Genomic DNA, 57,671 nt, shown 5'->3' with positions numbered 1-57,671 from the left:
TTACAGAACCTGCTGCTCGTCCAGCTCCAGTTCACTTTCCGGCAGCTTAAAGCCCGCCACCGATTCACGCAGTTTGTTGGCCATTTCTGCCAGGTTACCAATCGACTTCGCAGTCGCGGTGGTACCGGCAGAAGTCTGCGAGGTAATTTCCTGAATAACGTTCATCGTATTGGAAATATGACCCGCAGAAGAAGCCTGCTGACGTGCGGCGTTGGAAATGTTCTGAATCAATTCCGCCAGGTTTTTCGATACGTTCTCAATCTCTTCCAGGGCAACACCCGCATCCTGTGCCAGGCGAGCACCACGTACCACCTCGGAGGTGGTGGTTTCCATCGAGATAACCGCTTCGTTAGTATCGTTCTGAATCGTTTTAACCAGCGCCTCAATCTGCTTCGTTGCCGCAGCAGAACGTTCCGCAAGACGCTGTACCTCATCCGCAACTACCGCGAAGCCCCGACCGGCGTCACCCGCCATCGATGCCTGAATAGCAGCGTTAAGAGAAAGAATGTTGGTTTGGTCGGCAATATCGGTAATCAGGGAGATGATGTCACCAATCTCCTGCGAGGATTCACCCAGACGTTTAATACGCTTAGACGTTTCCTGAATCTGCTCACGGATGTTATCCATGCCGTTGATCGTTGCCTGTACCACTTCGGCGCCTTTGTTCGCGATCGCAACCGATCGCTCCGCAACCGCGGAAGATTCCGAGGCGTTAGCCGATACCTGGTCAATCGACACCGCCATTTCGTTAATCGCGGCCGATGCTCCGGCAATTTCCTGAGCCTGGTGCTCAGATGCTTCCGCCAGGTGCATTGCTGTCGCCTGGGTTTCCTGAGCAGCGGAGGATACCTGTACCGCTGTTTCGTTAATCGCGGATACTAACGAGCGCATCTGGTCGATTGCGTAGTTAATGGAGTCAGCAATCGCACCGGTAAAGTCTTCCGTTACCGTTGCAGATGCTGTTAAGTCACCATCTGCAAGGTCAGCAATTTCATCCAGCAGACGCAGAATCGCCATCTGGTTAGCTTCGTTTTTATTGGCTGTTTCATCAAGGTCGCGACGTGTTTCACGGTAAGAAACCACACCGAAGGCAATCATCATTACGATGGCTAACAGAGCAGAGATATAACCAACGATTTGCATTAATGCACGTTCGCCGGTATCAGACTGAATACTGGTTGTCAGCTGAGAGGTCTGATCAAGCAGAGTACGGGAGTCTGCGAAGATGCTGTCGGATGCTTCCCGCACCTGGAACAGCTCTGGAGAAGTCTCAAGAATTTCATCAACCGAGCCGGATACGAACTCAAACAGTTCGGCGACCTCGGCCAGTGCGTAGATTGCTTCTTCATCGGTTACCTGGGAGATGTTCATGGCAACGTTGCCCTGAATCATGCCGTTCAGTACCCGACCGAACAAGGATGCATCCCGACCGAAGGCGTCTGCCGCCATTACCGCGTCTTCACCACCAGCCAGTACCTTGTTCACCGATCGTACGATACGTTCCGCCAGCCATGACTGACGCTGTGCTACCGCAACCTGATCAGCAGGAGCGCCGTTATCAAGCAGAATTTCTACAATCTCGTCGTATTCCACCTGCAGCTGAGGAATCGTTTCCGCCAGTGTCGCGGCAACTTCGTGCAGAGAGAGAATAATGTCCTGGGCACGGATAATCTGGTCAGCGTTACCTTTTACCGAGTCCCAGATACCCTGTACGTCGGTCATGGTGGCAACTTCCGCCGGATCCAGACCAGTGGCCGGATTACCGCGAGTCAGATAGCCCCAGCGCTGGTCGAAGTTATCACGTGCTAAACGTAACTGACCGAAGGCTTCTTCTTTACCACCGGCCGCTTCCACCGCGTTTTTTGCCAGTTCCTGCGACAGTACCCGCAGCTCACCCGCGTGCTCAATATACTGGTCATCCCGATTTGCCAGGGCGTTTACATAAACCGTAATGGCAATAAAGATACCCAGGAATAAGAACAGCAGACCTGCCAGAACACCGTTAATCCGGTTTCTGAAGACCGTCGACAAGACGCTTCCTGTGTTTTCGCTCATGCGTTCCTCTCCACACTCACTTTTTCAAGTTTTGCCTTGCGGCTAATTATCATTGTTCATCACAACAAACTAACTACGGTTCGTCGTAATGTATAAAATCTAAACTGCTATCTGCAGGAATTCAGGTGCCTGTACCAGATCCAGTAACTGGAATACCGGCCAGGTTTTGCCATCACGCTCATAAGCGCGCGACACGAATTTTTCAAATGCCGGATCAAGCTCAGTTGCCTGCAACTGGCGATCCTCAGCAAACTGCTGCATACCTAATACAGCATCGACCAGTAAGCCGGTCATATGGTCACCATGCTCAACCACCAACACCCGGCGGCTACGCCAGTTGGCTTTTGATGGCAAACCTAACAGGCCGGCCAGATCCATAATCGGAACCAGACGACCCCGCACATTAGCGACACCAAGCACCCAGCTACGTACGCCGGGCACCTTGGTCAGACGCGGCGGCTGCAGAATTTCAGCAACTTCTGACATATCCGCAGCGAAGTGCTGCCCGGCCAACATAAAACCAACGCCACGCCAATACGCAACCAGCTCCACCTGTTGAGGCAGAGCTGATGCGTTAGAACGGCTACGTTCGGCAATATCGAGTAGCTGAGCGAACGGATGCATATCAGCCTGCCATGACCGAAGCGATCTCAGACAACAAGGTCGCTTCTGCTACTGGCTTAACCAGATAACCACTGGCGCCCTGACGCTTACCCCAAACACGGTCAGTTTCCTGATCTTTGGTAGTAACAATAATCACCGGAATATGCTGAGTTTCAGCATCTTTGGTTAACTGACGGGTTGCCTGAAAACCATTCAGGCCAGGCATTACGATATCCATTAACACCACATCAGGCTTTTCCTGACGGGCAACAGCCACACCATCAGCGCCGTTTTCTGCGCTTAATACTTCGTGACCATTTTTTTCCAGCATTACGCGGAATGCTTCTGTTTCGGTCGGGGAATCATCAACAACCAGGATTCGGGCCATGCCTATTTCCTCTTAAATTCTGTTTATTCGGGCTCAGGATTTGACGTACTGGCGAATCGAACCCAGCAACTCTTCTTTACTGAAAGGCTTAGTCAGATACTCATCGGAACCAACGATACGACCCTTCGCTTTATCAAATAAGCCGTCTTTACTGGACAACATAATGACCGGGGTTGACTTGAATTTAGAGTTATTTTTAATCAAGGCACAGGTCTGGTAACCATCCAGACGGGGCATCATGATATCGACAAAAATGATGTCTGGATGTGTGTCGGCAATTTTTGCCAGTGCATCAAAGCCATCGGTAGCAGTGATCACTTCGCAGCCAACTTTTTTGAGCAGAGTCTCAGCCGTACGACGAATAGTTTTACTGTCGTCGATGACCATGACTTTTACATTCTGAAAGTTATCGTCCATAGGGAGGCCTTTAACCATCCATTTCTTTGTATTTTATTGAGCGACTGTCTTTCGACCGCAGAGACGCCATTGCGCACTTTTGTATCACACTTAGATGCCCCAGGCTAGCGGCCAAATCATCAATACGCCGGGATATTCCTGTTTAAATCTGTTGCGCCACTGGGATAGTCAATCAGTTACACTCTGCCTATCTGATACTTTTTTATCCCACGGAGACTCTATGAGCATCAAACTTGGTGTAGTGATGGACCCGATTTCGCAGATTGCGTTCAAGAAAGATACATCACTGGCGTTACTTAACGCCGCTCAACAAAAAGGCTGCGAGCTGTTTTATATGGAGCAGTCTGATCTGTACATTGAAAACGGCGTAGCCATGGGCCGCATGGCGGCTTTAACCGTCGAGATGAATCCCGATCACTGGTACGACATGGAAGAGTATCAGCATCGCCCTCTGTCAGACCTGAACATTATTCTGATGCGCAAAGACCCGCCCTTCGACAGCGAATTTATTTACTCCACCTACATTCTTGAACGCGCTGAAGAAGCCGGAGTATTAATTGCCAACAAGCCGCAAAGCCTGCGCGACTGCAATGAAAAAGTTTTCGCCACTGCATTCCCGGATCTAATGACACCAACCCTGGTGAGCCGCAGCGCAGAATTGCTGAAGAAATTCCATAAAGACCACGGCGATGTCATCTTTAAACCATTGGATGGCATGGGTGGCTCTTCAATTTTCCGCCTGAAACAGGATGACCCTAACGTCTCTGTCATCATCGAAACTCTGACCGATCACGGCCAGCAACAGATAATGGCGCAGCGTTTTATCCCTGAAATTGTCGATGGTGATAAACGCATCCTGATGATCGATGGCGAACCGGTACCTTACACGCTGGCCCGTATTCCGGCCAAAGGAGAAACCCGCGGCAATATCGCAGCCGGCGGCACGGGCGTTACTCAGCCACTGAGTGATGAAAACCGCGCTATCGCTGAAAAAGTGGGGCCAATCCTGAAAGAAAAAGGGCTCTATTTTGTTGGTCTGGATGTGATTGGCAACTCGTTAACTGAGATTAACGTGACCAGCCCGACCTGCGTACGCGAAATCAGCCGCGACTCCGGCATTGACGTAGCTGGTCTGCTGATCGACACCTTGCTGGCGAAACTTTAACCAGCCAGCGCTATAGCAATTTGTCCGCCATCAGCGCTTCGATGGTGGACAAATTTCGTTGATAAGCGCAGACTTGCAATCGCATTCAACCTGCTTTTTTGAGGCTGTTATTTCCGCATGTCTGCCGCTGCTGTTACCAGTACCGACCGTCTATCTTTCGCCCTGTTTCTGGCACTGGTGATTCATGCCCTGTTGATTCTCGGAATCAGCTTCTCCGCCACCGATCAGACCAGCCTGTCGAAAACACTCGAGGTCACACTGGCCACTTATAAAAGCGACACCGCACCGGACAAAGCTGATTTTATCGCTCAGGAAAACCAGCAAGGCAGTGGCACACTGGACGAAGCTAAAATGCTGACCACAGATATGGAAGCAAACTTCCACGCCAATCAGGTCAACAAGACGTCGCCACAGGAACAGCAGGCGACAGCGCCAAAACTCCCCGAAGCGCAACAACGCCAGGTATCAACCACCGGTAAAAGCCGCTTCAAAACTCAGCTGAAAAACAGCGATATCCCGCCAAACCCAGCTGATCTGCCCGATGGCCCACAAAAAACGTTATTACAACGCAGTCTGGAAATCGCCAGCCTCGAAGCCAAGCTCGATAGTCAGCGTCAGTTGTACGCCAAACAGCCGCGTATTCAGCGCTTAACGGCCGCGTCCACCATGAAGGCCAACGATGCCTATTACGTTAATTCCTGGCGCCGCCGTATCGAAGACAACGGTGCCCGTAATTACCCACGCGAGGCTGAGAACTGCTTTAACGATTGCCGCTTACGTTTATTAGTAGCCATTAATCCGGACGGCACAATCTACGAACTGCGGGTGTTGGAATCATCCGGTCGTAAAGTTCTGGACGATGCCGCTTTACGTATCGTTCGCCAGTCAGCACCGTTCGCACCTTTTACTGCAGAAATGCGCAAAAATACCGATCGCCTGGAAATCATTCGTACCTGGCAATTTAAAGGCAACCGCTACCTGTCGGATGCGGGTTGATAAAAGATTCTGATGCAACAACTGCAAAGCTTAAAAAATCACCTTCTGATCGCCATGCCGCAATTAGAAGACTCCTGGTTTGAAGGTACCGTCACCTATTTATGTGAGCACAATGAAGAAGGTGCGATGGGGCTGGTGTTAAACAAACCGTTAAAAGTTTCTCTCGACGACATCTGCCAGCAACTGGAAATTGATCGTTTACCGGGCGTTGATCCGGCCATTCTGGCTGGCGGCCCGGTCAGTATGGAACATGGCTTTATACTGCATCGCCAACAAGGTCAGTGGGACTCAACTCTGAATGTTGAAGAAGAAGCCCACCTGACTTCATCAAAAGACATCCTGAAAGCCATTGCCGCCGGTGATGGTCCTCAGGATTATCGCATGGCATTAGGGTATGCCGGCTGGGATGCACAACAGTTGGATGAAGAGTTAAAACAAAACTCCTGGCTAACGGTAGAAGCCAACAGCGAATTATTATTCGATACCCAACCAAAAGATTTATACCGCAGCGCCCTGAAACAATTGGGTATCAGTCCAGAGTTTCTCAGTTCCGATGCGGGGCATGCGTAATGTCTGGCGTTGCAATTACCAATAAAATTCAGACATTAATGGGCTTTGATTTTGGCACCCAGCGCATTGGCATCGCTACCGGTCAGCGCTTAACCGAATCGGCCAACCCGCTTGATCCGATTAAAGCCAAAGACGGTATTCCGAACTGGGATAATCTGCAGAGAATTATCGATGAGTGGCAACCCGATGCCTTTGTTGTTGGTCTGCCATTAAACATGGACGGCACAGCGTCTGACATGAGCAATCGCGCCGCCAAATTTGCCCGTCGGTTAGAAGGTCGTTTTCATCGTCCTGCCTATACTCAGGACGAACGTCTGACCAGTTACGAAGCCAAAGGCATGGTCATCGAACAAGGTGGCGACCGCGATTTTGGTGCAAATTCAGTTGATGGTTTAGCTGCCCAGTTAATTTTACAAAGCTGGATGAATGAACATCCGCGTGACTAATATTTTTTAAACTTATTCCGGGAGCCATTATGAGCCTGCCCCCAGCCCTGCAGGATTGCGAAAAAACCTGCCAAGAGTTAGGCGATCGCCTGCAAACTCTGCTTGATCAGCAACAGATTGATAATCCATTAATTATTGGGATCCGTACCGGTGGAGTCTGGGTCGCTGAGCGTTTGCATCAGCATCTGAAGGTACAGGAAAACATTGGCGTATTAGATATCAGCTTTTATCGCGATGATTTTACCCGTCACGGATTACACCCCCAAGTAAAAGGTTCAGAGCTTCCTGACAGCATTGAAGATCGCCATATTGTTCTGGTCGACGATGTGGTGATGAGTGGCCGTACTATTCGTGCCGCCATGAACGAATTATTCGATTACGGCCGCCCGGCCAGCATCAAACTGGTTTGTTTATTGGATATCGGTCGCCGCGAATTACCGATCCAGCCGGACCTGTGTGGCGCCAAGCTGGAATTATCCGATGGTCAGTTGGTGAAGCTGTCCGGCCCGGAACCATTAACCCTGTCTTTAGCCTGAGGATAAAAAATAATGAACTCGCCTCAACAGGTGCAGCTGACCGAGGACGGTCGCTTAAAGCACTTTTTAACCACCGAAGGCTTAAGCAAAGAATTATTAACCGAAATTCTCGACACCGCCGATTCATTTATCAGCACTCAGGAACGTTCAGTTAAAAAGGTGCCATTATTGCGCGGTAAAACCGTGGTGAACCTGTTTTTCGAAAACAGTACCCGTACCCGCTCAACCTTTGAATTGGCCGCAAAACGTTTATCCGCCGATATTTTAAATCTGGATATTTCCAAATCCGCAACCTCCAAGGGTGAAACCCTGATGGATACCCTGTGGAATCTGGAAGCTATGTATTCCGATATGTTTGTCGTGCGTCATGCAGATTCCGGCGCCGCGCATTTTATTGCCGAACACGTTACTCCCAACGTTGCCATCATTAATGCCGGTGACGGCCGCCATGCCCACCCGACCCAGGCAATGCTGGATATGCTGACCATTCGTCGTCATAAACAAAGCATCGAAGGTAAGGTGGTCGCCATTGTTGGCGATATTCTTCATTCCCGTGTTGCACGTTCGCAAATTCATGCGTTACGCACATTAGGTGCCGCTGAAGTTCGTGTCATTGGTCCGGGGACATTATTACCAAATGACATTGAAGCCCTGGGAGCCAAACCGTTTTATCGCATGGAAGACGGTTTAAAAGACTGCGATGTGGTAATCATGCTGCGCTTGCAAAAAGAGCGTATGCAAAATGCTTTACTGCCGAGTGAAGGCGAGTTTTTTAAATTATACGGTTTAACAGAGCAAAAATTATTGCTGGCAAAACCGGACGCCATTGTGATGCATCCGGGCCCGATTAACCGCGGTGTGGAAATTGAATCGGCAGTAGCCGATGGCAATCAATCGGTGATTTTAAATCAGGTGAGTTATGGTATTGCCGTACGTATGGCCGTGATGGCGATGGCCATGAGTGGTCAGCAACAATCGAACAACGAAAACGAGGAGGTTTAATTATGCGTTATTGTTTAATTGAAGGCGCACGCCTGCTCGACCCGGCCAATGGTGTTGATAAAGTCGCGGATATTTATATTGCCGATGGCAAAATTCAGGCAATTGGCCACAAACCTGCGGCTGGCGAAATTGAAACCAGCATCGACGGTAACAACAAAATTTTATTACCTGGCTTAATTGATTTAGGCGCTCATCTGGCGGAGCCGGGTTTTACCCAGAAAGGCTCTATTGCCACTGAAACCAAAGCTGCAGCCCGCTCTGGATTTACTCATATTTGTGCCCTGCCGGATACCAAACCCGTTACCGACAGCCCAGCAGTTGTGCAGTTAATTCAGGAAAAAGCAGCACAGGCCGGTTACGCCGAAGTATTGCCTCTGGGCGCTGCAACCCAAGGCCTGGAAGGTGAGCAGCTGGCCAATATGTTCAGTCTGACCGAAGCCGGCTGCCCGGCGCTTTCTAATGCCCGTAAACCGATTAAAGACAGTTACGTTTTACAGAGGGTAATGGAATACGCTGCGACCTATGGCATCCGTTTATTCCTGAGTGCCAACGACACCACATTGGCCGACGGTTGTATGCACGCAGGCCCAACCGCCACCCGCATGGGCCTGGATGGTATTGCCGAGACCGCAGAAACCATCGCCCTGTCACAAATTCTATTAATGGCGGAACAAACCGGTGTGCAGCTGCACATCAGCCAGATCAGTTCTGCACGCAGCGTTAAAATGCTGAAACAAGCGCGTGAAAATGGCATTAACGTAACCGCCGATGTACCACTGGCCAATCTGGTGTATACCGATGAAGCCGTGAGTGGCTATAACAGCCAGTTTAATGTGTTGCCTGTACTGCGCAGCGAATCCGACCGTAAAGCTTTATTAGCAGCGGTTAATGACGGTGAGTTGGCGATTTCGTCCAATCACCGTCCTCATGAAATTGCTGCGAAAAAAGCACCTTTCTCCGACGCTGAGCCTGGCATGAGTATGTTCGACTGCTTCCTGCCACTGGCATTAAAATTAATCGCAGCAGGTGAGCTGGACTGGAGTGCGTTTGTTAAAGCCACCAACCAGATTCCAGCACAGGTTATTGGCCTTGAAGGTATTGGTTTAGCGGAAGGTAATTTTTTCAGCGCAGTACTGATTAATACTGAAACCGCTGCCGACCTGTCGCAGCTGGAATCAAAAGGCAGCAATATTCCGTGCGCGGATGAGGAGTTATCCGGCAAGGTAGAAGCCTTATTTGTGAATGGTGCTCAGGTGCTTTAGCAATCCAGAGTTACCGTTAATAAAAAAGCCGAATCTGATTTCAGATTCGGCTTTTTTATTAAATGGATTTTAGCGGAACTTAAATTTCACCTTCTCTTTTACAATCCCACTTACCAGCTGCACCTTATCTTTAAATGTCAGCCATTGGCTGTAAGCATTATGCTCGTGGGGTAGCGAGGTCCACAGGCGTAATAAATGCCTTTTTTTGTCGGAGTCTTCGTAATCAATGTAATCGGTTCGGGCATGTAAATTGGTGTGGTTCGACAACAATTGAATATCACCTGGCTGCAGATCCATATCCAGATAAAATTCCGGATCCGATGCCACCTCCTGATACAGATTCAGCAGCTCCTCTTCTTGCGCCGTAAAGGGCCGAACTTCGTTGTACCGACGGGTCGAGCGGAAATAATCGATATGATAAAAGGTTTTTAGTTCGCCATTGTGATAACGACATGGCACCACCGGGAAATAATTCACACTGCCTTCACCAAAGGTATCGACCAGCATAGGTCGGTACAGTACCGGAATTAAATCCGGACGACGTTTCAGAATTTCGTTATACACAGCAACAGAACTGACTATGCGGCTTTTACCTCCGGATTTGGCTTTATTCAGACACAACAAACCAACGACGTCTGCCGCATCACAATGGTATTCAATATTGGCATTGGTTTTATACAAACGGGTATCCGTGTCATCAACCGGTGCGTTTAAATCCCGCACATGGCCTAATAAATCCCCGTCTTCGTTCTGGGCGCCGGGAATGCCCAGATGCAGACCAAAACACCAGAAGAAGATTTCTGAATCTTCACGCCCCCAACGCTCAACCGGAATACCGGAAATCACCTGAAAACCACGTCCTGATTTTAACGCCTGACGCCAACGGGCAATTTTTTTACTCAGTGTTGGTAATGGGAAATCATCTTTGCTCATCGAACCGGTGGGTTTATTCAGCCCTTTAGCGTGGGCCAGTGCCGCATCCAGCTCTGCGATATCAGCCTCGTTCAACGGGTCTTGCCAGAACTTATCACTCTTCAGCAATTGCGGGCCTTTCCAGGCCGCCTCACTGACAATCGGCTGCATGGCGATGGAAGAATGTGGTCGACTCATATAATGCAGAGTCTGCGAGATCACCGAACGATAGTTGGATTTATGACTTTGCTGGTTAGGGTTGTGGGCCAGTTGTTCGCGGGTATTCATTGCTGCACCTCGTGGCGTTATTATTCTTATCGGAAACATTGTTTCCATATAATGTAATGGCAGCCGCCCGGTTTAACAAGTAGCATTTACATAAAGATAAGAATGGCGCAATTGGCTGTATTGAGATCCGCCCTGATATGAACACTGATAAACGTAAGATTTCTCCGGAATCGCTGGAAAAGCTGAGAAAAACCGTCATCGAGTTATTCGCTGAAGGGTTATTCCATCAGATTGGACTGCGGGAGATTGCCAAGCGTGCCGGGGTTGGCCTGCAAACGATCTATAAATACTTTGGCAACAAAGACGAGTTAATTATTGCGGCGATTGAGCAGGATCTGGACGAGCTAACTCTGAGAATGTCTGAAGCTGCACAGCAATCAGCGGGGCTGTCGATCAAGCAGCAGTTTTACGCAGTTGGTCACGAGTTCTTCGATTTCTATCTCAGTAACCGCCACATTGCGCTGATCGTCTTTATGAATGTTCCACACCGCTATTGGGTGGTTAACCCTAAGTTTATCCAGAATGATCAGCTGGTGATTATGGAGAACATCGTACGCGCCGGACAACAGTCTGGTGAAGTGCGCAACGACTGCGACGCCAACCTGCTGGTACAAATGGTGGCCGGTGCCATCAACCGCTTAATGGTGAATATTCTGAACGTCGATGCCATGCCCCAGAATGGTGATGATGCCAACCAGCTGTCGGCAAATATTCTCTGGCCGATGCTGGCAAAAAACTGAACCCTGTCCGAACTTATTCACAGTGCTTAATGATGCGCTGCCATAATCTTCTGAATCTCTCCCCGAGCCTTCAGATCACGGATAGCACGATTGATCTGTGGTAACAAATGCTGCTGTTTTTTCGCCAAACGCAGCCTTAGTTCATAAGACTCGACCGATTTGGTGACGTGTAAATTGCCTTTCTTCAGCTCACCAGCAATCACATCGAAAGGAAAGACAGCAAAGTCACAGCGGTTAGTGATTAACATTTTAAGTACCTGAGCTTCTGTCCTGGCCTGAACCACATCTTTATCGTATTCAGGAATCAGGTTAAAACCCAATAGCGAGCAAGGCTTGAGAGATTTAAACACAACCGGATCAACATCCGATTCAAGAAAGGCGCTGTTACTGTAAGCAATCACTTCATTGGAAATATAAAACACATCGCTGTAGACCGATGCTTCTGCCTCTCCAGGCTCCTGGCGCCAGCTGCTATCGATTCCCGGTTCAACATCCAGCTTCTGCTCGCGCATCAGTTCGCGAATTCTTACCTGCGGTAAAAACTGATATTCAAAGCGAATACCGGTGACTTTGTGAATATGTTCGAGAATATCGATGTAAGCACCTTTCGCCTCACCACTTTGTGCATCACGATAAAAGTAAGGCATACGAATAGGTTCGATGAGCCCAACCTTTAATGTTGGCTGCTCATTGCTGTGCATACCACAGATGCAGATCAGTGCGATCCCCAACAACAAAAAACGAATCATATGTCACAAGTCCGTTTAAACAGAAATGCCGTTACTCAGAACTTCAGATTGTACCCTGATGACGGTTAACGTGCTGACCTGTGACAATATTTGCTGGGGTTACCGGCTCAATCCGGACATTTCGGTGGGCGCCATTAACAACAAACAAATTGCTAATGGCACTCAACAAAAACCGGCTATCAGTAAAATAAGAAAGGAACCTGTCAGGCGTATAAAACGCGACTCTCTGCGCTATCCTCTCCGGCATCCAGATTACAGACTTCGGTGGAAAGTCCCATTTCCGCCAAACGTTCGAAGAATGGAATCGGATCCAGCTCCTCGACATTTGCCATGGTTTTTACGTCCCATTCACCACTGGCAATCAGTTTGGCCGCAGCGACTGGCGGTACACCGGCAGTAAAGGCAATGGCTTGCGAATCAATATCAGCGTACGTCTCTTCGTGATCGCAAATGTTATAAACAAATACTTCCTTTTCTTTGCCGTCACGCGTGCCTTTAATTAACGTACCAATGCAGGTTTTGCCGTTGTATTTTGGCGCCAGGCTGGCCGGATCCGGCAAACAGGCTTTTAATACGTGCAGCGGCACAACTTCCTGGCCGTTACTGGTGGTCACGGTTTTGTGGTTCAGCAAACCTACTTTTTCGAACACTTCCAGGCATTTCAGATAGTGCTCACCAAAGCCCATCCAGAAACGCACGGTTTTAACGCCGGGGATATTCAGCGATAAAGAATGTACTTCATCGTGTCCCATCAGATACAGTTTATGCTCACCAACTTCCGGGAAGTTGTATTCCATGGAGCGACTATGGTGTGGATACGTACGCCACTGACCATCTTCGAGACAGCTGGCATCTTCGATAATTTCACGCAGATTAATTTCCGGGTCGAAATTGGTTGAGAAGAAATGACCATGGTCGCCGTCGTTCACATCCATGATGTCGATGCTTTCGATCGAATCAAATTCATGTTTCTGGGCATAAGCACAATAGGCATTAACCACACCCGGATCAAAACCACTACCGAGAATCGCGGTGACACCTTTGTCTTTGCATAACTCGCGCTTCTTCCACTCGTAGTTTGCATACCAGGGATAAGGAGCATTCATCACACTGTAGTCTTCATGAACTGCTGTATCGATGTACGCCGCACCGGTTTCCAAACAAGCATCCAGAATATTCATATTCACAAACGCGGTGCACACATTAATAACGATATGAGTGTCGGTGTCGCGAATTAAATCCACCAGATCATTCACCTTGTATGCGTCCACTTCGCGGCTGAATAGCGAAAAATCGGCATGTGGGTGATGATTCTTTCTGTTTACCGAAGCAATAATGGCATCACACTTGGCAATATTTTTAGACGCCAGGCAAACCGACGAAAATACATCGCTGCTTTGTACACATTTATGAGCAACGACGGCACCAACGGCTCCTGCACCAATAATAAGTACGTTCTTTTTCATAACTTATCCTCCCCAAATATTAGGAAAACGGTTAAGACAAAAAGTCTCGGAAATCTTCGTAATCAAACTCGCGAATAACGCGGGTTTCACCGTTAATGTTCTTATGGCAAATGGCCGGCATCTTGATGCCATTGAAGAAGTTTTTCTTCACCATGGAGTAACCGGCAACGTCTGAGAATCTGAGCTCGTCACCAATCTCAATTGCCTGATCGAAGACATAAGTTCCAAAAACATCACCAGCCAGGCAGGTGCGACCACAAACGCGATAAACAAATTTTCCCTGTTTCAGAGCTTGTGGTATTTCGTCTTCTGCGATTTCTTCGGCGCCATCGAGTGCTGGAACAAACTGATATACCAGTACATCGAGTAAATGTGTTTCGACACCTGCATCAACAATTAAGGTAGGTAATTGGTTGTCGACCTTATCTAATACCTTAACGACCAGCGATGTAGACTGGGTCACGGACGCTTCACCCGGCTCCAGATAAACCTGCAGGTCATAACGTTCAGCCAATTGCTTTAATCGTTCACACAACTGATCCAGCAAATACCCGTCACGGGTAAAGGCCACACCACCGCCCAGGCTCAGCCACTTCAACTTCGGTAAAATGTCAGCGAAACGTTGCTCGATGTTATCCAGCTGCTGATTCAGACTATGAAAATCGGCGTTTTCACAATTCATATGAAACATAGCGCCATCAATCACATCGCTGATGTTTTCCGGCAACAAATCATGGCGCACACCTAAGCGTGAATATTTCGCCACGGTATCGCTTAAATCGTATTCAGAGTGGCCCACTTCCGGGTTCAGACGTAAACCAATCGAACGACCTTTCAGCTGGGCTTTGGCTTTAAATTGCTGCAACTGATTCAGAGAGTTAAAAATAACTTTGTCGCAGTATTCGATAACCTCTTCAATTTCATCGTCGCTGTAAGCAACGCTGTAACCGTGAGTTTCACCACCGAACTTTTCATAACCCAGGCGTGCTTCATATAAGCTACTGCTGGTTGTTCCGGCCATATACTGCTTCATAAAATCGAACGCACACCAGCTGGAGAAACACTTCAGTGCAAGCACACTTTTGGCGCCACTTTGTTCACGTACATAAGCGATACGTTCCATCGCTTTTAACATACGGGTTTCATCAATCAGGTAATAAGGGGTACTGACTTTCATTTTGAATCCTTAATCCGCATTACTGCACCAGTTACTACACCAGAGCGACTGTTTCTGGTTGCGACTGTTTGATAAATTGAGACTCCAGGCTGGCCAGCTCTTTGCGATCTTTATCCAGGGTTGCAAACACATCCGGGCCAAACCACTCCAACGAAGCATCCATGTTTTGCCATGGGATGCTGGATTCCGTCATTACATAGGTCAGCAGCTTCTTGAAATCGTACTCACCGGTAAACAGTGACGTCATACCCTCGCGGCTTCCGGCGGGTGCATACACATTGCCCGGGTTAAATACATTTAATAAATGACGCTGGGTAATATTTTTAAAATGCATATGCACAATCAGTGGTGCCAGTTTTTCCAGTGCAAACACCGGGTCACTGCCCATTTCCCAGACGTGAATAACGTCGAAGTTAATACGCAACGCAGGATGATTAACTTCTTCGATTAACCTGAGCGTCGATTCCAGCGTATCGGCCAGAGTATTAGGATGCGTTTCGACCACCAGATCGATGCCATAGTCCTGAGCAACCTGGCAGTACTGGCGAAGTCGGGCGGTGTAAGATGCACGCTCCTCCTCACTTACGTCTGCACTGGCTTTGCTGCCAGAGAAGGTACGCAATTTATTCGCTCCCCAGGAGCGGGTGATGGTGCACAGGGTTTCGGCACTGGCGACACCGCTCTGCAGGTCGCCATCTAATGGCAGATAATCACTCACCATGGAAACCGACAGGCCTCGCTCTGCAAGGCATTCCAGATTAAAGTCCGGAGACTGACGCAGGTTTTTCGCGTGTACTCCCCACAATTCAATCGCATCGAACTGATGAGACTTAGCCCAATTAGCGATACGTTCCAACGAGATCAACTGGTGACGGAAGGAGATAGTGCAAACGGAATATTTCACTGGGAAACCCTTTCTAATTGCTGAGCGTCAGACGACTTGAGCACTTTCTCTGCCCAGATATCTTTCACTTCAATTAAACGTTGTTTAAGCCTGAATTCCCTCTCATCCTGCTGATCAAGTAACTGGAATAATTTTTCGCCAAAGGCTTCATTTTTTGTTACTGATAATTTCATGGCATTGAACTGGATTAATTTGTAATTTTTCGCCAGCTCATCAATCACATCACACCAGTCATCAAACTCAGGTTCTGGTAACCCCAGCTCGCGCCAGAAAAATGCAAAGCCATGTTCATACGCGTATTTTCTCGGTGACATCACCGGGATTTCTTCCACCGCTTTAATCAGGTTATCCAGCGGCAGTGGTTCACCGTTTTTATCTTCACCATTGATATGAGCCTGAATAATCTCTCGAATCATATCGGTAACCGGGTTTGCATCGCGCACTACCGACGCTTCAAAAAAAGCATTTACTTCTTTCGCTGGAGTCGGACGAGCACCTACCTCAGAGAATAAATAACCGCCAGAAACGGTTGGCTGAGAAACAGCATTAAGAATGCGATCTTTTTTGAACACACCTTCCCAGCGATAGTCCGGGTCGTACATAAACCACAGGTCAGGATTATTAGTTGGACCCAGCATCACGTAATGAGGAAACGGATCTTTATTAAATTCGTTCTCACGTTCCGGTAAATGGAACATATCCAGCATAACCATGATGTGCTGGCCTGGCTGGCGGTTTTCTACCAGGTTTTCAAGCTTGGCCAGGTTATCTTCTTTACTGGCCTGCTTATCATACCAGGCACTGATTGGCATGCCGTATAAACGCTCATACCAATCAAAGAAAATATCGTGATTGATATTTTCGTCGTGGTAAGTCAGCACATAACGATCGTTGATACAGGCGTTGGCATCAGACACCGCAAAGTAAAGAATACGGTGATCCAGCTCGGGAAAACGTTTTACGATTTCTGCTAAATTACTGGCGACACAGTGGATCTTGACGTCTTCATAGACTTCAAGACCCTTTTCATACTTTGGGAGGTTCTGGCCCTTATACAAGGTATTGGCAACAGCACGAACGGTTTCAAAGTCCTCATTCATCAATGCGCTTTCGTCGATGGCAATATCATGCTCAACTTCAAGCAGCATTAACATTTGCAGCACCATGGATGAATCCAGCGCCAGGTCTTCTAACAGGCGTGCGTCGCTGTGAAACTTATCCACATTCGGATGCGCCATATTTTCACTTAACACTTTAAATATGGCTTCAACAATCTGTTCTTTAGTCATCATAAGCTTTTCGATTCTGGTCTTTGTTCTTCACTCAAATACATCAGCGTATTCAGGCTAATGCCAATGCCTTGCGACTGACTTTGCCGTTAGGAAGCCGGTCAATTTTTTCTACCTGGGTAATCTGGATCGGGACCTGATATTTATTTAAATATCTGGCACACCAGCTGCGAATATCTTCCGTGGGTACTTCAATGTCTGCGACGAACTGCAAGCAAACCTGATCGTTACCAAATGCATGGTTCTTTTTAAATACCACCGCATCGCTGACGCCAGGCATCTCCATCACCACCTTTTCAACTTCCGCGGGATAAACATTCAGGCCGGAAACATTAATCATTTCGTCGATACGGGAGAGGAAATGCAGGCGGTTATCGGCATCGAGATAACCCAGATCGCGGGTTGCCACAATGCTGTTGGATTCTGTGGTAACAACAATTTCTTCCGGACTTTCTTCTGAGTTACCGGATTCAACACGAATATGTGGCAGGGGTACGCCCTGATCATGAATCGAACGCAGGTTTCCACCCAATGCAATACAGCCCACTTCAGAACAGCCATATTGCTGATACAGGTTCACACATTTCTTCTCGGCCTGTTCCAGCCAGCTGGCCTGCATCAGGGTGCCGGAAGTCATGATGGCGTGAATCGGTTGATCGGCCTTTACCATCATGGTGATGGTAGTAATTAACGCCGGTGATGAATATAAAATCGGAGACGTGGTTTCCTGCACCTTCCGGATAATATATTTCGGATTAAAGTTGGTAATAATTACCGGCTCAGAACCACGTTTAATGCTGGCGAGAATGCCACAAATCAAACCGTAAGAATGGTTAACCGGGCAGGCAACCACAGCCGTCATATCAGCCAGATCTGAGAAATGCTGAATATAATTTTCCAGCTCGATATCAATACTGGTCCAGCTGCGGTCAATGCATTTAGGTTCCCCGGTAGTACCGGAGCTCATTTGCACCAATACCGCAACGTTATCGTTCGGGTGATCACCAATCGTTTCGATATTGGCCAGCAGATCATCCATATTGTCAGCCATAACCTGATAATGGCTGTTGCTGAGTTTTGCCCGACGACGTAGCGCTTCTTCCGGCGTTCCTACTGGTAATGGGAAAACCGAAATTCCCTGATCGCGACAATACAGGCACAGCGCAATCCACAGGGCAGCATCGCTGATGCACACCGTAATACGTTTGCCCTGGCAGTTACCAAGAATATCGTGCTGGCTGAAATTGCTGAAGCAATGTTCAAAATAGGTTTTATCGAAATAATCGTCGTTTAAATAAATCATAATTTTTCTTCAGCAATCAGCTGACCTGGTTTTCAAGTTGCTGCGTCGTATGTTCTGTGGTGACTTCTGCCAGCGGGTTATTCACCGTGTGTTCGAAATAATCCAGCGTGCCGCCATTGAGTATTTTTTTCTTCAGCAGAGATTCAACAATAATTTTTTTGCTGTTTGCCCCAACGCGATCAATACGTGCAGGATCGGTAATACCAGACTGGCGATATTGTTCGAGGTAGTGGCGTACTCGATTCCAGAACTGTGCTTCCGGATATTCGTGGTAACGCTCCAGCAGGAAGGATAAATCGGCCAGATTCAGTACATAAACCGTATCCATATACAGTTCACGCAACTCATCGATATCCGACATACTGAAACCTTCATCCAGCGGAATCGTATTAAAATACGGATCGGTTTCGGCTAACTTGGGCGTATGCTCCGGGTACTTCAGATAACCTTCGACGTACTCCATATCTTCATGGAAATCGCGCAGAACAATACGTTGTGGCCAGCCATCTTTATGGGTCAGAATCAGATTCTGGCAATGTGCTTCAAAGGCAATACCGTTATGCACCAACATATGCCAGATCGGAACCAGCATGACTTCCATCAGACGGTTCACCCAGGTTTCAACACCATACTGATCAAGCCAGTCAGCAATAAACGGACGCTGATCGGATTCGACCAACATCAAAGCCGTGAAGGGAATAGCCTGTTCACCGGGCTGTAATTTATCCACTACGCTTTCGCGGAAAATGGCACCAATCAAACCGTCCATGGCTTTCGCCTGGTTTTCGTCTTCCGGCTTATAAAGTAATCCCGCGTATTCACTCAACAGCAATAAATTATCCTGCTGCTCGAGGTGTTTATCTTTCGCAACCACTTCCTGCAACCAGGTTGAAATGGTTGGCGCCGTACAAACAAAATGATCCTGCAAATTCCGGTGTGAAGATGTACTGACCAGATTGAGCGGAATTTTAACGTTGGCTTTTTGTGGATGACTGACATTCACCAGCGTGCGTAATGATTGTGTCGCCTGATAGTGATCACCAGCCTGGCCCAATTCAATAATGTCACCACAGCGGATAGCCTGAGCAAGGCCACGTTCCTGAATGGCATCAACCTGCCACGGGTGAATAGGAACCAACGAAAACTCAGCCCAGCTCTTCCCCTGTTTAGCCAGTCGTTGCGTCAGAACAGAAAACGTTTCTTCGCCCAGCTCATTTATCCAGAAAGCGTTATCGTCCGTCGGAAAATTACGTTCAACATTGCTGGATTTAATCGCCAGCCAGTTCAGCTGAAACGTATTCGCTGCTTCAGGGCCATACTGAATATGGTCCATTAAGGTAAAACCGGTACGGGCTTTAAAGCTCGGGTGGTACAAATGACCTTCGGTAATCGCCGCTTCTAGTTCAGCAAAATTCAGCTGACGTCGCGGCGTCAGATGATGCTCTAAATGACTGGTATTCCAGCGACATAAAGCAATTGTCTGCATCAGCTCACCGAGCAAACGCATTTTGGTCTCTGAACCGGTATCCAGATGTGCAATTAACTCCTGGATGCGTACTTCGCGATAATGATTTTTGTCGGCAATTTCGATTGAACCATCAGCAATACGAATACGCTCAAAAATACGACGTGCGCCTAAGCAGCGGAATTCAGTACCGGATAAGGTAAAGGTATAAATACTGTCGAATACGGCATCAAAGCGGCTGAAGTCATTCGCCAGCATCGCCCGACTATCAACCTGAAAGTTAACAATCTCTTCATACAGCAATGCTTCTACAAACTGACGAACCACACGTTGCTCTTCAGCATCTGCTTTTGCAGGCGCCTCAATATAGGGAGCATGATCTTCACAAAATTGCTCTGCGACCCGGGCCAGAATTTTATGCGTATCGAAATCAGCTATAGACTGCACTGCGTCCATCCTTATTTTCTGTGACGAAACTTTTATGAAAATCAGATGTTGAGAACAGCGGGTTTTCGATGGTCGAATACACTGCGTGCTCCATGCCTTCCTGCAACTCATCGATATTGTTAACACGAGCCAACAGGTTGGTTTTGAAATCCAGCCGCTCGCTGGTGAGGATGTATTCGATAAAACGTTTACCCACGCCCTGCATATTTTTCTGCAAGTCAGATAAATGCTGACGACAGCGGGCAATCAGAGTTTCTTCATCGATCAGGCCATCAGCCCCGAGACGATAGATCACTGCGAATAATTGATTAACGAATACGTAATACGATATAGCGGTAAAGATTTTTTCATCATCATAGAAAATATTGGTCAGACTCAGGTTGTCACCCACGCCCGCCAATTCTTCTTTAAAATGTTCTGATAAATAAAAACCCTGATTATCGCGATAGTAGTAACAGCTGGGATATCCCTCAGAAACATCAAGCAAGCTGTTCTGCTGATGAGCTTCCAGCGCAATGCCATAACCGTCATACAATGACAAAATAGACTCGACGGCACAGTGCCAGTATCGATCAAACCAGTCTGATGCAACCTGCTTTTCTGAGCGGCCTTCTTTTTCAGCCAACTCGGATATGACATTCTGCAACAGACTGGTACCAACAGAACCGTCGGCATCCGGAATCGGATCCTGTACTAATGTCAGAATTGAACAAACACCACGCCCTTTATCCTGGGTAAACAGATTACGGCGCAACACCACTTCAAAACCCGAATCGGCTTCATGATTATGGGGGTGATTAATGGTGATGTAGGCAGGGTCATCAACAACTTTAAATTGCGGATTATTATTCAGAAATCCAATATGGCGCAGGTAACTTTCCACCACCATACCGTCTTCCAGTTCCCGGCGTTTATTCAGTCTTAATGAATTGGTTATTTTTACCGGGATTGATAATTTAATCATCCATTCCGACGACTCACTGAATACCGTTCTCACCGATGAGGTTGCGGTATATTCAGCGCCAGCTTCACCAAGGTACTGCAGCGTTCCCTGACTCATCAGCTCTTTCACCCAGTCCTGGGTTAATAAACTGTGCGCCTGTAGCGGATGTACCGGAATCAGAACATGACCAGATTGCAACGCCAGCTCATCGTAACGAGTGACTTCCGAGTAAATAATGTCGCTGGTTTTTTCTGTTAACGACGATCCTTGCTTCACCAGGGACTGGTCGGCGGAAAAATAATGGAGCTTAAAGTGACCACACAGTTCCGGTGAATAAAAGTCTTGTTGCCAGAACGCGATGCCCTGCTGACTTTTTGGCGTTGGATGCAACCAGTGGCCGTATAGAATGGATTGCTCCGAATCGATAAAGTCGGTGCTGTGTAATGCACTATCTCCGGCGCGCTCGGCGAGGAAGTGTGCCATTGCCTGATAACTTCCCAGCAAACGGCCGAGCAATTCCATCTCATTTAATTTGACGGAATCGTCAGCTTCAATGGCTGCTACAGAAATATCATTCTGACGTTTATAAATCTGGCGGGTGAAAGCAATCAGCAGATACATCAGATCAGCGCTTTTCCAGCAACTATGTATGCTGCCTTCTGATCCCTCTCCTACTGAATCCGGTCCTTCTGAAAATTCGGTGCGTACATAAACACCGTGAAAATGATGTCGCCCTACTTTCGATTTGTAGGCAACATCCATAACAACCCGTTGATGGCTATCGGATAAAAACAACTCAACAACTTCTCTGCCCTTTAATTCAAAAGGAAAGTCAGAATAAAGTGAGAACTGCTTATTATCGCTCCAGACACCGGCGTCAATTTCACGCAAATACGCATTCACAAACGCATTGTAAGAGGCGTATTCAGCAATCGTGCTTGCTGCAAATTTCATAAGAAACCTGGTTCAGTCGAACTTGATTTTGGCGCATTATACACACGTAATGCGATTGTTTCTCATTATTATTATATTTTTCTTTATATTTCCTATTGTTTCAGAAGTTTTTCACAGAAAAAGAAAGAGAGGAGCCACAAAACACAGGGGATTGTGGCCAGAAACGTACTTCAGATACGCAGCCAAACCCGACAAAGAGTCTGGATTTATAGCCTTTTGCTAACCACCTGTTCTTTCAACATGAACTGCAGGTCGTTGATAAATAAAGAAAATAAACGCAAATAAAAACGCCAGTGCTTCTGCAACCGGCACCGCATACAAGAAACCAATCCCAGGTAACATCAGGCTGAATAACAACACAAATCCGATTGGCAAAATTAATGAGCGCAGTGTGGCGACAATGGTGGAGTACAGCGCCTGCTCCGCCGAGGTTAAATAAGCAGAAATCAGTACGTTAAAGCCGTTAAACAGAAAAATCGGCCAGATGATATGCAGAAAGTCCTGCGCCAGTTGCTGCGCTTGTTGTGCGTCTTCCTCCAGAAAAAAGCCAACGATGCGGCTTTCAAACACAAACAACATAATCACCAGAGCAACACTCAATACCGTGATCGCCACAGCAGCAATGGTCATAAAACCCTTTACCCGATCGATCCGCCGAGCACCAAAGTTCTGCCCCAGCAACACATGCATGGCATCAATGATGCCGTAGTACACCATCAGACTGATATAAATCAGGTAGTTCACCACACTGAATGCAGCAATGCCTTCGACTCCACTCTCGCGACTGATTACCCAGTGAAAAACCAGAATCACCAGACCTATCGAGAACTCATTAATAAACTCAGAAAAACCATTAAATGCACTGAAGCTGAGTTCTTTCGGATTAAATTCCGGAAGAAACAGCCTGAGGTTATTACTGCCAGAGAAAAAGTAAGTCGAGATATAGGCTAACTGTATGGTCTGCGCAATCAAGGTTGCCCAGGCCGCACCTTCAATTCCCCAACCAAGCTGACCAATAAATATTGCATCCAGTGCAACATTGATAAACGCCCCCAGCATCAGCGCGCGCATACCTAATTCAGGTTTATTGTCTGCTCTTATAAAGTAATACATCACCAGACAGCTCAACTGCATGATGGTGGCAAAACAAAAAACTTCGAAGTAGCTTTGCATTAACGGGTATATCGAAGCATCTGCCCCTAACGCCGCAAACAAATAATCACTGAAAAGCATCGCTACCGGTGTAACCAGCAGTATTATTGCCAACACCGATAAAAATATCTGACTGAATAACGATGACGCCGCCTGATATTTTTTTTCTCCAATGTAGATACTGGCTTTTACTGAGCCACCCACCGCCAGCATCAGTGCAATACCAAACAGCAAGGCAAAATAAGGCATCAGCAGATTCACCGCTGCTAATGCATCTGCACCCAGATAGTTACCCACAAAAAAGCCATCCACCACACTGGCGGTAGAGATCGCCAGCAAACTCAGAGTCGAAGGAATCACAAAGCGGAAAAAGGTGGCAACAATTGGGCCGCTATCAGGTGAAGTAGTGGATGAAGTAGCGTGTGACATCGGGTGTATTAATTCTCAACGGAAGTCGTTCTCAATAATTGGCAGTACTGGTGCTGTATGTCTTGTCGCAAACCACACCATTGTTCCACCTTCACGTCTGACTCACTGATCCTGCAATCAGCTTTAACGGTCAGCGCCAGACTGTAGTTCGTACCAAGGCGATACAGCGCGCAAAAATCTGTTTTTTTAAAGCCTTTGATATCATCCCAATCGGACGATAATTCCAGGCTCAGCACACGGGCTCCGGAAAAAGAAAAGACCAGTTTACGCAACGGTACTCTCAACCCCAGACCTTCTGCCTTGAGGTAAGATTCTTTTAACGTCCATAGCTGTACGATGCCTGGTAGCTGCTGCTCTACCGGCAGCGATTGTAACCAGTGAATTTCGCTGTCAGCAAAATAACGCTGCGCCAACGCCATATTAAATACCGGTCGGGTATCGGCCTCGATATCAGCCCCCACCACAACCCCGTCACTGATTGCCAGCGCAACCATGTCTTCGCTATGCGAAAAATTGAAGTGGATATTTAAATGTGAAAACAGAGGAGTAAGTTGCGGCTTACCCTGAGCATCCACTTCAAACTGCCATTGCTGCGGCAGAATATCCGGGTGTTTTTGCGATAACTGATAACGCAGCATTGCCCGGGCCAGCAAATACTGATCCGCCTGCTGCGGTTGTCTGAATTGTTTCAGCCGTTGCCGTTCTGTACGGCTCAACCAGGCGATGACCCGCTTGCGGAAGTCGGGATCTTCAAGCAGGTTAATGCTGGCATAATTCAGCTGAACAAGCGGTTCAGACAACACGGTTTTTACCGGACTGGCAATCAGATTAAATCAAAGCCCGGCTCTTCAATAACCTGCCACGGCAGGCCATGCTTGTTCATATCTTCCATAAACGGGTCCGGATCAAGCTGTTCAATATTCCAGACACCGTCTTCCATCCACTTACCTTCAACCATCATTTTTGCGCCAATCATGGCAGGAACGCCGGTGGTATAAGAAATGGCCTGGGACTGAACTTCGCCATAACAATCCTGATGGTCTTTCACGTTATAGACGTAAACCGTACGTTCTTTACCATCTTTAATGCCACGCACCACGCAGCCGATACAGGTTTTGCCTTTGGTACGAGGACCGAGAGTGGAAGGATCGGGCAATAATTGCTTCAGGAACTGAATCGGTACAATTTCCTGACCATTAAAATTAACCGGCTCGATGCCCGTCATGCCAACATTACCTAACACCTCCAGGTGTTTAAGGTAACTTTCACCAAAACTCATCCAGAATTGAGCACGCTTCAGAGTTGGGTAGTTTTTGGTTAACGACTCCAGCTCTTCGTGATACATACGGTAAATATTGTAAGTACCAACGCCATCCGGGCAGGTGAATTCCTGTTGAGTCGACATAGCCGGCGTTTCAACGAACTCACCCGCCTCCCAGTGACGGCATTCTGCGGTGACTTCGCGAATATTAATTTCCGGGTTGAAGTTGGTTGCAAACGGATAGCCGTGATCACCACCGTTCACATCAATAATGTCGAGGTAGTTAATTTCATCGAAATAATGCTTTGCCGCATAAGCGGTAAACATGTTGGTGGCGCCCGGATCAAAACCAGAACCCAGCAGCGCCATCAGACCTGCTTGCTTGAACTTATCCTGATATTCCCACTGCCATTTGTATTCGAATTTTGCCGTATCCAGCGGTTCATAATTTGCGGTATCCAGATAATGAACCTTCATTTCCAGACAAGCGTCCATGATGGTTAAATCCTGGTATGGCAGCGCCACATTAATCACCATAAATGGCTTATGCTTGCCAAATAAACGCACCAGGTCCGCTACGCTGTCGGCATCAACCTGCTCGGTTTCGATGTCGCGGTTGTAGTTTGCTTTAACCTGGCTGGCAATGGCGTCACACTTGCTTTTGGTACGACTGGCCAGAACGATTTCACTGAATACTTCCGGCAGCTGAGCACACTTGTGCGCAACAACCTGGCCAACCCCACCGGCGCCAATAATAATTACTTTTTTCACAATAGAATCCTCTGAACGGTTAAAGCAAATGGTCTTTTTCGTAATAGGTGTAGCCTTGCATACTGGCATTGAAGGTGTTCATCATTTGCTGGCGCTCACGAGCAGTAATGCGACCTTCATTAACTGCGGCTTCGAGCTTATTGCGGTAGCGCAGTTTCATTTCCCATGGCTGGTATTCGACATAACCCAGAACGTCTTCGATGGTGTCGCCATGAATTTCTTTAACAAATTCATAACCACCGTCCTCGCGCAAACGAATGCTGGCGACGTTGGTATCGCCAAATAAATTGTGCAGATCACCTAGGGTTTCCTGATACGCCCCCACCAGAAAAACGCCCAGGTAATATTCCTGCGAATCCTGTAAGGAGTGCAGCGGTAACGTGGAGTTATATTCACGATCAGTGGCAATAAAACGATCGATTTTGCCATCACAATCACAGGTGATATCGGCCAATACCGCACGGCGATCCGGCGCTTCCTGTAAGCGATGCACCGGCATTACCGGAAACATCTGATCAATCGCCCAGCTATCCGGCAATGATTGAAATAAACTGAAGTTGCCGTAATAAATATCGGCCAGCGATTCATCAAAGCCTTCGAGTTCCTTCGGAATCTGATCCATCTCAGACAGCAATGATTTAACCTGCTGCAATACCTGCAAGAACAGGTTTTCTGCTTCTGCACGGGTACGTAAGCCAATCTGGCCACGCTTGAATAACTCCCGCACTTCATCACGGTAATAGTGAGCGTCGTTAAAACATTCCTGCAATCGCGCCGGTTTTAAATACTCGAAAATCCCGCGCATATTATCGAGCAGCTCATGGCTGGCATCGCGTGAGGTTTTTATTTCGATTGGCTCAAAGCGTGTAACATCAAGAATGTTAAACAGCAGAATGGAAGAGTAAGCGACGGTGGCGCGACCAGATTCTGTAACAATGGTAGGGTGACGAATACCGTAAGCATCCAGTGTCGACATAATGGTTTCCACCACGTCTTCACAATATTCATCGAGAGAATAATTACGGCTTTGGCTTTCCTGAGAGTGCGCACCGGTATAATCCACCGCCAGGCCACCACCCAGATCAATGTAATTCATCGCAGCGCCTTCCTTACACAGGTCAGCGTAATAGCGACAAGCCTCATTAACACCGCCACGAATATCGCGGATGTTCGGAATTTGCGAACCCAAGTGGCAATGTAATAACTGCAGGCAATGCAGCATGCTATTGTCTTTCAGTACATCCACAACCTGAATAATCTGGCTGGCGGATAAACCAAAAACACTGCGATCACCACTGGTTGAATTCCAGTGTCCACCCACTTTCGACGTCATTTTTGCACGAACGCCAATTAACGGCTCAATACCCAAAGCCTTACTGCGCTCAATAATGATCGGCAGTTCAGCTAACGCTTCAATAACAACAAAACAGCGGGTACCCAGCTTAACCGCCTGCAAAGCCAGATCGACAAATTCCTGATCTTTATAACCATTGCAAATTAACATCTGATCGCTGCTGTTATCCAAGGTGGATAACGCAGCAATCATTTCCGGCTTACTGCCAACCTCAAAACCGTGACTGTAACGCACACCAAATTGCGCAACTTCTTCAACAATTTGTGCTTGCTGATTTACTTTTATCGGGAATACACCACGGTACTGACCCTGATAGCCAAGGCGGTCGATGATTTTATTAAATGAGTTATTAAGCTTACTTATGCTGTGGTCAATGATGTTTTCAATACGCAGCAAGGCTGGCATATGAAGATCGCGATCGCGCAATCCTTCGATTATTTCCAGCAGTGACAAACCCGATGAGGAATCGCACGACGGGTTTTTAATAATAACCTCACCGTCGGCATTGATATCAAAATACCCATTACCCCAGTTTTCGATACCATAGGTGCTTTTTGCACTATCGATGGTCCATCCGGCCTGCCGATCTATCTTCACGTTAACACCCGTTCAAATCGCCGCATTGTCATCCGTTAAGGCTGCTGTAATTTCCGTGGTGATATCGAATTCCGCCTATCCTGTGCAATCGGACCACCCTTAAGAAAGGCGGATCATAATGATTTACATTTAGATTATCTAGCTGTTAGATTGAAATTCTTCGCTAATTTTCAGCTATGCGACAATGTTGGTATTTATGCCTTAGTTGCAATTGATAACCATTACCACCTGTGAAATAATCCCCGGCCGTCACTGGCACAGTAATTTTGCGACGCCCTGAATCTGGCGAGCAGCGCATTGGCACCAGGCAATTATTTTCTGCCTGATTGCACCTTACTAAGGCCCCAGCAATTTAATATTTTTTTATAATTAAAGGATGGGATATTCCATGAACGCTTCCCTGCCGCAAAACGCTCAGGTGCTGAACGCCGGGAAATCCAGGATCAAAGTTCTCGATTTCTACCGCGGCATTTGTGTGATGTTTATGCTTGTGGTGCATTTTTTCTATTTTTACGGTGCACCTGAATTCAGCCGGAGTCCGATTGGTTTATCGTTTGAATTGTTGACCATCTGGATTGCTGCCTTTATTTACCTTACTTCATTTATGGTGCTGCTCACCCCTTCGGCCACCGGCCAGCAACAACTGAAGCGGGCAGTCATATTATTCCTCGGTGGCTACGCATTAATTCTTGGTAGTGTGCACGGCCTGGACTTTAAGCCTGAAGCTTCACACGAAGCCTTATTATTCAGTGTTTGCTGTTTTGTATTTTTAATGGGCATTTTTATCGCCATCGCCGGTGGTAAGTCTTTATCAACAGGAATTAAGCGCGGGCTTATTTTGTTTGTTGCCGGTTACGCACTGAACTTCTTCCGCAGCTCTGTACCTATGTGGTTATCGCTACAACTTGGTTTGGTCAGTGCCGAAGACCTGGGAGGCGATACACCATTAACGGAATTATTAGTTGTAGATATTCTGCAGTTTGCTGGTATCGCCTTTATTATCTGCAGCTTGCTACGCCACTACCTGCCGCAACCAAAATACTGGATTGGCTTAGCACTGATTATTGCCTTTGCCTCCCCCTATGCATGGGACGCCAAAACGGGCAATTATGTTGCTGATGAATTATTGAAGCTGCTGGCAGGAAATATCTCTGAAGGTGCCTTTTTCCCACAACTGCCATGGCTGGCCTATGCTCTGACCGGTATGGCATTTGGTCACTGGATGAAGCAAGCTGATGATTTAAATAGCTTTTTGAAAAAATCAGCATGGTATAGCTTGGCTGCAATCGTAATTGGTGGCGGAATTATTCTGACCAATATGGATTACCATACCGGTGATTCTATGCGCGCTGGTCCGGGGGCTGTGATTGCCATCAGCGGTATTACCGCGCTGTCTATTTTCCTGTTTCAGGGCATCGTTGAAAAAATACCAGACAATCCGGTATTCCGCTTCTGGTACAGCTGGAGCAAACACATTACCACCATCTATGTGGTGCACTGGCTGTTGATTGGTTGGGGCCTGATGTACTTTGGTTTCCGCACGCTCAGTGGCAGCGGTTTCTTAATTACATTGCTGGCGCTTTATGTGCTGACGCATTTTCTGGCAACCGGCTGGGCCAGATTCAAACCAGGCCAGAATAAATAAACCGAATAGCATTTATGACTTTTTGTTTACCTCCCGAATGGCATCCTCAGGATGCCATTATGCTTACCTGGCCACATGAAGATACCGATTGGGCTCCTTACCTTGCCGAAGTAGAACCGGTTTATATCGAAGTGGCCCGCCAGGTATTACAACGTCAGTCGCTGCTGATTATCTGCCACAACGAAGCCGTAAAACATCGGGTGCACTCTCTGCTGCAACACAGCAATATCGATATCAGCCGCCTGCATACCTTTATTATTCCTTGTGATGACACCTGGGCACGGGATCATGGGCCAATCACTCTGGTCGATGATCAGGGTAACAACAAAGCGCTGGATTTTATTTTTAACGGTTGGGGCAACAAATATGACGCCACTGCCGATAACGCCATCAACCGTTATTTACTACAACAAACTTTGGTACAAGCTGAGTACCAGGCCGTTGAGTTTGTACTGGAAGGTGGTGGCATCGAAGTGGATGGCCAGGGTCATTTGCTGACTACTGAGCAATGTCTGTTAAATCCAAACCGTAATCCGGGTATGACTCGCGAGCAAATCGAGCAGCAGCTGAACCAGCACTTTGGCTGCGAAAAAGTCTTGTGGTTACAACATGGCAGCCTTGAGGGCGATGACACCGATTCGCACATCGATACCCTTGCCCGTTTTGCTCCGGACAACACCATTGTGTACGTCCAGTGTCATGATCAGAACGATGCGCACTTCGACGAATTACACCGGATGGAGCAAGAGCTGACATCATTGCGTCGTCACGATGGTAAGGCATTTAATCTGGTACCGCTGCCGATGCCAGCCGCATGCTTTAATCAACAAGGCGAGCGCTTACCGGCAACTTATGCTAATTTCCTGATCATTAATGACGCAGTGTTGGTACCTACCTATCGCCAGCCAGAATTGGATAATCGCGCCTTACAGCAGATGCAAACTGCGTTTCCACAATACGATATTATTGCCGTCGACTGCCTGCCATTGATTGAGCAATTCGGCAGCCTGCATTGCATTACAATGCAGCTACCCAAAGGGTTTTTAGCTTAGGTTTTCTACATGACAAAGACACTCAAAACCGCACTGATTCAGCAAAGTAACAGCAACGATCTGGATAAAAACTTTGCCGACAGTATTCAGGCCATTCGCCAGGCGGCTGAAGCCGGTGCCAAACTGATTGTGCTGCAGGAGTTACATCGTTCGTTGTATTTCTGCCAGCAGGAAGACGTTGATGTGTTTGACCTGGCGGAAACCATTCCCGGCCCATCCACCGACTCACTCGGCGAATTGGCGAAATCACTGGATGTGGTAATTGTTGCTTCTTTATTCGAAAAACGCGCAGCGGGCCTTTACCACAACACCGCCGTGGTACTCGACAGCGATGGCAGCATCGCCGGTAAATATCGCAAGATGCATATTCCGGATGACCCGGGCTTCTACGAAAAATTTTATTTTACTCCGGGTGATATGGGCTTTGAGCCGGTTCAGACCAGCGTCGGTAAATTAGGCGTATTAGTTTGCTGGGATCAATGGTTCCCGGAAGCAGCTCGTTTAATGGCGCTGGCCGGTGCCGAAGTATTAATTTATCCAACCGCCATTGGCTGGGATCCACGCGATGACGAAGCAGAACAACGTCGCCAGCTGGATGCCTGGGTAATCAGCCAACGTGCCCATGCCGTGGCGAATGGTGTACCGGTGCTCAGCTGTAATCGGGTTGGCCACGAAGCCGATCCTGGCCCTGGTGGCGAGGTTGATAAAGCCGGACCAGGTATCGATTTCTGGGGACACAGCTTTATTGCCGGACCTCAGGGCGAGTTTTTAGCCATTGCCAGTGAAGGTAAAGAAGAAATTCTGTACGCCGACGTGGATTTGAATCACGGTGAAAATGTGCGCCGCATCTGGCCATTTATGCGTGATCGTCGAATCGACCATTACCAGGATTTATTAAAAATTTATCGTGACTGATTCCATGAAACGTCCAATACAGTCTTCAAAAACCTGAGGCCGGAATTTATGTCCAGTGATCTTCCTTATCGGTTAACGGTAAGTCAGAGTCAGAGTATTACGAAAAATATGCGCCGCGTTACATTAACCGGTGATGACCTGAATGAATTTCCTGAAGGCTGCGAAGGTGGCTATGTAAAACTGCTGTTTCCGCCACACGGTGAGACCAAATTACCATCGGCAGAAGCGGTTGATGCCGGTGCGCCGGTTATCATGCGCACCTATACCGTACGCAAGTTTAATAAAGCGGACTTAACGCTGGATATTGATCTGGTATTACATGGTGAAGTGAGTGAAGACTATTCTCTCACATCAAGCTCCAGTACTACATCAAAGTCAGGCCCAGCCTCAAGCTGGGCGGCACACACTCAGCCTGGCGATCACATGTTGATGTATGGGCCGGGTAAAGTGAAGTTTGCCCAGGCCGACGCCGATTGGCTTTTATTTGCCGGTGATATGACCGCACTACCTGCCATCAGTTGTCAGCTGGAACAATTACCCGACAATGCCCGTGGTTACGCCGTGATTGAAATTAATGCGGACGAAGACCAGCAAGATCTGAAAAGGCCAGAAGGTATTGAAGTTATCTGGGTGGTTAATTCACGTCCCGATAGCGACAACACGGTATTGAGTGATGCAGTCAAAGCCTTACCCTGGTTATCGGGCCAAGTGGCAATCTGGGCAGCGTGTGAGTTCAGCAATATGCGCTTATTACGCAGCTACTTTAAAAAAGAGAAGCAGGTTGGCCGTGATCAGCTGTACGTCAGTAGCTACTGGAAAATGGGTCAAACGGAAGACAAACACAAGGTCACAAAAAAGCAGGATGCGATGACCGAAAATTAATATCGCGACTTGTTACACCCTATTGGTGGATTAACAATCAGCCCCGCTTAGTGAGCGGGGCTTTTTATTTATGCGTTTAATTTATTTCTGTTGCTGTTGTTGATTCATATCGATCAGAAAAATCCGCCGTTATGCCCGGGATGGCACAGCACCGTCATCAGAGTTTGATTTCTGGCGCAGAAATGGCTGTCGTTGCCAGTAATATAAACTGCGCCATAACCATTCAACCGGGCCATAGTGGCATTTTTCCATCAGCACTTTACCCAGTGATAGCTGCAGTATCCAAACCGCCAATACCACCATCATCTGCTGTAAAAAATCGATTTCCACCGCTCTCAGATTGAATAGCAACGGATAAAACAAAGCCACAGAAACCAGAGTTTGTAACAGATAATGCGTTAATGCCGCACGGCCAATGGCTTGTAATTTCAACTGCAGCCCCAGCAATTTATCCGACCGGCTCCAGATAACAAGAATACCTATGTATGCCATTGCCTGAAGAATTGCCGCCAGGCTGTTAAGGTCGAGGTAGATGCCGTAAGCACCATCCAGAACCAGTGCTAACCCTTGCAGAACCAGACCCGCTAATAAGCCCCAAATTGCCCAGTTGCGGTACACATGTCGGGAAGCATTACCCGTGATATAGCCGGTTTTATACAGCGCCATACCCACCAGCATATTGGCCATCGACATGCTGAAATATTTGATTGTCTTCAACTCATCAAAGCTCAGTCCGGTACTGGCGGTCACCGCCGCCTGAGTAGCATCGTCGTAATAATGGCCCGCCAATGCCGGGCCGATATAAACAATGCATAACGCATACAAGGGCAGACTCAACCCGACTAACAGTGACGCAGACATCCGGCGTAACGGGTACAGCAGAAAACCGGCCACAGCATAAACAAACAGAATATCGCCGTACCAGAGCGATAGGTGTAAGCCACCAATGACCATCAGCCAGAAATTGCGGCGATAAAAAACAACCAGTGACTTGCCGTGTTTCTGATCCAGTTTTTCAGTAATTAAAATAATGCTGGCACCGAATAAAAACGAGAACAGCGTCATCATCTTCTGCGAAAACAATGCGTAGACCAACGAATAACTGGTCAACATGACGTGACCGTAAATAAAATCTCCCATACCATTTTCCATGGTTGGGAAAAACGCTCCTAACTGGCGATAAAACTCGATCTGTCCGGTTTCAGAGTAGGCAAATAAAGTAATATTAATAACAAATATTCCGAGCAGAGCTACACCCCGGATTAAGTCCAGCTGTACCACCCTCATTGATCTGACCTCTGTGCATAAGCTGTCATTGGCAAAGCCTCATTTCTAATCTCCTTATCGTGTTAAGACGTGGTGCTGGCGGGAATGAGTTTTTATTTAATTATTTCAATTAAGATAAAAAACTCACTAGCAATTGATAATCGTTATTATTGGTAGCAAGGTTAATAATGTCAACGTCATAACAAATAACCAGAGGGCGATTTTTACCCGGACTAACTGCCCGGACACCAACCTTTTCAGCGAAAGCATCTACACTGAAAGCATGAGTGAAAAAACGCCTTCGGCACAACAAATCCATCAATGGCAAACCAGCTTTCTGGAGCTGAATGAAGCCAGACTGGAGAGTGCCCGGAGTTTAATGAGCAGCCGCCAGCGGGTGGTGCTTGATGTATTGCCACTACTGCTGCATCTCAACCACCAGCAACTGCCTGGATTTGTCTCGCGCGACACCCCCTGTGGCATCGAGCACTACCAGCCCAGCCAGCAGGAAATTCAGACCCTGCAAGGCATCGCCCGTGGTGTTAACGCACCCCGCGGCTTTTCTGAGAAACACATTCAGGGCCTGTATCTGATGGGCAGTCTGGGTTCACTGGCACAATCGCGCTCCAGTGATCTGGATGTCTGGCTGTGCCACGATGAACAGCTGTCGCAGCCGCAGCTGGCAGCACTGCAACAGAAGTGTGAAAACATCGAACGCTGGGCTGAATCTCAGAATGTTGAGCTGCACTTTTTTCTGATGAACCTCAGCGATTTCCGCCAGGGTCAGAGCCGCTCCACCGGTGGCGAAGACTGCGGCAGCAGCCAGCACCTGTTATTACTCGACGAGTTTTATCGCAGCGCCTTATGGCTGGCTGGCAGTCAGCCTTCCTGGTGGCTGATTCCGCAGGATCAGGAATCGCGCAGCGAAGGTTACTGGCAAACCCTGCTGGATGAACACAAGGTACACGCCGGACGCTGGTTACACTTCGGCCAGATCGGCACCATTCCCGCCGCCGAATTTGTTGGCGCCGGTTTGTGGCAATTAAATAAAGGCCTGAGTAATCCCTATAAAGCACTGCTGAAGTTATTACTCACACGTCACTACGCCAGCCAATATCCTAATATCCGCCCGTTATGCTGGGACCTGAAGCAACGGGTGCATGCCGGTGAAACCGAAGTTGAACAATGTGATGCTTATCTGCTGATGCTGCAACGGGTCAGTGCGCAGCTGGATCAGGAAGGTAATCCACAACGTATTCAGCTGGCGCGCCGGGCGTTTTATTACAAAGCCCAGCTGCCGTTGTCGGACCTTAGTAATAACCAGCGCAAAAGCTGGCGGGCTAAATCCTTCAGCAAACTGTGTAACGACTGGCAATGGCAGACCGGCGACTTTATTGAACTGGATCAGCGTCAACACTGGCCGGTGGTACGGGTTCATAAAGAACGTAATGCACTGATCAGTGAAATGCTGTCGAGCTATCGTTTTCTCGCGGGTTTCAGCCAGAAATACGCTCCGAAACTGCACATCAAACCCGCCGACCTGAGATTATTAGGCAACCGCCTGTACGCTGCTTTTGACGCCAAGCCCGGTAAGGTGATGGATATTAATCCGGGCATCTGCCAGAGCCTGGAGCAGGATAAAATCACCCTGCGGCTGACACCGAATAAAGTCTGGCAATTAATCCCCGGCAGCTGGAATAAAGATACTCAGGATACCGAGCAGGTACTGAAGCAGTCTCCGAGCTTAATGGAGCTACTGTTCTTTGCCCAGTACAACGGCTTATTGGCCAACCATACCCAGATTGCGCTGTTCCCCAGCCATAACCCGGTCAGTCAGTACGAACTGAAAGAGCTGCTGCAGGTCGTGCGTTCACAAACCATCCGCAAAGCAGAAAATGCAGCATTAATCCATCCACCTAAGCCTTTGCAGTGGAAGCTGTTTATTAACGTTGGTGTCGACCCGCAACACAAACTCAGCCGCCGTGGCATGCAGAAAATCAGTAACCGCGACGATGCCCTGGGCTACAGCGCCATCCGCGAAAATTTAATCCTGACGCTGGATCTGTTCACCCGCAACAGCTGGGGGGAATGGCATATCGAACGTTTTGACGGCAACGCCGCCATGCTGCAATGTCTGCAACATTTATTGCGTCACCTGCCCTTCTCTCAGCCGCAACAGCAATGGCCGAAAATTTCCTGTCATTGTCATTGCGCCAGCCGTGCCAGCACCATTCGTATGCGGGCCGAGCAGCTGATTAGTGATACGTTTAAACACTTCAGTACGAATCCACGCCAGCCGTATTTGATCGAAGCGTCGGAACAATATTATTTATTACACAGTCAGCGCGAGGGCATAAAACTGCAAAGCGCGGCAAACGTCAGCAAGTTACTGCAACTGCTGCAACAACCGCGTGATTTTTTTGCTCCCTGCACCCTCGATTCGGCGGCGTTATTACAAAGCCCGTTGCGGCTGATTTATCAACGCGCCCGGGCCGGAGTCTGGCAACTGTTTTACTGGCGGAAAGATGAGAAGTTCTTCTTTTATCTGCTCGATGACAAAGGCGCCTTACTGCACCAGCAATGGCCAGAAGCAGATGGCAAACATCGGCTGATTGCCGCCATTCGCTTTTTACGTCAGCTGGATCAGCGCTGGCTGGCGCAACTGCCGGGCAATAAGGCGCGCCAACTGCAGCGAAATATGCTGTTGTTCGAAATACGTCAGAAAGGCCAATCATTCGATCTTGAACTGGTGCGACGCAAGCTGCCGCAGCTCAGCCAGCAAAGTAACAGCATCGATCTCAGTGCCGTCATCGACGATCATCAACAGACCACGCTCTACTGCAACAGCCAGGAATTCAGCATCTGGCAATTTGGTGATGACCTGTATAAAGCGGTGGCGGAAGAAGTGGTCGCCATCCGCCGTCAGGGCAATAATTACCCCTGCCATCTCAGCGATTTATCCCTGCCGGGTAACAATCAGCAGGTCATCGAACACCTGCTGGCCAGACAATCCATCGAAAAGCGCATTAATCAGGCCATTTCACTGGCCTGAGGCCGCCCCGCAGCGGCAGACATGTGTCTGCGAACCCCGTATAATGCCTGCCATCTTTTATCTTCTGCTTGTGTGGAATTGTTTATGTCCCGGAATTTAACGCAGACAGCACTACGCGCCCTGTTCGCCAGCCTGATTCTGATTGGCGGCCTGTCGGCCTGTGGCCAGAAAGGTCCGCTGTACCTGCCCGAAGACCGGCCTGCAGAGAACACAAGCTCAGCAACGGAATCGAACTCCTGATGTCAGTATTCAGCTACCAGAATGGCGAACTTCACGCCGAACAGGTTTCCTTACGTGCTGCGGCCGAACAATTCGGTACGCCACTGTACGTTTATTCCCGTGCCGCTTTCGAGCAACACTTTACTGCCTACACCGAAGCGTTGGGCGACTGGCCACACCTGGTATGTTACGCGGTAAAAGCTAACTCCAACCTGGCAGTATTAAACGTTCTTGCAAAACAGGGCGCGGGTTTCGATATCGTTAGCCTGGGTGAACTGGAGCGTGTATTAGCCGCCGGTGGCGACGCTAACAAAGTTGTGTTCTCCGGTGTTGGCAAACAGGCAGCAGAAATGCAGCGCGCACTGGAAGTGGGTGTTTATTGCTTTAACGTTGAATCCGAAGCCGAACTGGAACGTCTGAGTGAGGTTGCCAGCCGCATCGGCAAAACCGCTCACGTTTCTCTGCGTGTGAACCCGGACGTTGATGCCCAGACTCACCCGTATATTTCTACCGGTTTAAAAGACAACAAGTTCGGCATCGATATTAACGAAGCGCCACGTGTTTACGCCAAAGCCAAAGACTTACCAGGTCTGGATATCAAAGGTGTGGATTGTCATATCGGCAGCCAGCTGACCGAAATTTCGCCATTTATGGATGCGTTAGATCGCGTGCTGGCTCTGGTGGATAATCTGGCGGAGCAAGGCATTAACATTGAACACTTGGATTTAGGTGGCGGCTTAGGCGTGACCTACCGTGATGAAACACCAGCCAGTGCCGGCGAATACATCGCGGCAATTAAAAACCGCTTGGCTCAGCGTGCTGATGGCGGCAAGCAGTTCAAACTGATTTTTGAGCCGGGTCGTTCGGTTGCTGCCAACGCCGGTGTATTTTTAACTCAGGTGGAATACCTGAAGTTAAACGACCACAAAAACTTCGCCATTATTGATGGTGCGATGAACGATTTAATCCGTCCGTCGCTGTACAGCGCCTGGCAGGATATTAAACCGCTGGCAGAAACCTCCGATGCCCCGGTACGCGATTACGATTTAGTAGGCCCGGTATGTGAAACCGGTGACTTCTTAGGCAAAGATCGTGAGCTGCCATTAGCTGCTGGTGATCTGGTTGCAGTAATGTCGGCCGGTGCTTACGGTTTTGTGATGGCATCGAACTACAACAGCCGTGGTCGTCCGGCGGAAGTGATGGTTGATGGTGACCAGCTGCACTTAGTACGTAAGCGCGAAACCATTGAAGAATTATTCGCCGGCGAACAACTGATCGCAGAATAAAGACTCTGGCTTAAAGGCAAAGATTAGTTATGTGGCTTAAATTCAGCAAAATGCACGGCCTGGGCAATGACTTTGTGGTGATCGATCTGGTCACCCAAACCGGTCATATCCGTCCGGAACGGGTGCGCGAATTATCTGACCGTAATTTCGGCGTTGGTTTTGATCAGCTGTTAATTGTTGAGCAGCCAAGCCGTCCGGATGTCGACTTTAAATACCGTATTTTTAACGCCGATGGCAGCGAAGTGGAAAACTGTGGCAACGGTGCCCGTTGTTTCGCTCGCTTTGTTTACGATCAGCGTTTAACCGGCAAGCGCGATATTCGCGTCGAAACCGCCAACGGCTTAATGGAATTACACCTCACCGATGACAATCAGGTGGTGGTAGATATGGGTGAGCCCACCCTGATTCCGAATTTAATTCCATTCCGTGCGACAGAATACGCACCGGAATACACCATCGATGCAGGAGAAATTGGTGAAATTTCTCTGGGTGCCGTATCCATGGGTAACCCTCATGGTGTGGTTCGGGTTGATGATGTTGATACCGCACCGGTGGAACACTGGGGGCCGATTCTGGAGCCCCACTCCAGCTTCCCGGCACGTGCCAATATCGGCTTTATGCAGATCGTCCACGAACACCATATTCGTTTGCGGGTATTCGAACGCGGTACCGGCGAAACCCTGGCCTGTGGCACCGGCGCCTGTGCTGCGGTAGTCTCTGGTCAGCTGCGTGGCTGGCTGAAGCCCGGTGTCACCGTATCGCTGCCAGGTGGTGATTTATTTATTGAGTGGGATGGCAATCCGGATTCCCACATCAAAATGACCGGCCCTGCGGTTACCGTATTTGAAGGCCGGATGAACGTCTAAGGTCAGAACCTTTAAGGAATTGTTATGAGCCAGCAACCGCGTTTAACCGATGCTGATGTTGCCCAGTATTTACAGGACCATCCCGATTTTTTTATCGGTAAAGATGACCTGTTGGCGGAAATGCGAATTCCCCACAATGCCGGTCCGGCCACCAGCCTGGTAGAACGCCAGCTGTCGGTGCACCGTGAGCGCAACGTGGAATTACGTCAGCGTCTTGCCGACTTACTGGAAAATGCCCGTCGTAACGACCAGCTGTTCGAAAAAAGCCGTCGTTTGGTACTGGCATTAATCGAAGCAGAAAGCTGGTTAAACGTGCAGGCTACGCTGGACGATTCTTTGCGTGAAGACTTTGGTGTCGACGCCTGGGCGTTATTACATTTCACCGAACGAAATCTCGACGCGCCGTTGATTACCATTCGTTCCAGCGAACGCCAACGCAGCGTACATCGTCTGTTTAAAGGTCATCGTGCGATTTGTGGTCAGTTACCGCAGGAAGACATTGCGTCGCTGCTGGGCACACAAACCACTAACGCTCAGTCAGTCGCCGCTGCTCAGGTTCGTGGTCAGGGTAACAACGGCGTATTAACCGTTGCCAGCAAAGACCCGGGCTATTACCGCAGCTCGATGGATACCTTATTCCTCGATTATATTGCCGATATTCTGGCACTGCGTTTACCGCAAATTCCGGTAGTTTAAGTTTTTATATGCGCTAGCAGCCAAGATAGAAGCGGTTCTGAGGCAGCCAGTGCAAGGCAAAAATAAATTTAAACGCGCTGTTTATAAGCCATAAATGAGCATTTTGAATTTATTTTTAACACAGCAATGGCAACGCAGGTAGCTTCTCCGATGGCGATTAAACTGATTACGCTGGATCTGGACAACACCCTCTGGGAAACCGATCCGGTAATTATTAAAGCGGAAAAAGCCTGCCATAACTGGATTGTGGAAAACGTTCCACAAGCGGCCGAGTTTTACACCTTTGAAGCGCTGCGCCAGTACAAAAACGACATCGCCGAGTGTTATCCACAACTGCGCGATAAAGTTTCTGAATTACGCATCGAAGTTTTACGCCGGGTATTTTTGCAGGCTGGTATCAGCGGTGATGAAGGTCGCCAGAAGGCACTGCAGGCTTTTGATGTGTTTTATAAAACCCGCAGCGAAGTGACGTTATTCGACGGTGCATTAGCAGCACTGGAAACACTGAAAAAAGACCATCAGTTAATGGCGGTTACCAACGGCAATGCCGATCTGAAATTAATTGGTATCGACCATTTATTCGACGCCCATTTTAATGCCGAAAATGTTGGTGCAGCCAAACCCCACCCGGATATGTTCGAAGCTGCTTTAAATAAAGCCGGTGTATCTGCGGCAGAATGTATTCACGTTGGTGACCATCAGGAACAGGATATCGTTGCGGCAAAACGTCTGGGAATTCACACCATCTGGGTCAACTTGTGCGATGCGGCCTGGGTCGAAGACGAGTGTGTTCCGGATCAGGAAATTACTCATTTATCGCAACTGAATGCGGCTGTGGCAGCACTGGTTTAATAATCACCACCAATTCGCGCCACACTCATACCAATTCACGCCAGACTCTCTTTTCCGCTAACAAATGACCCGAATTGTGCAGTCGCAACGGGTTATTTTCTGGCATACTTCTGTCTCACAAAAATAATAATAAAGTTGTAATTTAACGCCGCTATCATGCGTGCGACCTGATACTCAACCGAGACCAATAACAATGAAAAAGACTCTGCTTTCTCTCGCCTTAACCGGCATGGCGGCTTCCGCCATGGGTATGTCCAAACCAGCGCCAACCAACCCACCGGTTGATGAAACCGTGGTATACCCACCCGCTGACACCGTTGTGCGTTTTATCGCAATTGGTGACACAGGCACAGGTAAAGACGGCCAGTACAAAGTGGCTGCTGCTATGGAATCTGTGTGTGCCGCGCGTGGCTGTGATTTCGCCATTGGTATGGGCGACAATATTTATGAAGATGGTGTCGACGGCGAACGTGATATTCAGTTTGAACTGAAGTTCGAAGATCCATACAAAAACATCAACTTCCCGTTCTACATGTCGCTGGGCAACCACGACAACACCTGGATCATCGCTGGTGACGGTGCCGATAACGACCGTGGCGAACTGCAGGTTGATTACCACTACCGTACTGACCGTAAGAGCAACAAGTGGCAGATGCCTGCGCGTTACTACAAGTTTGAAGCGCCGCAGAACGCAACACCACTGGTTACCTTCTTCTCGATGGATACCAACCCAACGGCTTCTGCCGGTGACCCTAGCAACGAGTACAACAAAGACGATTACTCCGCCAAACAAGGCAAGTGGCTGAAAGAAGGCTTCGCCGCTTCTAAAGCACCGTGGAAAATCGCTTTTGGTCACCACCCATATATCTCTAACGGCCGCCACGGCAACGCCGGTAACTACGACGGCCTGGCTGGCCAGGGTCGTTACTTCCGCGACATGGTTAACCAAAACGTATGTGGCAACGCCGACGTGATCTTCACCGGCCATGACCATGACCTGCAGTGGCTGAAGGAAACTGAATCATGTCCGGGTACTTTCCATATCCTGACCGGTGCGGGTGCAAAAACCCGTGGTTTCGGTGACGCAAACCGTAACGCCGTTTACTGGCAGCAGGACAACATTCTGGGCTTCTTCTTTGTTGAGCTTCAGGGGGATGAATTCCGCGGCACCGCTTACACCGTTGATCCGGTCAGCGGCGACTATAAAGCGGCCTACAGTCGTACTATGCAGCGGCAGAAGTAAGTTGTGAGCTGATTCGATAACTCAAAAATAAATCCCGATCAGTTAACTGGTCGGGCTTTTTTATTGCGCTATTTATTCACAACAACACATTCATAAAAGCTAATAAAGGAAACTCTAATGAGCGACAAAAAGTATCAACACACTAGAACCAGCAAAGAGGAGACAAGATGATCGATCGGAAAGAAATACGGAAGAAGGAAACGCAGAAATGAAAGAGGAAAGAAATGACTTATTCGATACCAGCAGCAGTAGGTGGTAAAGAGGTTGGTAATTCCTGCGACAGAGAAGCTGATGGCAAATCATCAGCGTGTTCCACCGCCTCATCAGGAAGTTCCGTCTGAGCAACCACCACCTCTTCAAATGGTGCAGAAGCAATACTGAGTTGCTCGATAAAGGCGCCACTAACACCCAGTTTACCCGGCATTCCTAATGCCAGCTCCAGGCTTTCTATCTCAGGGAAGTCTTCGTTATAGATGCGCTGCCAATCCTGATTAAGATTACAGCGAACCTGCTGCCAGCTTTCGGCTTTGCTGTTTTTACCGTTCACCACCACCAGGTGCTCGAAGTCTGAAATCGCTTCGGTGGTTCCGGCTTCGCGGCCGCTGTCCCAGATATAGTGCAGCGTACGCTCCGGCCAGGCATCGGTATCATCAACATATACGCTTAAACGCAGCAGAGGATGCTGGTCAACATACTCATCCACCGTCCAGCGCCAGCTCAGTTGAGGTCGTTCAACCTGATCGTCGATATCCAGCGACAACACCATTTCGCTGCGGCTCTGCAAACGCACCACATTGCCGAGCATCACATCGTACTGCGGCTCAACAACACAATCGTCGCAATCCACCGACCAGTCATCAGCCAGACGAGCAGACAGCAGAACTTTTTCAGACGACGGCAACGACTGTGCATCTGCCGCATGGGCAGTTCGGTTATCTGAAAAATACCAGAGCATTACCAGTGCGGATAATGCGATGGCTGCGGGGATTGCATGCATTCGTCTTCGGGACTTTTTTGAGTAGGTGTACATAATTCAGCTTCCTTGCTGCAATTTCACGCCAGTTTATCAGCTCAGACCAGTCTGTGTTAGCAATCGTGGCCATAAATCACTGGTATTGGCCCGCTTTCGCTAGACCGCAGGAAAGCAGCACTCAGGCCAATGGCGCATTTTTTCTGCCAGAGGAATTTAATAGCAAGGTAGTTGTACGATCGTACTTGAAATTGAAAGGATTTAGCGTCGGCAATCATTGAGCGGGAAAAACAAAAAAGGACCGTTAACGGTCCTTTTTTCAGTCACGGCATCAATACCGCGATAAACCACAATCGCCGATCAGATCGGGCGACTGCCATAGTTGGTTTGTGGCTTACGCGGTGGATCTGCCATCACGTTGTCATCCACCTGAGTGATCTGGCCACCACGTGCCAGAAATGCAGCCACGTCATCTTCCATCGATTGACGCATTTCATCACGCGCGGCACTGCTGGTGCTTACGACCAGATCTTCATGTGCATCTTTTTCAGCGGTTGATTCAGCATCGTCACTATCGGACGCCTGCATTTCATCTTTTTGCTCTTCTGACTCTTCATGCACGGAGTCTTGCATTTCCAGTTCTTCGTCAGCCATCTCATTTTCCTTCTATCAGCTGTGGTTATTCGTGGTTGCGTTTGGGCACGCAGGTTTTGTTTGCCATAACTTATAGTCCAGCCTGAGCAGATCGCCAGAAACGGATAACAATTGTTACGAAAAAATTTTGTGGGTCGGAAAACTGACCCAAAACCAAAAGGAAGTGTGTCTGAAACCTGATAAACAGGCATTTTCTGAAAGAGGCATCAATAGACCGGCTGGCGCTGCCGGTCACATACTTTTATCGGTAAGAGGTTGTTATTCGAAGAGGCTGAACTCAGATCAGCCATCACGACAGATAGGTGTATGCCTGCAAAGACTCACTCAGCTCTTTACTGAATTCGGCTTTGTCGCTATCGGTTAAATCAGACGCCGCCACCTGCTGTTGTAAACGTTGCTGAATATCTTCCGGGCAGAAGTTCACATAATCCAATACATCGGCAATATCGTCGCCCTGAATCGGATTCTGCAGCTGCACATCGCCATTTTTATCCAGCACTACATCGACCGAGTCGGTGTCACCAAACAAGTTGTGCATATCGCCGAGGATTTCCTGATAAGCGCCCACCAGGAAAAACGCCAGCTGTTCGCCTTTTGCGATACTCGGCAATGGCAGACAGGTTTCAATACCGTCGGCATCGACGTAGCTGTCGATACGACCGTCGGAGTCACAGGTGATGTCCTGCACAACCGCACGATGACGCACCGGATCATGATGACCCCGCACCGGTAAAATCGGGAAGATCTGGTTAATGCCCCAGATATCCGGCAGCGACTGAAACAGCGAAAAGTTCACGAATACTTTCTCCGCCTGCTTCTCGTATAACTCATCCAATAAATCGCGATGGCTGCGATTGCCCGGATTTAATCGCTGTTTTAATTCACGGCTGATACGGCTGTAGAGCGCTTCCATTTGTGCCCGCTGAGATAACGAGAACAACCCCAGGGCAAAGCCGGATTGCGCATCACCGACCCAATGCTGCACATCGTGATAAATCTCAACCAGCGAACGCGGGCTGATGTTGTGTTTGTCCTGTGCATAACACAGCTGATCAAAGATCTGATAAAGGGCTTTTAATGCTTGTGGCGCCTCATCTTCGGGAGGATTAACCACACCTTCCTGCGGACTTTCTGAATCAATAATCTCAGTTAATAACAGCGCATGATGGGCCGTCATCGCCCGGCCAGATTCGGTAATAATGTTCGGTTGTTGCGCCAGGCCGAGTTCATCACAGATATCTTTAAATGCCGATACTACATTACGAGCGTACTCCGCCATGCTGTAGTTCATCGAGCAATAACTGCGCGAGCGCGTGCCTTCGTAATCAACACCTAAGCCACCACCCACATCCAGCCATTGTACCGGTACTCCGAGTTTTACTAACTCGGCAAAAATGCGGCTGCATTCACCTAAGCCGGTTTGAATATCACGGATATTGGCCAACTGTGAGCCGAGGTGGAAATGCAGCAGCTGCAGATAATCGAGCTGGCCTTCAGCACGTAGTTGCTCAACCACCTGCAGAATCTGATAAGCCGACAAACCAAACTTGGATTTTTCGCCGCCAGTATTTTGCCAGTTACCTTTGCCGATGGTGGCTAACCGTGCGCGAATACCTAAGCGTGGTTTCACGTTGAGGCGTTGTGCTTCTGCCAACACCAGCGGCAGCTCGGATAACTTCTCGATCACGATAAAGACCTGATGGCCCATCTTTTCCGCCATCAGTGCCAGGCGAATAAAGTGCGCGTCTTTATAACCGTTACAAACTACCACGCCTTTATTGGTTCCAAGCTGGGCAAGCACGGCAATGAGTTCTGGCTTACTGCCCGCTTCCAGCCCCAAGCGTTCAACTCCGGCCTGCTGCTGGCCTGTTAACAGCTGCTCCACCACCGGCTGCTGCTGATTCACCTTAATCGGATAAACCGGCGTGAAACCGCCATTGTAATCCAGCTCGTCACGGGCCTGCTGAAACGCGCTTACCAGCGAGTGCACTCTGTTGTGCAGAATGCCCGGAAAACGCACCAGCACCGGCAGACGCAAGCCCGCACCTTTTAGCTGCTCACCTAACTGGTTTAAGTTAACGCCATTGCCGTTATCAGCCTGTGGATGAATGCATAAGTCACCAGCAGCATTAACCTGAGCATATCCCTCACTCCAGTAGGGTAAGTTGTAATGCTCTGCAGCACTGCTGGCTTTGCTAGAATCCAATGTCATAAGGGGTATCCGAACGGCGGGCGGTTAGGGTATCTTTGCGCCAATTTTAAAACACATCTACATCTTTGAGTATCAGCTATGAGCACATCCGATCAAAGCACTGCTTTTCCACAAGGCCAGGGGTGGTTTACCGAAGTTTTTGATTCCGAAGGATCAGCCTTCTCTCTGAAAGTGAAAGAGAAACTGGAAAGCGTACAAAGTGAATTCCAGACCATCGATATGTACGACACCGAAACATACGGCAAGTTGATGGTGATCGACGGCTGCACCATGGTCTCTACCCGTGAGAACTTCGTGTATCACGAGATGATGTCCCACGTAGCACTGTTCGCTCATAAAGATCCGAAACACGTTGCCATTATTGGTGGTGGCGACTGCGGCACCCTGCGTGAAGTACTGAAACACCCGGGTGTGGAAAAAGTGACCCAGATCGATATCGATGAAATGGTCACCCGTATGGCGGAGAAATATTTCCCGGAACTGTGTGAATCCAACGCCGATCCTCGTGCTGATATCCGTTTTGATGACGGCATCAAATGGGTGAAAGACTGCGCACCAGAGTCGCTGGATATCATTATTATCGACAGCACCGACCCGGTTGGCCCGGCAGAAGGTTTATTCGCCGTCGATTTTTACCGCGATTGTTTTAAAGCCCTGCGTGAAGGCGGCATTGTGGTTCAGCAAAGTGAATCGCCGCTGTATCACAGCAACACCATTATTAAAGATATCCACGTGGATATGGCGACAGCCGGTGCGACGTCTTCTCACACCTTCCAGTTCCCGCAGGTGATTTATCCATCGGGTTGGTGGAGCTGCACACTGGCGTGTAAAGGTGGCGATGCGACTGACTTCCGCATTGATGATGCGGTGAATAAAGAGTTCCGTACTGAGTATTACAATGCTGATATTCATGCCGGCGGTATTGCGATACCGGAATTTATGAAGCGGTCTCTGGGAATTGAGGACTGATTCTTTTTAGTTGATTAAACCCGGGCGCTTGCCCGGGTTTACAGGCGGCTTTATTTCTAACGAAAAAATTCTACTGAATTTTCAGCTACAGCTTAAACTCCCGACCCAATAGCTTTTCGACCAACTCTAAATTTCCTTGGCCCTGAAAAGGTACCAACTCAACTTTCAGTGTCCTCGCGTCGATAACAGTATAAGTAGATTCCGAACATCCAGAGCCACCACAAATGGCCAGAATCAATATTTTATCCACACCAGTTGTACTTTTCTCACAATAAGAGCTGACATAATCTACACTTTTCAGAATTAGTTTTGTGTTGTCAGCTCCATTCTTTGCTTCAACGATAAACCGGGTACTCTCCCACTCACCAACTTTCTTAATATCGATTTCAGTTCCTCCACAAACTTTAGCCTGTGCAAAGGCTAATGGGGAAAATATTGCAGTAAATAAGATTATTAGAAGTGCTTTCATAAATTAGTAAGCCTAAGATTTTTGATGATTTTGTATTTTATAAAACTATCATCAATACCAGCTTCATACTATACGCTGTACTTAGCATTAATCAGAAAAAGGGCCCTACTTAGGCACGAAATCCAGGGCAACCCACCCGACAACTGAAAAGTCGATTACCGTGTTATCACCGGCATCCAATACCTGCCCGATTATTACACTCCCGTAATAGTGATTTTCAAACCAACCCCATTACCACCACCATCCAAAGGCATATACTGAATTCAGTAGCCAAACAACAAGCAACAATATCCGGAGGTCACTATGGCAGTGTGGATGGGCAAAAGACGGTGCACCAGAATCTCTGGATATCATTATTATCGACAGCACCGACCCGATTGGCCCGGCGGAAGGTTTATTCGCCGTCGATTTTTACCGCGATTGTTTTAAAGCCCTGCGTGAAGGCGGCATTGTGGTTCAACAAAGTGAATCGCCGCTGTCTCACAGCAACACCATTATTAAAGATATCCACGTGGATATAGCGACAGCCGGTGCGACGTCCTCTCACACTTTCCAGTTCCCGCAGGTGATTTATCCATCCGGTTGGTGGAGCTGCACACTGGCTTGTAAAGGTGGTGATGCAACAGACTTTCGTATCGACGATGCGGTGAATAAAGAGTTCCGTACTGAATATTACAATGCTGATATTTATGCCAGCGGCATTGCGATACCGGCATTTATGAAGCGCTCTTTGGGAATTGAGGACTGATTCTTTTTAGATGATAAAACCCGGGCGGGTGCACGGGTTTATCTCAATTTAACAATCTATTCTTACTTTTTTCATCCATAAAGATGAAAGACTCTTCACAGTACTTGTAAACCTCCCGAAAAGAAGACTTGCACTCACTAACTTCATTCTCTTTTGCGGTGGATACAATAGAGTCGATAAGACCAATCTCAGGGGGTAGATGAAGTTGTTTCTTCAGATTTAAGATAGCTCCTTGCATGTTTTTATTATTTTGCAAAGCACAAACTAAAATAGAATATTTTATAATTTCTGAGATACGGATCTCATCAATTTCATTGACGCACTCATACTGCGCTTTCACCAAGTGACGAAGGGCATCATTGTGAGCTTTATTCAATTGATGGTCAAACGCCTCATTATCTTCAAACACTGACAATACACCCAACATTATAGAGATACCGCCGAGAACCGTAACTATAACTACTTTAAGGTCTTCATCTTCCCAAAAAATAATTATTCCAAAGACAACTAAGCTCGATACCAATCCAGAAAATGCTGAAAACCAAAGGCCAGAAAAAGATTTTAAGAAAAATATAAATAACCCTGAGATAACAACAAGTATGGCGATAAGAATCTTCATTAATAGCACCCTCAATATACCTATATAAATATTTATCAAAAATAACAATAAATAGCAATCCTATATATAGACAAATTAGTCAACAAAGTTCAAATAACCCACCACGATTATTACCCCCCCCGTAATAGTGATTTTCAAACCAACCCCATTATCACCACCACCCAAAGGCATATACTGAGTTCAGTAGCCAAACAACCAGCAACAATATCCGGAGGTCACTATGGCAGTTGGATGGGCAAAAGACGGTGCAGTGCAGGATCAGATCGATGCCACGGTATCAGATGCCGTCGCGCTGGCACGCAGCCGTATCAGCCACGGCGAAAGCCTGAGCCATTGCGAAGAGTGTGGTAACGATATTCCAGAGGCACGCCAACAGGCGATTCCCGGCGTACGTTTATGTGTGTTGTGTCAGAGTGAGCTGGACGAGCAGCAGAGGGCAGTATCGGGTTATAACCGCCGGGGAAGTAAGGATAGTCAGTTGCGATAGATCTCCTGATTATCTCTCAGAAACAATAAAGCCCGCCTGACTTCCATCAGGCGGGCTTCAATTTTTTAACAACTCAAAGCAGTACGATTAACCCAGCGAACCATCATACCCCGGTGCCAGCTTAGTCAGTCGATTAGTCTCTTCTTCGATCAACTTCTGACAACGACGTGCCAGTTCCGGCGCATCATCCAGAGTTAAACCCTGAGTGCTGATCGGTTCCATACAATTCGCTTTAAGCACGCCCGATTTAAAGCGGTTGTAATTCAGTGTTTTGGAGTGCCAGGCAAACGCGACCGGCTGAATAGGTGCTTGAGCTTCAATCGCTAATTTAAATGCACCTAATTTAAATGGCAGTGGTTTGCCGTAGTTACGGGTGCCTTCCGGAAAGATAACCAGACTCAGATTTTTATCGGTCATTTTTTTCGCCGATTTTTCCAATGCCTGTTTGGCTTTATCACGCTGTTCACGCTTCACCATAATATTACCGGCTAATAAAAATACGGCGCCGATAAAAGGAATATAAACCAGCTCCCACTTGGCCATTGCCACTGTGCCTTTACGGATCAAGCGCATGCAAAAGAACAAATCTTCATTGCTCTGGTGATTCGCGATAATCACCGTAGCTTGCTTAGGCTCGAGACGCTCGGGATGTTCAACATCAAGGGTAATGCCCCAATAACGCTTAAACACTTCAAACGCAGCGATACAGATATCGCCCATATTGTTGCGGTGCATCGGCCGGATAAATACCAGCGGTAACAGTGCCAGCGCCACCAGTGCTAATAACACGTAGGCGACGGTCAGTCGGAGTCTATAAATCATGGAAACTTCAGAGTACGTTTTTGAGTTTTCGGCGGGGTATCTGCCAAGGCGGCGCATTTTAGCACTTTATTCTGATCAGACAATGACCAGACAGCCGCTGCTGCAATGACAAAAAAGCCCACCTGGGATCACCTGGTGGGCTTGGAAAAATACACAGACGAATGCAAAACGAAGGCGACTAACGATCAGGCATCAATCACCAGATTGCTGCGAGCATAAGACGTACACAGGGTCACCGCTGGCCACTGCTCATCGTCTTCGCCATAAACCTTGCCTTCCATCTTGCGACAAGAGCAGGCCTTACACACGCCATTGCGACAGCCACTCTGATGCTCAATGCCCAGCTCTTCCGCCAGCGCCAGTAAGTTGGTGTTCTCATCCACTTCGACACGAATATCCGACTTCGCAAACAGTACTTCATGTTTGGCATCGCTATCCGACAGTGGCGCATCACTGGCACTGAAGGCTTCAAGGAAGAAGTTCTGCATAGGGAAGTCATGCTGCTGCAGAATATCTTTTACCGCATCCATCAACCCTTGTGGACCACAGATATAGACTTCACGTTCACTCAGATCTGTCACCAGACGCTGCATCATGTCAGCAGACACCAAACCTTGTTCAAAACCACGCACATCCGCAGGATTCTCACTAACAATATGATGCACTGTAATATCGCTGTTTATCGCCAGTTCGTTAATTTCCTGCTGGAAAATAATCTCCGATGGCGAACGATTAAAATACAGCAAGGTGACATCTTGCGTACCTGAGGTTTTTAAATCCCGCAGCATACTGATGATAGGAGTGATACCCACTCCACCAGCAATCAGCAGCTTTTTACTGTGGCTACCGGATAAACCAAATTCACAACGAGGGCGACCCATAATGGTCAGTTCATCTCCCACCTGCATATGGTCCGCCAGGTAATTAGAAACCTGCCCGCCGTTTACTCGCTTTGCGGCAAATTCAAGATGACGGCTTTGATCACTGCTGCGGGTCAGGCTGTATTGGCGAATCTGCTGTTTGCCATTAATGGTCACTGCGACATTAATAAAGGAACCGGCTAACCATTCTAAGCGTTGCCATTTTTTCGGTAATTCCAGAATAAACGACGTCGCCTGACCATCGATGTGTGCTTTGCGTTCGATCACCTTGGTAGTCGTCTGGTATTGCACATCATCACCGTGAACCAAATCGTTCGGACGACGAACATGCTCAACAATACGTTTCACCAATGTGACTGGGTTTAATAACGGCCAGACGGATTTATCCGATTCATTAGTTGGCAGAGTGTGTTTCAGAATAGTCGTCACCACATTTTTACTGGGCTGACCAAAACCTTCCATGCGATAAGGCACACCGTATTTTTCACAAATGGCTTTTACCTGAGGTGCCAGTTCACGCAAACGGTTTGGTGGTAAGTCCGGGTAATAGTGATGTTCTAAATGGTAATTAATGGCGCCATAAAAAATATCGGCAAAGCTGGTATCCAGAGTTTCATCTTTTAACGCATTCATCTGATCCAGGTATTTTTTCGGGAAGGGTTTGTCGTTATGAAAGTTCACCGTCGCCGCCGCCTGGCGCAGGTAATAATCCGCTTCCGTTTCGTGTTCTATCTCTTCAAACACTTCACTTTCTTCAGTCATATGAGAAGACGCCAGAATCAACCCCAAATAGGCATTGGCAATCGAACGAGCCAACAGGTTAGCGCTGCCAACCCGGAAAGCACGCCAACCATGTTGCAGTGGCATAGAAATATAACTGTGTTTAACCTCACGCCAGATACGACCTAACGGGTTAGTAATACCTTTACGGGTCAGACGCTCATTACGTGCAACATCCGCTGACATCGACGTGTACATAGCGTAATAATGGGCATCGTTTAATAAAATCCAGCCCAGCGCGAAGGGTTGAAAAATTGAATACCAGCGCCATTTTTGTGCGCCGTTTACCCGGAAAGCAAAATACCCTAAATCGTGGTCTTTCTCTTTAATATTGGTAAATGGATGGTGCACCGTGTTGTGCATTAATGCCCAGTCTTTTTCATCCATGGTGTTGTTCCACGTCCACTTACTTGAGTGGAAGCGACCGGCATTTTCCAGGTGGTCATACTGACCGTGCAGAATATTATGACCCAGCTCGGAGAACTCGATGGTGTAATGGGAAATCAGCATCACAATGCCACTTTTCCAGCTGCTGAAGCCTTTCCCCTGATTGATTAATTCACGACCTTTTTTCTCCAGCGCTTTGGAGAAGCGGTCTACTTTTTCAATATGATCCAGATCCTGCTGGCCAACCTTAGCTTTGGTTTCGCGGTACAAAGCAGAGATCTCGGCAGCAAAGGCTTTTTTCTGTTGTGGGGAAAGCATCACAGGCATATCGGGTTCACCTCTTGTTATTGTGCGCCCAGGGTGTTGAAGGTTGAAAGTTTTGCAGCGGGCAGCGAACACAGGATTAGTTTGACCCAAATCCATAAGTCCGCTTATCATTTTACGTCACCAATTTGCCTTTTTACGTCAGACTGAGCAGGATATAACCACTAACTTGCAGCAACTGAGTGACGCGTGAATGTCGCACGGCTATATCAACACCAGCTTTCTTACCGGATTCAGCGACCTGGCGATCAGCCGGGGTGGCAACCCAACCGTGCTGTATGAAGCGGTCGGACTGGATCGTGATAGCTATATCGATGAGAAGTTTTCCACCTCAGCCACCAGTCACCCACGCCTGCTGGTTACCCAGGAGCAGTTTGTTGAGTTGCTGGAACACAGTGCCCGTGAATTGAATTGCCCGGACCTGGCACTGCAATTAGCCAAACGCCAGGGTGCTTATATCCTCACGCCCTTAGTCCCCATGTTTGCTAACTGCCGGACTTTAATGGATGTGATTAAAGTGCTGGAAAAATACATGAGCCACATCGTTTATGGTGGCCAGATTGAAGTGACGGTGGGCGAAAATCATATTCACACCTGCGTACGTGCCGTACACCCACACCTGTTACGTTATACCCAAATTGAGGATTATGTTTTAGCCGTGGTGTATAACGCGATTAATCATTTATTAGGAAAGAATTATCCACTACGGGCCTGCTATTTTACCCGCCACGAAACCAACCCGGCACAGATTGAACAATACGCCCAGTACTTTGGTTGCCCGGTGGTATTTAACAATCATGAATTAGCGGTAACGTCTGACAACGCTTTAATGGATCAGTCGGTGGCGGAAATTATCAGCCAGTTTATTAACCGGGTTAAGCGCAGTATTCCGGAACACCACGCCGGATTTATTCATCAGATTCGCCAAACCATCAGTTTATCGCTGGCCAATAACGGCGCGCCCATTGAAGATATTGCCCGGGTATTAAACATGGGCCACCGTACATTGCAGCGGCGCTTAAAAGAGCACAACATCAGCTATCGCGCCCTGGTGGATTCGGTACGTCATGAACTGGCCAACCAGTATTTACAACATTCCAGCTACAGCTTTACCGATATTGCCGGGTTATTAGGCTACAGCAATTTAAGTGGTTTCAGCCGCAGTTATCAGCGTCATTGTGGTTTATCGCCAACCCAGGCCCGACAACAGTTCTTGCAGCTGCCGGGCGAGTGATTCGGATAACGTTCAGAGAAAGCCCAGCAGCGCTTTTGCACTGTATGCCACCAGCGCCAGAGTAAACACTCCGGCGAGATACAAGATCACAGCGTTACGCAGCTGATGGTTTTTTTTGGTTTTTGCAGAATTAACAGCCGCCATCAGTAACCATCCTTTAACGAAGTTTTACCACTAAAAGTCCGGTAGCTGTAAATGTTGTAGCTGATAATAACCGGGATAAATACCAGAATACCCACCAGCGTAAAGTACACCGACTTATCCGGCGCAATCGCTTCCCAGATGGTTAACCGACCCGGAATAATGTACGGGAAAATACCGGCAATTAAACCACCAAACGCGGTCATAAATAATCCCATGGCATAACCCAGAGGCTTTAAACCCGGATCATTATCTGCTTTAAGCAGCTGCCATAAACGCCAGGCAAAAAACAGGGTGAGGAGTGGTAACGGTGCCAGTATCAGATTTTGCGGGAACACCAACCAGCGCTCGGCAATCACCGGCTGATCCAGCAACATCCAGATACTGACTGCTGCCATAAAGCCCAACATAGCGAACAATAAAGCCTGAGCATAAGCTTTGGCACGCTTATGCAGACCCGCCTGGGTTTTACGCACTAACCAGCAGGCACCCAACAAGGCGTAACCCGCCACCAGCGCAAACCCGGTTAACAGTGAAAACGGCGTTAACCATTGCACCGGATCGTCCATGGTTTTACCCGCAGACATATCACCCACTAATGCACCGAGGATAATGCCCTGACAGAAGGTCGCGATTATCGAACCGGCCGCAAAGCTGATGTCCCACCATTTTTGGCTGGTGTCGGATTTAAAGCGGAATTCAAACGCCACCCCCCGGAAGATTAACGCTATCAGCATCATAATAATCGGCAGGTATAAATTCGATAATACGAAGGAATACACCACCGGAAAGGCAACAAACAACACCACACCACCAAACACCAGCCAGGTCTGGTTGCTGTCCCAGATGTGCGACAGGCTTTTCATGGCGATGCCTTTTTCATCGGCATTTTTCAGCAGCGGTGACAGAATACCCACACCCAGCGAAAAGCCATCCAGTAATACATACACCAGAATGCCAAAACCAATCAGTAATAAATAAACGAGTGCGATATCCATTATTTTTCTCCTTTATTATTTTGATCGGATAAATATTGCGACAGCTCTTGGCTGTAACCCATGTCTACCTGAGCCGGATTTAACGTTGCCGGCAAGTCTTCATCTTCCAGGTCATTACGTTCCAGCGATTCCAGTGCCTCTTCAATCGACATCGGCCCTTTTAAAATCAGCTTGCGCATAAAGTACAGGTAGGTGAAAAACAGCGTGGTGTACACCAACACAAACAGCGCCAGGGTAAAGGCAACGTTTTCTGCCGGAATTGGCGAAATCACGTCCACGGTACGTACCAGCCCGTTCACTAACCAGGGCTGACGACCCACTTCCACCACATACCAACCGGCTAAGGTAGCGATCACACCGGCAGGAATCATAGCCACAGCAAATAAATGCAGTGGTCGGCTTTCAAATAAAATGCCTTTGCGACGGGCATACCAGCCAGCCAGACCCAGTAACAGCATCAAGCCACCCAGACCCAACATAATGCGGAAGGAGAAAAACACCACAGCCACCGGTGGACGGTCTTTCGCTTCCACCTGATCCAGACCGGCAATTTCACCGTCGAGATCGTGAGTAATAATTAAGCTGGCCAGTTTCGGGATGGCCACTTCCATTTTATTGCTTTCGGTTTCTTCATCCGGCCAGGCGAATAAACGTAATGCCGCACCTTTTTCGGTTTGCCAGATGCCTTCCATCGCCGCCAGTTTCACCGGCTGATGTTCCGCTACGTTTAAACCGTGGAAATCACCAACCACAACCTGCAGCGGTGCCAGTACCAGAATCGCTGCCATCGCGGTGGAAAAACCAATTTTGGCAAACTCGGTGTGTTTCTTTTTCAGTAGGTAGTACGCGTTCACGCCAGCAAATAACAACGACGCCGACAGGAAGGTCGCCAATAACATATGCGCCAGGCGGTACGGGAACGACGGATTAAAAATCACTTCCAGCCAGCTGGTAACGTGGAACACACCGTCGACAATTTCATAACCGGCGGGTGTGTGCATCCAGGAGTTGGCGGCCAGAATCCAGAACGACGAAAACACCGTACCGATGGCAACGGTACAGGTGGCGATAAAATGCACCTTGGGTGAAACCCGGTTCCAGCCGAATAGCATAATGCCGAGGAAACCGGCTTCAAGGAAAAACGCGGTTAACACCTCATAAGCCAATAGCGGTGCCAGCACCGGCCCCACCACTTCGGAGAATTTACTGAAGTTGGTGCCAAATTCATAAGACAACACCACACCGGACACCACGCCCATACCAAAGGTGATGGCAAACGGCTTCATCCAGAATTTTACCTGTTGCAGGTAAGCAGGATTTTTTGTTCTCAGCCACATACCTTCCATAAAGGCCAGGTACAGCGACAGGCCAATGGTGATGGTGGGAAACATAATGTGGTAGCTAACCGTGAAGGCGAATTGAATCCGCGACAGCATGGCGCTATCGGGCATAGAAGCGATAACATCCAACATAATTGAGTACCTAAAGTGTGTTGCGTTAAGCAAAGCTCTGACGGCTTTTTGGTGCTGATCAAACCGGTACCGACCTCTCTACAAGGTTCAGCCCTTAGGCCTGGTTATTGCTGAAAGCGTGCCAGACCTGGGGTTCAGGCGCAGAAAAGCGGGGTTAATACTCACTTACTAGCCTGTAACCCTGATCACAACTGACGTGCTGGCGATCTGGTACAGCCAGCTGTTTTGCTTGCTACTGCATTATAGGCAGTGAAAATTACCCATTAGGTGTAAACTGGGTAGACACAAACCCAGGCAAGCCGTAAAGAGAGTTTACAGTTCATGCTGATCACCCTGTTCACCGCCAGTATGTGGCTCACACTGCTTTCGGCCTCCGGCACCGCCTGGTGGTTATGGTCACGCCGTCGTGAAGAACCGGCTCTGGTAGCGCTGGCGGCGTTCTGTTTGTCGATGGCGCTGTGGTGTTCCGGCCACCTAGCGGTGATGTATAACCAGCCGCAACTGGCGATTGCCCTGCTGCTGGCCAATCCGTTATTGCCGACCAGTTTCCTGCATTTTGTGGTGTTGTGGTTACGCGGCAATTTGCCATTACCCGAGCGCATCTATCGCTTTATTCCACTGCTGTATCTGATGGCGCTGGCGGTGACTGCGCTGAGTATTATTGGCGATGGGGGTCATCTGGCGGCCTGGAATATCTTCCCGCAGTTTTTCCATATCGACCGGGTGGGTTGGTTAAACGTGGTGTATACCGTGGTGGTCGGTGTGGTTGCCCATATCCTGCTGTTGTTTGGTTATCGCAACAGCCGCCAACACGTCAGCCAGCTGAATAAGCGTCGTTCTATCATCGCGATGTTTATTGCCAGTGGCTGGGGATTTTCACTGGCCACCAGTTTTATTCTGCCGTCGCTGCATATCGATTTTTTCCCTTACCCCATGCTGGCATTACCGACCTATGCGGTGTTGCTGGTGTATTCCGTTGCGCGTTATCGCTTAGTAGAAGTTAATCGCTGGGTGAGTCAGGCATTGCAGTGGCTGGCGGTTCTGGTGGTGTCGATGCTGCTGATGACGCTGTTGTTGTCGTTATTAGCGCCGGTGGCCATGACCGAGCTGGCCGACGTACCCACGCTGCAGCTGTTCTCTTACTCCAGCCTGTTATTAATGCTTGCCTGGTTGTTATACGGCCCGGCACGACAGTTTTCTGATCGGCTGGTGTATCCCGGTGCTACCATCGACGAAAGCACCCTCAACCAATGGTTGCAGCAATTAAACAGCGCCACTTCCTGGCCTGCGCTGGCCAAAGCGATTGAAACTGTTTGGAAGCAACACAAACCATCCGCCCAGCAGGATAACCATACCGGGGTAAAGATTTTTGCCTCCAACGGCGATGTGCTGGTCGACAGTGATCAGCCAACGTTATTCACCTGTATTAAACGTGGCAGCTGGGAATGTCATTTACACGGCTGGCAGGATCAACCGCCGAGTAAACAACATATGGCGGAATTATTAGCGACCTTAATTCCGAATGTCTGCGCCTCGCTGGAACGTTCATTACAGCTGGCTAAGGTCGAAGCCAAGGCCGAGCGGGAACGGATTAAACAGCAGCATCTGGTGGAGCTGGGTGGTTTAACCGCCGCCATCGCCCACGAATTACGCAACCCGTTGAATATTATTAACATGGCTTCGGCACAAACCGATCCGGCGATTAAAGGCCATATTCAGAATCAGGTGGCCCGGGCCGAACTGCTGATTCGCGATACCCTGGCCTACGCCGGGAAAATGGAATTGCAGCTGCGCGAAGTGAATTTATTACCACTGATTCGCCAGGTGTGTGAGCAGATTTCCGGCCTGTATAAAGTACAGATCGACCATGAGTTACCGCAGCAATTAAC

52 protein-coding genes (1 of these 52 running past the window's edge) are annotated in these 57,671 nt (G+C 48.3%); 24 read left to right on the top strand and 28 right to left on the bottom strand.

Translation table 11 applies throughout. The annotated features are described in order from the left end of the window. The 4 genes from ACOQOZ_RS16200 to pilG form a co-directional block, all read right to left on the bottom strand. Complete coding sequence (locus ACOQOZ_RS16200) at nt 1-2,055, bottom strand: methyl-accepting chemotaxis protein (protein ID WP_420589190.1); 2,055 nt, start codon at nt 2,053-2,055, stop codon at nt 1-3. 99 nt (nt 2,056-2,154) lie between these two features. After that, nucleotides 2,155-2,679: a chemotaxis protein CheW gene (locus tag ACOQOZ_RS16195; RefSeq protein ID WP_420589189.1), complete on the bottom strand. Its 525-nt coding sequence runs from the start codon at nt 2,677-2,679 to the stop codon at nt 2,155-2,157. Between the two features lies 1 nt (nt 2,680). Further along, nucleotides 2,681-3,046 (bottom strand): twitching motility response regulator PilH, encoded by a 366-nt coding sequence (gene pilH, locus ACOQOZ_RS16190; protein WP_420589188.1) that lies wholly within the window; start codon nt 3,044-3,046, stop codon nt 2,681-2,683. Between the two features lie 33 nt (nt 3,047-3,079). Further along, nucleotides 3,080-3,463, bottom strand: coding sequence for a twitching motility response regulator PilG (gene pilG / locus ACOQOZ_RS16185; protein WP_068660884.1), 384 nt, complete (start codon nt 3,461-3,463; stop codon nt 3,080-3,082). A gap of 220 nt (nt 3,464-3,683) precedes the next feature. Between pilG and gshB the strand changes: the two genes are divergently transcribed. The 7 genes from gshB (at nt 3,684) to ACOQOZ_RS16150 (ending at nt 9,440) form a co-directional block, all read left to right on the top strand. Continuing rightward, nucleotides 3,684-4,628, top strand: a complete 945-nt coding sequence (gene gshB / locus ACOQOZ_RS16180) for a glutathione synthase (RefSeq protein ID WP_420589187.1) — start codon at nt 3,684-3,686, stop codon at nt 4,626-4,628. A gap of 117 nt (nt 4,629-4,745) precedes the next feature. Next, a complete protein-coding gene (locus ACOQOZ_RS16175; RefSeq protein WP_420589186.1) occupies nt 4,746-5,624 on the top strand; it encodes an energy transducer TonB in 879 nt (292 codons plus the stop codon). Between the two features lie 12 nt (nt 5,625-5,636). Continuing rightward, nucleotides 5,637-6,194 carry a YqgE/AlgH family protein gene (locus ACOQOZ_RS16170; protein WP_420589185.1) on the top strand — a complete coding sequence of 186 codons (558 nt, stop codon included), beginning with the start codon at nt 5,637-5,639 and terminating at the stop codon, nt 6,192-6,194. Further along, the gene (gene ruvX, locus ACOQOZ_RS16165; protein WP_420589184.1) at nt 6,194-6,640 is read left to right on the top strand and encodes a Holliday junction resolvase RuvX; all 447 of its coding nucleotides are present in this window, start codon (nt 6,194-6,196) and stop codon (nt 6,638-6,640) included. Before ACOQOZ_RS16170 ends, ruvX begins: the two co-directional genes overlap by 1 nt. Before the next feature lie 29 nt (nt 6,641-6,669). After that, complete coding sequence (gene pyrR / locus ACOQOZ_RS16160) at nt 6,670-7,176, top strand: bifunctional pyr operon transcriptional regulator/uracil phosphoribosyltransferase PyrR (RefSeq protein ID WP_420589183.1); 507 nt, start codon at nt 6,670-6,672, stop codon at nt 7,174-7,176. 12 nt (nt 7,177-7,188) lie between these two features. After that, nucleotides 7,189-8,178 carry an aspartate carbamoyltransferase catalytic subunit gene (locus ACOQOZ_RS16155; protein ID WP_420589182.1) on the top strand — a complete coding sequence of 330 codons (990 nt, stop codon included), beginning with the start codon at nt 7,189-7,191 and terminating at the stop codon, nt 8,176-8,178. A gap of 2 nt (nt 8,179-8,180) precedes the next feature. After that, the gene (locus ACOQOZ_RS16150; RefSeq protein WP_420589181.1) at nt 8,181-9,440 is read left to right on the top strand and encodes a dihydroorotase; all 1,260 of its coding nucleotides are present in this window, start codon (nt 8,181-8,183) and stop codon (nt 9,438-9,440) included. A 69-nt stretch (nt 9,441-9,509) separates the two neighbouring features. On the opposite strand, the gene ACOQOZ_RS16145 is transcribed toward ACOQOZ_RS16150, so the two are convergent. Beyond that, a complete protein-coding gene (locus tag ACOQOZ_RS16145) occupies nt 9,510-10,640 on the bottom strand; it encodes a TauD/TfdA family dioxygenase (RefSeq protein ID WP_420589180.1) in 1,131 nt (376 codons plus the stop codon). 137 nt (nt 10,641-10,777) lie between these two features. Here ACOQOZ_RS16145 and ACOQOZ_RS16140 point away from each other — a divergent pair, with 137 nt between their 5' ends. Next, a complete protein-coding gene (locus ACOQOZ_RS16140; protein WP_420589179.1) occupies nt 10,778-11,380 on the top strand; it encodes a TetR/AcrR family transcriptional regulator in 603 nt (200 codons plus the stop codon). A 26-nt stretch (nt 11,381-11,406) separates the two neighbouring features. On the opposite strand, the gene ACOQOZ_RS16135 is transcribed toward ACOQOZ_RS16140, so the two are convergent. From ACOQOZ_RS16135 to speA (ACOQOZ_RS16080), 12 genes are all read right to left on the bottom strand, one after another. Further along, on the bottom strand, nt 11,407-12,129 hold the full coding sequence (locus ACOQOZ_RS16135; protein WP_420589178.1) for a substrate-binding periplasmic protein: 723 nt from the start codon (nt 12,127-12,129) through the stop codon (nt 11,407-11,409). A 203-nt stretch (nt 12,130-12,332) separates the two neighbouring features. Next, nucleotides 12,333-13,595 carry a saccharopine dehydrogenase family protein gene (locus tag ACOQOZ_RS16130; protein WP_420589177.1) on the bottom strand — a complete coding sequence of 421 codons (1,263 nt, stop codon included), beginning with the start codon at nt 13,593-13,595 and terminating at the stop codon, nt 12,333-12,335. Nucleotides 13,596-13,626: 31 nt separating this feature from the next. Then, complete coding sequence (gene nspC, locus ACOQOZ_RS16125; RefSeq protein ID WP_420589176.1) at nt 13,627-14,772, bottom strand: carboxynorspermidine decarboxylase; 1,146 nt, start codon at nt 14,770-14,772, stop codon at nt 13,627-13,629. A 34-nt stretch (nt 14,773-14,806) separates the two neighbouring features. Beyond that, nucleotides 14,807-15,676 carry a sugar phosphate isomerase/epimerase family protein gene (locus ACOQOZ_RS16120; RefSeq protein ID WP_420589175.1) on the bottom strand — a complete coding sequence of 290 codons (870 nt, stop codon included), beginning with the start codon at nt 15,674-15,676 and terminating at the stop codon, nt 14,807-14,809. Beyond that, nucleotides 15,673-16,968 (bottom strand): DUF6005 family protein, encoded by a 1,296-nt coding sequence (locus ACOQOZ_RS16115; protein ID WP_420589174.1) that lies wholly within the window; start codon nt 16,966-16,968, stop codon nt 15,673-15,675. Before ACOQOZ_RS16115 ends, ACOQOZ_RS16120 begins: the two co-directional genes overlap by 4 nt. Nucleotides 16,969-17,017: 49 nt before the next feature. Beyond that, the gene (locus ACOQOZ_RS16110; protein ID WP_420589173.1) at nt 17,018-18,268 is read right to left on the bottom strand and encodes an AMP-binding protein; all 1,251 of its coding nucleotides are present in this window, start codon (nt 18,266-18,268) and stop codon (nt 17,018-17,020) included. A gap of 16 nt (nt 18,269-18,284) precedes the next feature. After that, a complete protein-coding gene (locus tag ACOQOZ_RS16105; RefSeq protein ID WP_420589172.1) occupies nt 18,285-20,180 on the bottom strand; it encodes an IucA/IucC family protein in 1,896 nt (631 codons plus the stop codon). Beyond that, nucleotides 20,164-22,077 carry an IucA/IucC family protein gene (locus ACOQOZ_RS16100; protein ID WP_420589171.1) on the bottom strand — a complete coding sequence of 638 codons (1,914 nt, stop codon included), beginning with the start codon at nt 22,075-22,077 and terminating at the stop codon, nt 20,164-20,166. Before ACOQOZ_RS16100 ends, ACOQOZ_RS16105 begins: the two co-directional genes overlap by 17 nt. Before the next feature lie 219 nt (nt 22,078-22,296). Further along, nucleotides 22,297-23,658 (bottom strand): MATE family efflux transporter, encoded by a 1,362-nt coding sequence (locus ACOQOZ_RS16095; RefSeq protein ID WP_420589170.1) that lies wholly within the window; start codon nt 23,656-23,658, stop codon nt 22,297-22,299. Nucleotides 23,659-23,666: 8 nt separating this feature from the next. After that, nucleotides 23,667-24,461, bottom strand: a complete 795-nt coding sequence (locus tag ACOQOZ_RS16090) for a 4'-phosphopantetheinyl transferase family protein (protein ID WP_420589169.1) — start codon at nt 24,459-24,461, stop codon at nt 23,667-23,669. A gap of 20 nt (nt 24,462-24,481) precedes the next feature. Continuing rightward, on the bottom strand, nt 24,482-25,690 hold the full coding sequence (locus tag ACOQOZ_RS16085) for a saccharopine dehydrogenase C-terminal domain-containing protein (protein WP_420589168.1): 1,209 nt from the start codon (nt 25,688-25,690) through the stop codon (nt 24,482-24,484). Nucleotides 25,691-25,709: 19 nt separating this feature from the next. After that, on the bottom strand, nt 25,710-27,641 hold the full coding sequence (gene speA, locus ACOQOZ_RS16080; RefSeq protein WP_420589167.1) for a biosynthetic arginine decarboxylase: 1,932 nt from the start codon (nt 27,639-27,641) through the stop codon (nt 25,710-25,712). A gap of 388 nt (nt 27,642-28,029) precedes the next feature. On the opposite strand from speA (ACOQOZ_RS16080), the gene ACOQOZ_RS16075 reads away from it, so the two are divergent. From ACOQOZ_RS16075 to ACOQOZ_RS16060, 4 genes are read left to right on the top strand one after another with little or no spacing between them, the layout of a single operon-like run. After that, complete coding sequence (locus tag ACOQOZ_RS16075; RefSeq protein ID WP_420589166.1) at nt 28,030-29,286, top strand: heparan-alpha-glucosaminide N-acetyltransferase domain-containing protein; 1,257 nt, start codon at nt 28,030-28,032, stop codon at nt 29,284-29,286. A gap of 14 nt (nt 29,287-29,300) precedes the next feature. Beyond that, nucleotides 29,301-30,338, top strand: coding sequence for an agmatine deiminase family protein (locus ACOQOZ_RS16070; RefSeq protein ID WP_420589165.1), 1,038 nt, complete (start codon nt 29,301-29,303; stop codon nt 30,336-30,338). Nucleotides 30,339-30,347: 9 nt separating this feature from the next. Further along, nucleotides 30,348-31,253 (top strand): carbon-nitrogen hydrolase, encoded by a 906-nt coding sequence (locus tag ACOQOZ_RS16065; protein ID WP_420589164.1) that lies wholly within the window; start codon nt 30,348-30,350, stop codon nt 31,251-31,253. 48 nt (nt 31,254-31,301) lie between these two features. Then, nucleotides 31,302-32,135, top strand: coding sequence for a siderophore-interacting protein (locus ACOQOZ_RS16060; protein ID WP_420589163.1), 834 nt, complete (start codon nt 31,302-31,304; stop codon nt 32,133-32,135). Nucleotides 32,136-32,264: 129 nt separating this feature from the next. Here ACOQOZ_RS16060 and ACOQOZ_RS16055 read toward each other — a convergent pair whose 3' ends face one another. Next, on the bottom strand, nt 32,265-33,422 hold the full coding sequence (locus ACOQOZ_RS16055; protein WP_420589162.1) for a DUF418 domain-containing protein: 1,158 nt from the start codon (nt 33,420-33,422) through the stop codon (nt 32,265-32,267). A gap of 262 nt (nt 33,423-33,684) precedes the next feature. Between ACOQOZ_RS16055 and ACOQOZ_RS16050 the strand changes: the two genes are divergently transcribed. From ACOQOZ_RS16050 to ACOQOZ_RS16020, 7 genes are all read left to right on the top strand, one after another. Beyond that, a complete protein-coding gene (locus tag ACOQOZ_RS16050) occupies nt 33,685-36,453 on the top strand; it encodes a class I adenylate cyclase (protein WP_420589161.1) in 2,769 nt (922 codons plus the stop codon). Nucleotides 36,454-36,537: 84 nt separating this feature from the next. Then, a complete protein-coding gene (gene lptM, locus ACOQOZ_RS16045; RefSeq protein WP_420589160.1) occupies nt 36,538-36,693 on the top strand; it encodes an LPS translocon maturation chaperone LptM in 156 nt (51 codons plus the stop codon). Next, nucleotides 36,693-37,958 carry a diaminopimelate decarboxylase gene (gene lysA / locus ACOQOZ_RS16040; protein WP_420589159.1) on the top strand — a complete coding sequence of 422 codons (1,266 nt, stop codon included), beginning with the start codon at nt 36,693-36,695 and terminating at the stop codon, nt 37,956-37,958. Before lptM ends, lysA begins: the two co-directional genes overlap by 1 nt. A 29-nt stretch (nt 37,959-37,987) precedes the next feature. Continuing rightward, nucleotides 37,988-38,824, top strand: coding sequence for a diaminopimelate epimerase (gene dapF / locus ACOQOZ_RS16035; protein ID WP_420589158.1), 837 nt, complete (start codon nt 37,988-37,990; stop codon nt 38,822-38,824). Nucleotides 38,825-38,848: 24 nt separating this feature from the next. Further along, nucleotides 38,849-39,520, top strand: coding sequence for a DUF484 family protein (locus ACOQOZ_RS16030; protein ID WP_420589157.1), 672 nt, complete (start codon nt 38,849-38,851; stop codon nt 39,518-39,520). A gap of 150 nt (nt 39,521-39,670) precedes the next feature. Then, nucleotides 39,671-40,372 (top strand): HAD family hydrolase, encoded by a 702-nt coding sequence (locus ACOQOZ_RS16025; protein ID WP_420589156.1) that lies wholly within the window; start codon nt 39,671-39,673, stop codon nt 40,370-40,372. 193 nt (nt 40,373-40,565) lie between these two features. After that, nucleotides 40,566-41,615: a metallophosphoesterase gene (locus ACOQOZ_RS16020; protein WP_420589155.1), complete on the top strand. Its 1,050-nt coding sequence runs from the start codon at nt 40,566-40,568 to the stop codon at nt 41,613-41,615. A 229-nt stretch (nt 41,616-41,844) separates the two neighbouring features. Here ACOQOZ_RS16020 and ACOQOZ_RS16015 read toward each other — a convergent pair whose 3' ends face one another. The 3 genes from ACOQOZ_RS16015 to speA (ACOQOZ_RS16005) all read right to left on the bottom strand — a co-directional run bounded on the left by ACOQOZ_RS16015 (nt 41,845) and on the right by speA (ACOQOZ_RS16005) (nt 45,451). Then, nucleotides 41,845-42,612: a DUF3047 domain-containing protein gene (locus tag ACOQOZ_RS16015; protein ID WP_420589154.1), complete on the bottom strand. Its 768-nt coding sequence runs from the start codon at nt 42,610-42,612 to the stop codon at nt 41,845-41,847. 333 nt (nt 42,613-42,945) lie between these two features. Then, nucleotides 42,946-43,239, bottom strand: a complete 294-nt coding sequence (locus ACOQOZ_RS16010) for a hypothetical protein (protein WP_420589153.1) — start codon at nt 43,237-43,239, stop codon at nt 42,946-42,948. Nucleotides 43,240-43,528: 289 nt separating this feature from the next. Next, entirely contained in the window at nt 43,529-45,451 is a 1,923-nt protein-coding gene (gene speA / locus ACOQOZ_RS16005; RefSeq protein ID WP_420589152.1) for a biosynthetic arginine decarboxylase, read from the bottom strand. Nucleotides 45,452-45,529: 78 nt separating this feature from the next. On the opposite strand from speA (ACOQOZ_RS16005), the gene speE reads away from it, so the two are divergent. Continuing rightward, nucleotides 45,530-46,420 (top strand): polyamine aminopropyltransferase, encoded by an 891-nt coding sequence (speE, locus tag ACOQOZ_RS16000; protein WP_420589151.1) that lies wholly within the window; start codon nt 45,530-45,532, stop codon nt 46,418-46,420. 85 nt (nt 46,421-46,505) lie between these two features. Here the strand turns inward: speE and ACOQOZ_RS15995 are convergent, their stop codons facing one another. Next, nucleotides 46,506-46,889 (bottom strand): hypothetical protein, encoded by a 384-nt coding sequence (locus ACOQOZ_RS15995; protein ID WP_420589150.1) that lies wholly within the window; start codon nt 46,887-46,889, stop codon nt 46,506-46,508. 289 nt (nt 46,890-47,178) lie between these two features. Here ACOQOZ_RS15995 and ACOQOZ_RS15990 point away from each other — a divergent pair, with 289 nt between their 5' ends. After that, complete coding sequence (locus tag ACOQOZ_RS15990) at nt 47,179-47,637, top strand: hypothetical protein (RefSeq protein ID WP_420592427.1); 459 nt, start codon at nt 47,179-47,181, stop codon at nt 47,635-47,637. A 43-nt stretch (nt 47,638-47,680) separates the two neighbouring features. Here ACOQOZ_RS15990 and ACOQOZ_RS15985 read toward each other — a convergent pair whose 3' ends face one another. Beyond that, nucleotides 47,681-48,256: a hypothetical protein gene (locus tag ACOQOZ_RS15985; protein ID WP_420589149.1), complete on the bottom strand. Its 576-nt coding sequence runs from the start codon at nt 48,254-48,256 to the stop codon at nt 47,681-47,683. Between the two features lie 220 nt (nt 48,257-48,476). Between ACOQOZ_RS15985 and ACOQOZ_RS15980 the strand changes: the two genes are divergently transcribed. Further along, the gene (locus ACOQOZ_RS15980) at nt 48,477-48,743 is read left to right on the top strand and encodes a DksA/TraR family C4-type zinc finger protein (protein WP_420589148.1); all 267 of its coding nucleotides are present in this window, start codon (nt 48,477-48,479) and stop codon (nt 48,741-48,743) included. An 87-nt stretch (nt 48,744-48,830) separates the two neighbouring features. On the opposite strand, the gene ACOQOZ_RS15975 is transcribed toward ACOQOZ_RS15980, so the two are convergent. Both ACOQOZ_RS15975 and ACOQOZ_RS15970 read right to left on the bottom strand, forming a co-directional pair. Further along, nucleotides 48,831-49,565 carry a lysophospholipid acyltransferase family protein gene (locus ACOQOZ_RS15975; protein WP_420589147.1) on the bottom strand — a complete coding sequence of 245 codons (735 nt, stop codon included), beginning with the start codon at nt 49,563-49,565 and terminating at the stop codon, nt 48,831-48,833. 185 nt (nt 49,566-49,750) lie between these two features. Continuing rightward, complete coding sequence (locus ACOQOZ_RS15970) at nt 49,751-51,940, bottom strand: FAD-binding oxidoreductase (RefSeq protein WP_420589146.1); 2,190 nt, start codon at nt 51,938-51,940, stop codon at nt 49,751-49,753. A gap of 190 nt (nt 51,941-52,130) precedes the next feature. Between ACOQOZ_RS15970 and ACOQOZ_RS15965 the strand changes: the two genes are divergently transcribed. Continuing rightward, nucleotides 52,131-53,171, top strand: coding sequence for an AraC family transcriptional regulator ligand-binding domain-containing protein (locus ACOQOZ_RS15965; protein ID WP_420589145.1), 1,041 nt, complete (start codon nt 52,131-52,133; stop codon nt 53,169-53,171). A gap of 12 nt (nt 53,172-53,183) precedes the next feature. On the opposite strand, the gene ACOQOZ_RS15960 is transcribed toward ACOQOZ_RS15965, so the two are convergent. From ACOQOZ_RS15960 to ACOQOZ_RS15950, 3 genes are read right to left on the bottom strand one after another with little or no spacing between them, the layout of a single operon-like run. Further along, the gene (locus ACOQOZ_RS15960) at nt 53,184-53,315 is read right to left on the bottom strand and encodes a hypothetical protein (RefSeq protein WP_420589144.1); all 132 of its coding nucleotides are present in this window, start codon (nt 53,313-53,315) and stop codon (nt 53,184-53,186) included. Continuing rightward, nucleotides 53,315-54,310 carry a cytochrome d ubiquinol oxidase subunit II gene (cydB, locus tag ACOQOZ_RS15955; protein WP_420589143.1) on the bottom strand — a complete coding sequence of 332 codons (996 nt, stop codon included), beginning with the start codon at nt 54,308-54,310 and terminating at the stop codon, nt 53,315-53,317. The genes ACOQOZ_RS15960 and cydB overlap by 1 nt, the downstream gene beginning before the upstream one ends. Beyond that, a complete protein-coding gene (locus ACOQOZ_RS15950; RefSeq protein WP_420589142.1) occupies nt 54,310-55,782 on the bottom strand; it encodes a cytochrome ubiquinol oxidase subunit I in 1,473 nt (490 codons plus the stop codon). Before ACOQOZ_RS15950 ends, cydB begins: the two co-directional genes overlap by 1 nt. A 321-nt stretch (nt 55,783-56,103) precedes the next feature. Here ACOQOZ_RS15950 and ACOQOZ_RS15945 point away from each other — a divergent pair, with 321 nt between their 5' ends. Continuing rightward, on the top strand, nt 56,104-57,671 hold the 5' portion of the coding sequence (locus tag ACOQOZ_RS15945; RefSeq protein ID WP_420589141.1) for a sensor histidine kinase. Its footprint extends 403 nt past the window's final position; 1,568 of the gene's 1,971 nt are visible here — the first part of the coding sequence; its start codon is at nt 56,104-56,106; its stop codon lies off the right edge, out of view.

It is taken from the genome of Bacterioplanoides sp., assembly GCF_965219715.1.
Lineage (GTDB): Bacteria > Pseudomonadota > Gammaproteobacteria > Pseudomonadales > Oceanobacteraceae > Bacterioplanoides.
Note: the sequence above shows the minus strand (reverse complement) of the source record. Positions and strands in the feature narration are given on the sequence as shown.

What these genes read in the sequence shown, in the direction of transcription:
- ACOQOZ_RS16200 (WP_420589190.1), bottom strand. Translation starts at nt 2,055, where the DNA reads ATGAGCGAAAACACAGGAAGCGTCTTGTCGACGGTCTTCAGAAACCGG.
- ACOQOZ_RS16195 (WP_420589189.1), bottom strand. Translation starts at nt 2,679, where the DNA reads ATGCATCCGTTCGCTCAGCTACTCGATATTGCCGAACGTAGCCGTTCT.
- pilH (WP_420589188.1), bottom strand. Translation starts at nt 3,046, where the DNA reads ATGGCCCGAATCCTGGTTGTTGATGATTCCCCGACCGAAACAGAAGCA.
- pilG (WP_068660884.1), bottom strand. Translation starts at nt 3,463, where the DNA reads ATGGACGATAACTTTCAGAATGTAAAAGTCATGGTCATCGACGACAGT.
- gshB (WP_420589187.1), top strand. Translation starts at nt 3,684, where the DNA reads ATGAGCATCAAACTTGGTGTAGTGATGGACCCGATTTCGCAGATTGCG.
- ACOQOZ_RS16175 (WP_420589186.1), top strand. Translation starts at nt 4,746, where the DNA reads ATGTCTGCCGCTGCTGTTACCAGTACCGACCGTCTATCTTTCGCCCTG.
- ACOQOZ_RS16170 (WP_420589185.1), top strand. Translation starts at nt 5,637, where the DNA reads ATGCAACAACTGCAAAGCTTAAAAAATCACCTTCTGATCGCCATGCCG.
- ruvX (WP_420589184.1), top strand. Translation starts at nt 6,194, where the DNA reads ATGTCTGGCGTTGCAATTACCAATAAAATTCAGACATTAATGGGCTTT.
- pyrR (WP_420589183.1), top strand. Translation starts at nt 6,670, where the DNA reads ATGAGCCTGCCCCCAGCCCTGCAGGATTGCGAAAAAACCTGCCAAGAG.
- ACOQOZ_RS16155 (WP_420589182.1), top strand. Translation starts at nt 7,189, where the DNA reads ATGAACTCGCCTCAACAGGTGCAGCTGACCGAGGACGGTCGCTTAAAG.
- ACOQOZ_RS16150 (WP_420589181.1), top strand. Translation starts at nt 8,181, where the DNA reads ATGCGTTATTGTTTAATTGAAGGCGCACGCCTGCTCGACCCGGCCAAT.
- ACOQOZ_RS16145 (WP_420589180.1), bottom strand. Translation starts at nt 10,640, where the DNA reads ATGAATACCCGCGAACAACTGGCCCACAACCCTAACCAGCAAAGTCAT.
- ACOQOZ_RS16140 (WP_420589179.1), top strand. Translation starts at nt 10,778, where the DNA reads ATGAACACTGATAAACGTAAGATTTCTCCGGAATCGCTGGAAAAGCTG.
- ACOQOZ_RS16135 (WP_420589178.1), bottom strand. Translation starts at nt 12,129, where the DNA reads ATGATTCGTTTTTTGTTGTTGGGGATCGCACTGATCTGCATCTGTGGT.
- ACOQOZ_RS16130 (WP_420589177.1), bottom strand. Translation starts at nt 13,595, where the DNA reads ATGAAAAAGAACGTACTTATTATTGGTGCAGGAGCCGTTGGTGCCGTC.
- nspC (WP_420589176.1), bottom strand. Translation starts at nt 14,772, where the DNA reads ATGAAAGTCAGTACCCCTTATTACCTGATTGATGAAACCCGTATGTTA.
- ACOQOZ_RS16115 (WP_420589174.1), bottom strand. Translation starts at nt 16,968, where the DNA reads ATGATGACTAAAGAACAGATTGTTGAAGCCATATTTAAAGTGTTAAGT.
- ACOQOZ_RS16110 (WP_420589173.1), bottom strand. Translation starts at nt 18,268, where the DNA reads ATGATTTATTTAAACGACGATTATTTCGATAAAACCTATTTTGAACAT.
- ACOQOZ_RS16100 (WP_420589171.1), bottom strand. Translation starts at nt 22,077, where the DNA reads ATGAAATTTGCAGCAAGCACGATTGCTGAATACGCCTCTTACAATGCG.
- ACOQOZ_RS16095 (WP_420589170.1), bottom strand. Translation starts at nt 23,658, where the DNA reads ATGTCACACGCTACTTCATCCACTACTTCACCTGATAGCGGCCCAATT.
- ACOQOZ_RS16075 (WP_420589166.1), top strand. Translation starts at nt 28,030, where the DNA reads ATGAACGCTTCCCTGCCGCAAAACGCTCAGGTGCTGAACGCCGGGAAA.
- ACOQOZ_RS16070 (WP_420589165.1), top strand. Translation starts at nt 29,301, where the DNA reads ATGACTTTTTGTTTACCTCCCGAATGGCATCCTCAGGATGCCATTATG.
- ACOQOZ_RS16065 (WP_420589164.1), top strand. Translation starts at nt 30,348, where the DNA reads ATGACAAAGACACTCAAAACCGCACTGATTCAGCAAAGTAACAGCAAC.
- ACOQOZ_RS16060 (WP_420589163.1), top strand. Translation starts at nt 31,302, where the DNA reads ATGTCCAGTGATCTTCCTTATCGGTTAACGGTAAGTCAGAGTCAGAGT.
- ACOQOZ_RS16055 (WP_420589162.1), bottom strand. Translation starts at nt 33,422, where the DNA reads ATGAGGGTGGTACAGCTGGACTTAATCCGGGGTGTAGCTCTGCTCGGA.
- ACOQOZ_RS16050 (WP_420589161.1), top strand. Translation starts at nt 33,685, where the DNA reads ATGAGTGAAAAAACGCCTTCGGCACAACAAATCCATCAATGGCAAACC.
- lptM (WP_420589160.1), top strand. Translation starts at nt 36,538, where the DNA reads ATGTCCCGGAATTTAACGCAGACAGCACTACGCGCCCTGTTCGCCAGC.
- lysA (WP_420589159.1), top strand. Translation starts at nt 36,693, where the DNA reads ATGTCAGTATTCAGCTACCAGAATGGCGAACTTCACGCCGAACAGGTT.
- dapF (WP_420589158.1), top strand. Translation starts at nt 37,988, where the DNA reads ATGTGGCTTAAATTCAGCAAAATGCACGGCCTGGGCAATGACTTTGTG.
- ACOQOZ_RS16030 (WP_420589157.1), top strand. Translation starts at nt 38,849, where the DNA reads ATGAGCCAGCAACCGCGTTTAACCGATGCTGATGTTGCCCAGTATTTA.
- ACOQOZ_RS16025 (WP_420589156.1), top strand. Translation starts at nt 39,671, where the DNA reads ATGGCGATTAAACTGATTACGCTGGATCTGGACAACACCCTCTGGGAA.
- ACOQOZ_RS16020 (WP_420589155.1), top strand. Translation starts at nt 40,566, where the DNA reads ATGAAAAAGACTCTGCTTTCTCTCGCCTTAACCGGCATGGCGGCTTCC.
- ACOQOZ_RS16015 (WP_420589154.1), bottom strand. Translation starts at nt 42,612, where the DNA reads ATGCATGCAATCCCCGCAGCCATCGCATTATCCGCACTGGTAATGCTC.
- ACOQOZ_RS16010 (WP_420589153.1), bottom strand. Translation starts at nt 43,239, where the DNA reads ATGGCTGACGAAGAACTGGAAATGCAAGACTCCGTGCATGAAGAGTCA.
- speA (WP_420589152.1), bottom strand. Translation starts at nt 45,451, where the DNA reads ATGACATTGGATTCTAGCAAAGCCAGCAGTGCTGCAGAGCATTACAAC.
- speE (WP_420589151.1), top strand. Translation starts at nt 45,530, where the DNA reads ATGAGCACATCCGATCAAAGCACTGCTTTTCCACAAGGCCAGGGGTGG.
- ACOQOZ_RS15995 (WP_420589150.1), bottom strand. Translation starts at nt 46,889, where the DNA reads ATGAAAGCACTTCTAATAATCTTATTTACTGCAATATTTTCCCCATTA.
- ACOQOZ_RS15985 (WP_420589149.1), bottom strand. Translation starts at nt 48,256, where the DNA reads ATGAAGATTCTTATCGCCATACTTGTTGTTATCTCAGGGTTATTTATA.
- ACOQOZ_RS15980 (WP_420589148.1), top strand. Translation starts at nt 48,477, where the DNA reads ATGGCAGTTGGATGGGCAAAAGACGGTGCAGTGCAGGATCAGATCGAT.
- ACOQOZ_RS15975 (WP_420589147.1), bottom strand. Translation starts at nt 49,565, where the DNA reads ATGATTTATAGACTCCGACTGACCGTCGCCTACGTGTTATTAGCACTG.
- ACOQOZ_RS15970 (WP_420589146.1), bottom strand. Translation starts at nt 51,940, where the DNA reads ATGCCTGTGATGCTTTCCCCACAACAGAAAAAAGCCTTTGCTGCCGAG.
- ACOQOZ_RS15965 (WP_420589145.1), top strand. Translation starts at nt 52,131, where the DNA reads ATGTCGCACGGCTATATCAACACCAGCTTTCTTACCGGATTCAGCGAC.
- ACOQOZ_RS15960 (WP_420589144.1), bottom strand. Translation starts at nt 53,315, where the DNA reads ATGGCGGCTGTTAATTCTGCAAAAACCAAAAAAAACCATCAGCTGCGT.
- cydB (WP_420589143.1), bottom strand. Translation starts at nt 54,310, where the DNA reads ATGGATATCGCACTCGTTTATTTATTACTGATTGGTTTTGGCATTCTG.
- ACOQOZ_RS15950 (WP_420589142.1), bottom strand. Translation starts at nt 55,782, where the DNA reads ATGTTGGATGTTATCGCTTCTATGCCCGATAGCGCCATGCTGTCGCGG.